The following is a 40,531-nucleotide window of genomic DNA, read 5'->3' as shown; positions in this document are numbered from 1 at the left end:
GGGGGCGGGTGCTGGGGCTGGTCCCGGACCGGGGCCGGTGGGTGCGACCGTGACCCATTGGCCGTAGCCCCCGCTGCTGTCGCACGCCAGAGTCACCTGGTGGTCGCCGGGCTCAGCTGGAATAAAGATAGCCAGAAACCCCGCATCATCCACCACGTCACCAAAGGTGTAGCCGTTGTCGGTGACCAGGCAGTTCTCCCCGGGCGTACCGTCGGTTACATACACTTCGACCTCGTCGGCGCCCCCATAGACCTCAATAGTTGCGGCCGAGGCTATCCCGTGACCGAGCAGTACCAGGGGAACCGTAGCGCCGACACACATCGCGGCGCGAAGGCCGGTGTGTTTCATGATCGAACCGGTGATTCGGGGCGCCGGTGTGGCGGTGGCGACGCGAGCGGCGGACTTGACGGTCTTGGGGAACATGGCGGGTCCTTTTCTGTGAGAGCTTTTGCGGGTACGAAAAGGATCTGGGATGTCGCTTGTCGGATTCTGAATGAAATCTTGCGATGGTCTCCGCGAGCTCGACGCGGGCCCGGTGCCCGGCCCAAGCGGTGGCGACGGGCTTGGGGGTCGATGCCGCCTCGCATCGGCGCCGTGGGCTGGAAGGTCTCGGCGAAGATCCTTGACGTCAAGGATCTTCTCTGTCCGGACCACGTATGAGACGTCAATGCCACCAATGCGACTTCGCCGGCTGCACAAACCCGCGCACATGCGGTTGGGGACCAACGCCGTCAACCGCACCGAATACCACCTGCGCCGCCGCAACCTCGCCTGTATCCTCGCCGATGTCCGCGGCCTGCCGGCCGACCCGCGCCATCGCCGCCGCGATCCGCACCGGCCTCGCCCGTGGCGAAGCCATCGAGGAGATCGAGGAACGGATCCGCTGCGCGGAAGCGGCCGGGTTACCCCTCACCCTCTGGTGACTGGTCGCCGAATCGAGTACCCGCGTGAATCCACACCTCAGAGCGGAAGCTGACCACCGCGGCGTAGCGTGCGAAAGGTGTCGCGCACGGGGGCTTCTCCGCGTGCATGCGTTCATCGACGAATCGAAGCGGGGCGAGTACGCCCTGTGTGCGGTGATGGTCGCGTCCGGCGACCTCGCGGCTCTGCGGAAGCAGATGAAGGTGCTCCGCCCGCCGGGCACTCCTGCATTCAATGACCGGCGTCGGGAAGAAGCTGGCACCGAAGATAGTCGCCGAGGTCGCGCGATTGGAGGCGACCAGCCGGATCTATGTGATGAGCTCGCGGAAGGTCAACGAACGCCAGGCCCGCGACGTCACCCTGGCAGCCGCGCTGCGCGACTTGGCGCAGATGCCGGTGACGAAACTTGCACTGGTCACCGGGCTCGGCGCCGTCGGAACCGACACCTATCGGCTGCTGCAGTCGGCCGTCACCGGTCACCTGGATTTCGCCGGACGCCCGCTCGGTGCCCGACTCGCACCCGAGGTGTTGCGCGCAGGCTGGTCCCGAGAGCGGCGAGCACGAAGCTCGCCGCTCTCATCCGGGCTGGTCGGTCGGGGAGGTCGTCGCCCCAGCTGTTACGTGCTCACCGACCGGTGAGTGCCCGGGCCTGATCTGTCAAAGCGACTGTCGCCGCGCGCAACTGGTCGGCGGAGTCGAGTGGCTCTGCGTATCCGACGCGGGTCACGGCCACGCCGCGGGGGGTGATGACCCGCAGGTCCAGTCCGTAGCGATCGGCGCCCTCACAGGTGACCGTCTTCGCATCGGGGAATCCACCGAGCGCCTGGGCCATGGCGCGCAGGGCGTCCGCGTGGTCGGCGTTGAGGTGCTCGATCGCCGGGCCGGCATGCGGGGTTACGGGGTCTGCTGTCGCGGCGGCGTAGGACTCTTCGCTCGCCGAGTCCATTCGCCCGTAACCGCCGACCCATCGCACACGCTGCACCCGCAGCACCCAGAGCGAGAAGTCGCTGAAGTCGATGTAGACGTGCGCCGCCGGGACGGCCGCCAGGTGCGCCTCCCGCGCGGCGGCGAGCTCGTCGCCTTCCGGGCGATAGACGTACCCGGCGAGGGTGATGCGGGTGCTGGCCAGTGGATCGGCGGGCGGGTTCGGCGCGACGATCGCGATGCTGGCGCGAGGATCGTGCGCGAGGTTGCGGCCGTGCTCGGCCATCTGCGACACACACAGCACTGGCGAGCCGTCGAGCAGACCGTAGGTGACGAACGACGCCCACGGGTCGCCGTCCCTGGTCAGGCTCGCGAGGGTGCCTACGTTCGTCGTGGCCGCGACCGTCCGGGCCTCCTCGGCAGCGGACGGGCGGGCCGGATTGACGACCTCCTCCAGCGGCGGCGGCACGGTCGGGGCGTCACCGGGATCTCCGTGATCAAGGTTGGTCATTCGTTGAACGGTACCCCGCCGGAAATTGCGGGTGGCATTGCCGTCGACCTGCGCTTACCGTTGAACTGAGGGCTCGATCGCGAAGAGGCTATGCGAGTGCGACCGGGTCCTCGCAAAGCGTGATCGTGGGTGATGCGAGATGACCGCGTTGGGCGTGCTGGCGCTGGTGCTGGGTGTGCTGTTGATCGTCGTCGAGGCACACGCACCCACCGCGGGTGTGCTCGGCGGGCTCGGGGCACTGTTCGTCGGGGCCGGCGTGTGGCTGCTGTTCACGTCCAGCGACACCGCACAGATGATCGCCATCCCGGCGGCCGCCGGAGTCGCGGTGGTCGGAGTGGGTCTCGCGGTGGTGGGCGGCCGGAAGGCGCTCGCCGCCGGGCACGCGCCCGTGCGCACCGGGATGCAATCCCTCGTCGGATCCGACGCCACCGTCCGCAACTGGAAAGGACGGCAAGGTCAGGTCGAGGCCGCCGGAAGCCTCTGGAAGGCGCAAACACTGTTCGGGGACGACGAGACACCGACCGCCGGCGACTCCGTCATCGTCGAGCAGATCCGCGGACTCACCCTCACCGTGCGCCGCCGCGAACCATGGGAGCTGGAGATATGACCACAATCATCGTCATCCTGTGCGTCGTCATCACCCTCCTCGCCGTCCTCGCGAGCAGCTCGATCCGGGTGCTGCGCGAGTACGAGCGGGCCGTCGTGTTCCGGCTGGGCCGGTTGGTCGACCTGAAGGGTCCGGGACTTGTGCTGCTGATCCCGGCGATCGACCGGATGGAACGGGTCAGCCTGCGGACCGTGACCCTGAAGATCCCCGTTCAGGAAGTGATCACCCACGACAACGTGCCTGCCAAGGTCACCGCCGTCGCCTACTTCCGGGTGGTCGACGCCGACCGGGCGATCGTCGAGGTCGAGGACTTCCTGGCCGCCACCCTGCAGATCGCCCAGACCACCCTGCGCTCGATCCTCGGCAAGGCCGACCTCGACGCCCTGCTGGGCGAGCGGGAACGCCTCAACGAAGACCTGCAGAAGGTCATCGACCAGCAGACCGAACCGTGGGGTGTGAAGGTCACCACCGTCGAGATCAAGGACGTCGAGATCCCCGCCAACATGCAACGGGCCATCGCCCGGCAGGCCGAGGCGGAGCGTGAGCGCCGCGCCAAGATCATCAACGCCGAAGCCGAGTTCCAGGCCTCCGCGAAACTCGTCGAGGCCGCCGACGTCATCAGCCGCAACCCGACGACGCTGCAGCTGCGTTACCTGCAGACCCTCAGCGCCATGGGCGGCGAGAACAACTCGACCGTCGTCTTCCCGATGCCCCTCGACCTGGTCCGACCGTTCCTCACCGCGGCCAAGGACGCGGCAGCGGCGGACGACGGCGACGAGCGGGTCCGGTTCGAGGCGCAGGCCAACCTCGCCGCGATGATCCCGCCCGCCGGCCCGGAGGCGCGCGCACCGCACCACGCACGAAACTGACGTCGTGCCCCACCGTTCACCGTCCGGCCACCGCGCGTGCCCCGGGAGGTGACCGGAGTGCGCTTGGCTAGGGTGGACAAATAGTGGCGTCCACCCGGGCACCTGCCCCCGTCGGGGCGAGCGGAAGCGAGAGACCGATGAGCGGCACCGAGGCAGCCGACATACGGACGGCCGAGTATCCGCGACCGTCACATTTCGTGCTGCACCTCAGCGACACCCATCTCGTCGACGACGACCTGCTGTACGGGGCCGTCGACAGCGAGGCAACCCTGCGGCAGATCTTCACCGAGATCGAGTCGTCGCACGCCCGCCCGGACGCCCTGGTGTTCACCGGCGACCTCACCGACCGGGGCCAGCCGGGCGCCTACGAGAAGCTGAGGGCGATCGTCGAACCGGTCGCCGCGTCGCTTGGTGCGCAGGTAATCTGGGCGATGGGCAACCACGACGACCGCGGCCACTTCCGGACGGAACTGCTCGGGCAGGAACCGTCGTACGAGCCGATCGATCACGTCTACGACGTCGACGGACTGCGCATCGTCACCCTCGACACGACGGTGCCGGGACATCACCACGGGGAGATCTCCGAGAGCCAATTGATCTGGCTGGCACAGCAGCTCGCGGTTCCGGCACCGCACGGAACCATCCTGGCGCTGCATCACCCGCCGGTGCCATGCGTCCTCGACCTGGCGGTGCTGGTGGAGTTGCGTGACCAGCCGCGCCTCGCCGACGTGCTCAACGGCAGCGACGTCCGGTCGATCCTCGCGGGACATCTGCACTACTCGACGACGGCGACGTTTGCGGGCATCCCCGTCTCCGTCGCGTCGGCCACCTGCTACACCCAGGACCTCAACGTCCCTGCCGGGGCGTTGCGCGGGCGCGACGGCGCCCAGGGCTATAACCTCGTGCACGTGTACCCGGAGACGATCGTGCATTCGGTGGTCCCGATGGGCAGCTACGACACCGTCGGCGAATACGTCACCGCCGAGGAAACCGAGCAGCGGCTCGCAGCCGAGGGCGTGCGGATCCCGGACGCCGGTGAACAGGCCGTCATGCGGGTGCGGGTGTAGTCAGCCCCTGCGCGGGAACTTCTCCCGGTACGCCATGACGTCGGAGAGCCGGAACCGGCGGTGGGTGCCGCGCATCTCGATGGGCAGGGCGCCGGAGTCGGCAAGCCGGCGCACGTAGGTGTCGGAGACGCCGAGGATCTCCGCGGCCTGCGACGTGGTGAGCAGGTCCGCGACCGCACCGAGCGCCACACTCTGCCCGTCGGCGAGCAGGGTGAGCAGTTCCAGCACCGCGTCGCGCGCGGGGTCGGGCAGCACCGTTCCGTCGAGGGTGACGATCGGCGACCCGTCGAGGGCGGTCCCAAGCTCGGCCGCGACCGTCGGGTCGAGCGCGGAAACGATGTGGTCGATGCTCATGGATCCACGATCTCATGAGCCCGGACGGCGACGCCTCGCGGCGGTAGTCTTGCTGTGTGGACGAATTGCACGATCCCGACGCCTTCGAACTCGCGCGTGCCGGTCAGATCGACGTGACACCGGAGATAGACGAGATCGGGGAGCTGCTGCGCAAGTCCGGCCGCAAACACGCCATCGACGACATCGACGAACCGTGGCGGCACGGGTACCCGTACGACGAGAAGATGACGCGGCGGCAGTACGAGAACCGCAAGCGCAAACTGCAGATCGAGCTGCTCAAATTCCAGGCGTGGGTGAAGGAGAACGGCGAGAAAGTCGTCGTCATCTTCGAGGGCCGGGACGCGGCCGGCAAGGGTGGCGCGATCAAGCGGTTCACCGAACACCTCAACCCTCGTGGCGCGCGGGTGGTGGCGCTGGAGAAGCCCACCGAACGCGAACGCACCCAGTGGTACTTCCAGCGGTACGTCCAGCACCTGCCCGCCGGCGGGGAGATCGTGATGATGGACCGCTCCTGGTACAACCGCGCCGGCGTCGAACGCGTCATGGGCTACTGCACCCCCAACGAGTACCTGGAGTTCACCCGGTCTGCGCCGGAGTTCGAGCGGATGCTCGTGCAGTCGGGCATCCACATCGTGAAGTTCTGGTTCTCGGTGGGCCGGGAGGAGCAGCACGCCCGGTTCGTCTCCCGCAGCACCGATCCCGTCAAGCAGTGGAAGCTGTCACCCACCGACCTCGCGAGCCTCGACAAGTGGGACGCCTACACCGAGGCCAAAGATGCGATGCTCTTCTACACCGACACGCCGCAGGCGCCGTGGACGGTCGTGAAATCGAACGACAAGAAGCGGGCCCGGATCGAGGCGATCCGCTGGGTGCTCCACAAATTCGATTACAGCGGCAAGGACCTGCGGGTGGTCGGCACCCCCGACCCGCTCCTCATCGGCTCTCCCGCAACGGTCTACGACGAGGGCGAGCGTCCGAACGACGCGTTTCCCGCCGTCTGATCAGACGCCGGTCTCCCACGGCGCCGGGATGGGGAAGTAGTTCTCCAGGAACTGCGTCACCTTCCTGGTCCGCAATTCCAGGTCGATCTCGGGTGCGCTGCCGTCGTTGAGGCAGAAGAAGTCCATCGACCGCTTCGCGAGCAACGAGTCCATGTCGCGGAGCCCCGACTTCATCGTCGTGTCGACGTACTTCACCCGCGCCGCCGTCTGCACCACCGCGCGGCCACTCATCAACGCGTAGTAGTGATACAGCGAATTCGTCACCGAAATGTTGGTGCTGGCGCGGAAAGTGCTTGCGGCCGTAGCGGCGAACTCGTCGGGGAACTCCTTCTCCATCTCCTCCATCACACTCTTGCGGAGCGGGGTGGCGGCGTGTTCGAGGTGCCGGGTGGTCATCAGACCGAAGCGGTCCTGCAGCAGCCGGCGGTTTACGCGGGCCGCGTTCTCGAATCCGCTGCGCTCGTCGTCGTTGTGGCCCAAACCGATTCGGGTGGTCGCCTCGATGAACATCGTGATGCCGCCGGGGGAGAAGAACATCTGCGGACCCACCGAGCGGCCGAAGAACATGTCGTCGTTGGAATACAGGAAATGCTCGGCGAGACCGGGGATGTGGTGCAGCTGGCTCTCGACGGCCTGCGAATTGTGGGTGGGCAGCACCGACGGGTCGGCGAAGAACTCCTCGCTCGGCATGAACGTGACCCGCGGGTCGTCGGCGAGCCACGCGGGACGGTCGGAGTCGGTGGCGACGAAGATGCGGCGGATCCACGGCGCGTACATGTGCACCGAGCGCAGCGCGTACTTCAGCTCGTCGATCTGCCGGAACCGGGCGGCGGAATCGTCGCCCTCGCCGACCACGTAGCTCTGCATCCGCTTGGCGCGCTGCGCCTGGAACTCCGCGGACGACCCGTCCACCCAGGAGAACACCAGGTCGACGTCGAAATTGATGTCCGACGCATGGTCGGCGAACATGTTCTCGATGGTGGGCCACACCCGTCCGAACCGCTCGACGGTGCCGCGGACCGCCTCCTCCGAGCGCACCACACGCCGGGTCAGGGAGTTCTCCATCGGCAGCACGATCTCGTCGTCGCTGATCGACCACAGCTCGATCTGCACCCCCGTCGACGCCCCGTAACTCAGGCCGCTCGCCAGGTGCACGCGCGGACGGAACAGCCGGAAGATGCGGGCCTTCGACGTCGCGGACAGGCTGCCGTCGGAGACCAGGACCGCGGGACCCTTGGCGTCGACGGTCTTGGAGTAGAACGGACGGTCCTCACACGCGGCGACCAGGGCCGCCCGCAACGCCTTCCGCTGCGCCCAGTTGACCGCGATGACCGGGCGTTCGTCGTTGCCCCGCACCAGCAGATACTCGATTCCGGCGCCATCGAGGACGTCGCGGACGAACAGCAGGTCCTCGACCATCGCTTCGTGCGGCGTGGTGTGCGTGATCGGCAGCGCGAAGCGGCCCTTGAACCGGACCACGTCGGCGCGGTCGCGCAATCTCGACGCCGCGGCGGCGGAGGCATGGGCGACGGCGTCCGCGGTCTCCTGCTCCGGGGGTACGAAGTAGACGTCATGCGGAGCGGAGGATTGCGTAATGTCGGGCCTTTCGGTGGCTGTCGCGAGTGCGATCCTGCCCAGTCTAGGCGCTGCGGTGCGGCTACCGCCTTCGAGTAAGCGTCGGACGCGAAGTACCACGTCGGACGCTTCCCGGCCGGAATCTGTTAGGAAGGACCCATGGCCGATCGCACCGGGGACATCGACGCAACTGATCGGGATGCCTGTCAGGCTTTCGAGGACGTCGTCGCGCTCCTGAACTATCCGATGTTCGTGGTGACCACACGGTCGGAAGACGAGATGTCGGGGTGCCTCGTCGGGTTCGCGTCGCAGGTCAGCATCAACCCGCCGCGCTTCCTGGTCGGACTGTCCAACAAGAATCACACCTTTTCGGTGGCGTCGCACGCGGAGCGTCTGGCGGTGCATCTCCTGACCCGTGACCACGTCGCGCTCGCGACGCTCTTCGGCGCGCAAACCGGGGACGAGATCGACAAGTTCGCCCGATGCGACTGGCATCCCGGCCCGCACGGGCTGCCGATCCTGGAGGACTCACCCGCATGGTTCAGCGGCCGAATCCTCGAACGACTCGAACTCGGTGACCACGTCGCGTTCCTCCTCGCCCCGGAGACCGGATCCGCCCCGGACGACCTCGGGCAGCTGGTCACCTTCTCCGACGTGCGCGACCTCGAACCCGGGCACGAGGCGTGATGCCGCAGATGCGCAAGCTGAGCAGCGGTGCCGACGAGGTGTCGGCGGAAGAGTTCTACCGCGACCCGCCGGACGGGGTACGGGTGAACATGGTTGCCAGCCTGGACGGTGCGGCGGCGTTCGGCGGACGCGTCCGGCCCCTGTCCGACCCGGTGGATCACCAACTCCTGCGTGCGATGCGTGCGTATGCCGACGTGGTTCTGGTCGGGGCCGGCACCGTCCGCGCCGAAACGTACGGACCGGTGCAGCTGACGGAGGAACAGGCTCGCTATCGACTCGAACGGTGGGGACACGACACACCACCGCCGATCGCCGTCGTCACACGAACGGGGAATCTTCCCCCCGGTTCACCACTGTTCGCGGGTGGTGTCAGGCCGATCGTCGTCACCACCCGACGGGTGGCAGAAACGCGCGGGGCAGCACTCGGGGAGTCGGCGGACATCGTCGTGGCGGGTGACGACAGCGTCGAGATGCCTGCCCTCATGGCCGCTCTGCGGGACCGCGGGTTCGGCCGAATCCTGTGCGAGGGCGGCCCCACCCTCCTCCACGATCTCGTCACACACGATCTGGTGGACGAGATGTGCTTGACCCTCGCCCCGCGATTGGCCGGTCCGCAAACACTGCCCGCATCGTCTGGCCCGACAGTGCAAGCGCCGCGCACACTTTCACTCGAGCATGCTCTGATCAACGACGACTTTCTCTACCTGCGCTACGGCCGGGGAAGGCAGCGCGGCTGACACTGCCGTCAGTCCAGGACGGTGAAGAACGAGTCGCCGTCCTCCGCGGACCCGTCGATCTGCCCCCGGTCGGTGCGCGAGTCCTGCACGATGACGCCTTCGACCACGTCGGCGTGCTTGTTTCCGAACACCGGAATGTCGATGTCCTCCTCGTCGATGACACGGTCGACGTCCTCGGTCAGCTGGTCGTCGGGGAGATCCGCCAACGACACCTCGCTCTGCTCCTCGAGCATCACGTCGGGCTCTTCCTCGGACAACTTCTCGTCGAGGGACTCACCCTCCCGCTCCTCGCGCGCCGTGGTGCCGAACTTGTCGGCCTCACTCCACCCGTCGGGCGGATCGACGACGTCGTCGCCGTCGTTGTTGCGCACGTCGTCGGAGTCCAGGCTCTCGCTGGGGCTCAGCGTGTCACCGGGCCCGTCTTCGATACTCATACGCATCAAATGCCCAGATCAGGCTTCGTTGAAACTTCGATCGATCGAGGTCAGGCGACGACCGGAGCGCTCCGCAACGCCTCGAGCGCCGCGATCTGCGCCGGCGACCACGGCGCCGAGTTCACCCGGCTCGAATCGAGGTGCACGAGTACGACGGTCAGCTCCGCGGCCGGCACGCAGTCCTGGTGGAGGGTGATCAGGAAGGTCAGCGAGGTGGTGCCGATCCGGTCCAGGGCGACGACGACGTCCGCGTCACCGGTGAACAGTTCGCGTCCGAAGTTGCTGACGACGTTCACCACGGCGGTCTGCGTGACCGGGTCGAGCAGGTCGCCGCACGCCTCGTCGAGCGCCCGATTCCACGCCGCCCCCGCTGCCTCGTGCGCGCAGTAGAACGGCACATGGCGGCTCACGGACGCCGGCGCGTCCGGCCCCGAGTTGTTCCGCAGCGCAATCGTGTAACGAGGCATGGATCGGACATTACCCAGGGGCAACGGTCACCACGCGCCCGGGGACTACTGACCCGGACCGACTGCAGCGAGGAGTCTCTCCAGGGCGTACGGCCAGGGTATGCGTTCCTGCTCCAGGCGGAGATCGTCCTCGCGCAGGGACTGCAGGGCGGCGGCTTCGGATTCGGTGAGATGGGATACCTCGTTGAAGGTGGGCTTGTGCTCGCGGACCGCGAGGGTCCGCCACCGATCCAGGGTGTCCGTGTCCATCAACAGACTCCGCACGTGCGGAAGATGTCGGCGCAGACGGTCGAGGATGGCGAAACCGTGACTGTCGAGGTCGCCCCAATACCAGACCTCCGAGTTGACGACCCACGGAATTCCGGCCAACTCGTGAACCGTGTAGCCGCCACCGTGCAGTGCCACCGTCTCCGCCAGCCGAGGTAGCGCATACAGGCCCTCTTTGTTCTCGAGAATCACGGTGCGCGCCGGGGCCAGCGGCAATGCGGTGAGTTCCTCCACAGAGGTCGCGAAGCGCCTCGGAGTTCCGATCAGGAGATCGGGATCGCACAGAGCGACGTCTCGCATGCCGGGCAGGCTCCGGATACCGAGTTCCCGGTGTCCGCGAACGCCCTCGAGCAGAGTCTCCACCATTCCGCGATGACGCGAGAGCCATTTCGTGTCGACGCCCGGAACGGGAAGTTGACGAATGAAGTACCCGGAGTTCGGATGGTCGCTCAACCACCGCGCGATGGTTGTCAGCCTGACGAAGTCGTCGTCGTCCAGGTCGAGCCAGTTCGCCGCGGTCGCGGCGACCGCTGCCGACAACGTCTCGGTGCCGGGACCAAGGCGGTCGACAAGTACGTCACGACGAATCATCAGGGCGCGCCATTCGGTTTCGCGGCCACCCGCGGACGCAATCTGGCCGGCCCCGGAAAGTGTCAGCCGCACCGGCACCTCCTGTGTGCCGAAGCTCGGCCATCGGCGCATCGCCCACTCCACGTGGCCGGCGCCGGTGTAGGCGCGCCAGGAGCGGACCCACGCGACGACCGCGTCGGGATCCTCGGCAATCTGGTGCTCGGACGGCGGATGCAGGGCAACCGTCAGTGAATCCTGTTCGGCAAGTGAGGGGTCGGCCAGCCAGCGACGTCGGCGACTGCTGTAGGTGGTCAGCGCCTTCGCCGCGGCAGCGGGCGGCAGAACACACCGCACACTCATGTGGTGCCCACGTCGTCGAATTCGATGAGGCTGAGTTCGGTGTGCATCCGGTCGCGGATGCTCACGGTCACAGCGCCGCCGATGTACTCCTCGAGGGTGCCGAGTAACTTGAGTGGGGTCGCGAGCACCATGTGAAAACCGAACTGCGCGAATACATCCAGTGCTCGGCGTGTGTACGCGGAGTCGGCCCGGTCGAACGCCTCATCCAGGATGACGGTGCCGTACCGGGGAAGGTCTGCGCCGTCGGGGGCGAGCTGATACCGCAACGCCGCTGCCAGGCAGAAGAACACGAGTTTCTGTGCCTGACCGCCAGACAATCCCGAGCTCGAATCGTGGTAGTTGCGAGCCTCTCCGGCACCGTCGACCTCCACGCCGATGAACCCGACGTGCAGGCGAGTGTCCAGAACCTGGCGCTGCCACCGCTGATCCGCGGGTTCCTTCGACGCCAGGCGCTCCAGCACAGCCGCCATCCGCTCGAATCGTTCCTCGGCTGCGGGACGCTGTTCGATGTCCCATCCACCACTCGTGATCCGGGTCAGGTCGTCGAGGAAATCGGCCGCCGCCGGCGACCGTCGCTCGCGGACGTCGATGCGCAACCATCGGTCGGTGTCGAACGCGGAACGGTGCAGTGAGTCGTTCACCGGATCGATGCGGGAACGGATCTCGGCGGGCGCCTTGCGGATCGTGCGAGCGAGTTCGCCGATATTGCGGTGAGACTGGTCGTGCAGCAACTGGAAGAACCGATCTTCGTACCGGGGAAGGCCGTCGGAGCGCAGGCGCTGGAGGATCGTCAGTGCGTCGTCGACGTATTCGGCGTCGATCCGCAGCTCACCGCCGCGAGACTCCCATCGCGCCAGATACTGGGAGAGGATCCTGACGATCGACGCGTCGGCGGCGGACACCGCGCTCTGTGCGTCAGCCCTGTCCTTGCCGATACCCTGGCCGACCTCGAACAGCGCCTTGTCGATGTTGTCCGACGTCACTCGGCGCGCGAACTTCTGGAATCGCGCCCTGATCCGCGCGGCGACAGCATCGGGAGCCGCATCATCCGCGTCGAGCTCGGCCCGCGCGATCCGCGTCTCGAGTTCCGTCACCGCAGTTCGATGCACCGTCAACGCAGTATCCGCCTGCCGCCGGGCTGCGTCGGCCTCGTTCTCTGCCTTCTTGGCGAGCTCGAGGGCAACCGACACCGCAGAATGCTCCGGGTTGTCCTGCTGCCATGATTCGAGACGGTTGTCCACGGCGTCGACGGCAGCCTGCGCACCGCTCACGTCGACGTCCACCCACTGAGCATCGAGGACTGTCTGTGCTGCGCGGTTCTGGACGGCGATCTGCTGGTCCTCACGGTCCAGCGCGTCGAGTCGGCTCGTCGCACCTGCGATCGTGACATCGAGATCTGCGATTCGCCGGCGAATGTCCTCGAGTTTGGCTTCGTTGTCGAATCCGAGAACCCACCGCCGGCGATCGTCGATGCGGCTGCGGTCATCCTTCTCGTGCCGCTCCGCGGAGTGCTTGACCTGCCCGGCGCGTGTCACGGCGCGCGCGTGATCCGTGAATTCGGCAGCGGTGTCGACGCATGCATAGTCGTAGCGGTCTGCGAGATGGTGGTGGATCCACGCGGCGAGCGGACCGTCGGCGACCTCCACGCGACGCACCAGGGACAACGCCCCGGTCTTCGGCACCGCCGACGGTGTGACGCCCACCCGCACTCGGCGATACACCAGGCGCGCGCCGAGGTGGGTGGCATCGACGGCCGCGGCAACCGCCGGATACACGTCGTCCGGGACGAGCAGGGTTCGGCCGAGGCCGCCGAGGACTCGCTCGATGGGTCCGGTCCACTCGGAGTATTCGTCCCGCACCGCAATCAACTCGCCGGCGAAGGGCACCGCGTCGTCCGGAACACCTGCGGCGGAACAGATCGACTCGCGCGCGCGGAGCAGAGTCGGATCGATGTTGGAACGTCTGCGGGCGACGATCTCGCGATCGGTGATCAGCGCCGCGCGCTCCTTCTGCGCGGTGCCGCGCTGTTCGGCGAGCGCGTAGCGGGCGCCGTGCCGTGCCTCGTGGGCGGTGGTGGCCTGACGCGCCTGATCCTCGAGTTGTCCCCGCAGTCGCGCGAACTCCTCGGAGGTCTCCGGAACGGTTCCTTCCCAGGCCGACACCGCCTCGGCGATCTGCTGGCGCCTGATTCGGACGCGCGCAAGCGTCTTCAGTTCCGCGTCTCGCTGCGCGTGGAGGGTGGCCAGTCTGCCGCCCCCGATGCCCTCGAGTTTCATGGTCAGATCGAGGGTCTCCTGCCGTGCACGCTCGGCAGCGGCGGTGGCTTCGCTCGCACCCGCCTCCAGCAGAGGCGTCAGGGCATGGCGTTCAGTGCATTCACCGCGCAGGAGGAACAAGGTCATCTCCGCGTGAACCGCTCCGAGATGCGCGTTCTCCTCGTCCGTGTCGCGCAGGGACTGAAGCCCGCGTTGCCGGGTGTCGGCAAGATCGACGAGCGGTGCGAGCATCTCCACCTGACGCCGCGCGTCGACGACGACGCGGTGCGCCTCCTGCAGGTCGTGGAACTGGTTGACCGCACGTTCGGCCATCGTGAAGGTGTTCGGAGTGTCGAGCATGTAGTCGCGGAACAACTGGTCGAGGCTGCCGAGGCTCTTCGCGGACAAGGTGCGGTGCAGCAGGCGCTGAGCGCCCTCCGACGAGATGCCGAGGCGGGAGCGGAAACTACGGGCGAACGGCCCGTAGGCCGGGCTGACCGTCGACTCCGGCCACCGCTTCCTGATCGCCCTCGTGTCGATGCCGCGCGTCGTGAACGACGTGAAGTCGGTCAGGTCGAGTTCGTGTTCGAGAATCAGATGGAGGTGGGTGACATCCGCTGCGGCGTTCTGGCCGCGACCCAGATGCATGAGTTTGACGAGGGTGATCGGCGGATCGTCGGTGCCGGCGCGGTAGGTGAGGGCGATCCCGCTCCACGTCGCGCCGGTGCGCAGGTACGAGGCGACCAGACCATCGGTGTCGGCGCCCGCCTCCCGCCGCCACGCGCCACGGATGTACGTGACGAAGTTGCGTCCCGAGTTCGTGGCCTCCTGCGCGGCCGCGTTGAACCGCAGTTGATTGCCCGGGACGAGCACAGCCGAGATGGCATCGATGAGCGTGGACTTGCCGGAGCCGGAATTGCCGGTGATCAGGAAGCCCTTACGGGCCACGGAAAGATCGTGGTGACCGTGCAACGTCCCCCAGTTGACGACCTGAACGCGCGCCAGACGGCGCTGACCGGGAGGGATCACGGTGTGTCCTCCTCCAGAATGCGCCGAAACTCCACTTCGACCAGAGCGACCTGTTCGGCATCGAACAGCTGCCGCAACACCGGGGAGATTTCCATTCGGTCGTCGGTCGACGTCTTCGTGAGCAGCGAATACTTGTCGAGCTTCTTCCACGACGCGTTGATGCGCTTCGCGTAACCGGCCGGGTCGGTGTCGCCGGCCGTGCGATACAGCTCGAGCTGTTCGCGCAGTTCGTCGAGGTCGACCATCACCCGTTCGCCGGGTTGCGCGCGCAGCAGTCGTTGGCGCAATGCGAGCAGCATGACGGTGTCCATGAAGGTCAGACGCTCGGTGCGCAGCACCGTGGGGGTATTGGCATTGCCGGTCTCGGCGGGGCGGGTGAACGCCAGCTCGTTCTCGTCGTCGATGACGAGATCGAGGAAGACGTCGGCGAGTCGGGACCGGAGGAGGCGCTCGTCCCGGATCACCGCACGCCACACCTCGGGATGTTTGGCCGCGGTGACGAGAGGGCCCTTGAGTAGCTGCACGAACGCGCGCCGCGTCTCGAGGTCCAGTTCGCCGGTGTCGCCGGGGTAATGGCCGCCGGCCATCGGCTCGTGGGTCATGTCGAGCTCCCCGTGGGTGCGAACGCCGGACGAGCGGTGAACTCGTCGGCGGCAGGATCGAACAGGTGACGACGAATTGTCGCCCGACGCGATACTCCGGCTCCCGAGATCCAGTGGATGTCTTCGGTGCCGTCGATCGCGTGCCCGTGGTGGGTGGCAAGGACCATCAATCCGACTGCGCTCGCGAGTCCTTGGGTGGCAGGGTACTCGCGCAGGACGTCACCGATCGTGGCGCGACCGTGCGCGCGCAGCGTCGCCGCGACGTTGTCGGACAGTTCGTCCATATCGATCTCGGATTCTCGGACGAGCTTTCGAAGTTCATCGAGATCGACGGTCCCGGGGTCGTGGGTACGCACCGGCTCGGTGACGAGGTTGTCGGCAGGGTTGTGCAGGCGCAGAGCTGCGACCGATTCGATGCTCATACCGACGCGCACCAGGTCGAGGTCGAGCAGGTCGAAGGGTCGACGACGTGTGGCCACGGCGACAGCACTCTGCTGCGCGCTGCGCAGCAACCGCTGCAGCCGGCGGTGTTCCTCGTAGTGACGCGACTGGACGAAATGACGCAACGACCGGGACAGGGATGTCATCGTCGAATGCACTTCGGAGCCAGCCGTTTCCATCTCGGTCAGTAATGCGCGGAACCGTCGTTTCTGATCGTTGGTCAATTGGGAGGCGAACGGCCGCCGCAGCACTGCATCGATCCACTCGTCGATCTGAGACGACCGGGCCGGATCGAGAATCATGTCGTAGAAGGCAGAGAAGCTGCGGCCGGCATCGGAATCTCCGATCAGGTCGACCCCGCGGAACACATCTCCCAGAGTGTCGCCGCGATCACCGTCGTCATCGAGGATGCGGGCTCGCAGATCACGGTTGAGTTCCTCGAGTTCGGCGCGGACGCGGGCGAAATCGGCGGGGACCTCCGAGGCCAGCGCGAGAATCTCGGCAGAACGCTCGACAGCGCGTTCGCCGTCGAGGACTGGGAAGACTCCCGACTCCACCGCTGCGATCTGCTGATCGATCGACGACCGTTCGGCCAGCAGCGCGGCGAGACGGGTTTCCGCGCGGGGATCGGAATCCCGCGCGAGGGCCTGCAACTGGGTGGAGAGCGTGGTCAGGCGGGATTCGGTTGCCGAACTCGCCTGGCTGGTGAAGCCCGCGACGAAGGCCATCGCGGCGAACGCGCCCTCCGTCGGTTCCAGGGTCTCCTCACGGGTACCGGCCGCTGCTCGTCGGAGCAGGTATCCGGACCGCACCCACTCGGTGCAATAGGCCTGACCGGTTCGCGGGAAGTCGAGGCCCTCGTCGCGCATGGTCTGCAGATCGGAGTCCAAGCGGGCGAAGAGTTCCGGAGCAGGGAGGCGGCGGGTCCCATGGTCGAAGTGCCGGCCCAACAGCGCCAGAATTGCCGGCGCGGTATCGGCCCGCAGCAACGTCCACGCGGCGTGGTCCTGCCGCAGGCGAAGAAGCCGATGCACGTCGGCGGTGATGGACATCGAACTCCTCTCGTAGTGGCGATCAGATGGTGCCCCGACTCATTCGGCGATTCGTTCCCGCCCACCGGTCAGATCTGCCAACTCAGCGGCCACGCGACCCGCCTGCCAACCGTGTGCGTTAGTCACCGAATGCGACGTCGTGACGATGGACGGGAACTGTTTCTCGAACACCGAACCCACCGCCTCGGTGCGTTCGGTCATGATCGGCACCAACTCCTTGCCGTACTGACTGGATGCGTCGCGACCGGCTCGTTCCCGGGCGATCGCCAGCCGTTCTCCGATACGGGTCGCGAACGCGAGCAGAAATGAGCGACGGAAGCTGGGTGAGCGTTTCACCCGGTCGCCGCCTGCCTCACTCAATGCGTGAGAAGCCTGAACGAGCAGCGAAGTGAAAAGCATTTCGCACAGGTCCAGGTCGATCGGCATCCCGACCACGCTGACGAGGCCGAATCGTTGGTGCCAGATCACGCGCACATTGTTGGTCTCCGCCACACAGTGCAGCAACTGCACCTTCGCTTCGGGGTACGGATTGTCGACGAGCAACCGACGAGTGACCACCTGATCGCTCAGTGAGGTATGCGCCTCGGCGTCGACCACGGCACTGTCGATGGCGTAGCGGGTCATGAGATCCTGCGCCTTCGCCGAGAGGGTTTCTGCTTCCTCCGCGAACGTGGTCGCTTCTGCCTTGGCCAGCAGGCCGCGGATGCGGGACAGCACCTTGGGTTCGGGCCCAGGCTTGGCGGGCCGTGACGCCGCCGCACCGGTGACCCAGTTCGGTGGGGTGGCCATCAGTGGCGTCATGGGGATCAGATAGCTGCAGAAGCCGAGGAGCGACAGGATCGCCGCCCAGGTGTCCGTCGGCTCGGCGTTCTCCGCCGCACGCCAGGCGGACAGCCGGCCACGGGCGGGTGCGTCGTCGGCGCCGATGTTCAGCTCGTCGAGTTGCTCGCGCCACGGCTCCGGGGCGCTCTTGTGCGCCGAGGTGCGGCTCGCGTGGGAGCCGATCGCGGCAACCGTCAGCCGGGCGGTGCGCGCACCGAATTCCCGGCGCGCCGCGTGCACGAGCTCCGCCGGCTGCCACCCCGAGGAGAACGCGTGGTCCATCGACGCGTCAAGCATCTGTGCGGCTCGATCCAGAAGTTCGGCCGCACATCGGGAGTTGTCGAGTTCTGCCAACTGGTCGAGTGTCCGGCGCAGCGATTCCGCATTCGCCGACGGCCCGAAAGCGAACTCGATCCCTGCGAACACCAACGATTCGGCGTCGAAATCGGGACGGAACTCGCGATGTTGACGGGTGCCGCTACGCTGCTGCTTCTTGCGTTTGCGTGCGGCACGGTTCTGCTGGCTGTTGCGGCTCACGGCGCCCTCCTCGCTCAGTGTGAACATTCACGTTCCTACCAGGGCTCTCCGACATCGACGGAGCCCCGGAACCCGCGTCGACCGCGAGGTCACTCGAACAACCCGCGGAGGTCGTCGGCGTCCAGACTGGAGCTGAGCAGGGAGTCGGCGTCCATCACGCTCGCGAACAGCGCCGACTTCTTCGCCTTCAGCGCCATCACCTTGTCTTCGATCGTGTCCTTCGCGATCAGCCGGTACACCATCACGTTCCGCGTCTGCCCGATGCGATGCGCCCGGTCCACGGCCTGGGCCTCCGTTGCCGGGTTCCACCACGGGTCGAGGATGAAGCAGTAATCGGCCTCCGTGAGGTTCAACCCGAAACCGCCGGCCTTGAGGCTGATCAGGAACACCGGGGCGGCGCCCTCCTTGAACTCGCGGAGCACGTCGCCGCGACGCCGGGTGCTGCCGTCGAGGTAGCTGTGCTCGATCCCGGCGTCCGCGAGCCGGTCGCGGATCTTGCCGAGGAACCCGGTGAACTGGCTGAACACCAGCGCCCGGTGACCACCCGCGACGACGTCGGCGAGCTGCTCGAGCAGGGCATCCACCTTCGTGGACGGGACGTCGTGGTACTCGGCGTCCACCAGACCGGCGTCGAGGCTCAGCTGCCGCAGCAGGGTGAGCGACTGCAGGATCGTGAAGCGGTTCTTGTCGACGTCGGCGAGCAGGCCGAGGATCTTCTGCCTCTCACGCTGCAGGTGAGTGTCGTAGACTTTGCGGTGCCGCGGGTGCAGTTCGACGTCGAGCACCTGCTCTTGCTTCGCCGGAAGGTCCTTCACCACTTGCTCTTTGGTGCGGCGCAGCATCAGCGGCTTCACGCGGCGGCGCAGCTGCGCCAGAAGTTCGGTGTCGCCCTGCTTCTCGATCGGCTTGCGGTAGTAGTCGGTGAACCGGGCCGGATTCGGGAACAGTCCCGGGGCGGTGATCGACAGCAGCGACCACAGCTCCATCAGGTTGTTCTCCATCGGCGTGCCGGTGATCGCCAGCTTGAACGGAGTCTCGAGCCGGCGGACGCACTGGTAGATCTTGGACTGATGGTTCTTGGTGAACTGCGCCTCGTCGAGGATCAACCCCGACCACGCGGACTCCGCATAGGCGTCGAACTCCAAACGGAACAGGGTGTACGACGTGACGACGATGTCGGCGCCCTCGACCAGTTCATCGAAGGGAACGCGCCGCCGGGATCGGGTGTCGGAGATCGCGACGACACTCGCGTCCGGGGCGAAGCGGGCCGATTCGGACTCCCAGTTCGACACGACGCTGGTCGGGGCGATGATGAGGAACGGCGGCGCGGCCGGATTCGACTGCCGCGCATGGCAGATCAGCGCCAGCGCCTGCAGCGTCTTGCCGAGCCCCATGTCGTCGGCGAGGATGCCGCCGAGCCCGTGCTCCCACAGGAAGGCCAGCCAGCGGAACCCCTCCAGCTGATACGGGCGCAGCTGGGCGTCGAGCGTGCTCGGGGCTTCCGCGGGACCGATGGTGGTCGGCGACATCAGGCCGTCCACCTGCTGCCGCCACTGCGTCGCCTGACGTTCGACGGTGCCGAGCGCGGCGAACTCGTCCCACAGGCTCGCCTGGAAACGGCTCAGCCGCAACGTCCCGTCCGCGCGGTCGCGGAGGGCGCGCGCCTCGTCGATCAGCTTCCGCAGCGTGTGGAGTTCGGGCTTGTCGAGGGAGAAGTAGGCGCCGTCGGGCAGCAGCAACTCGGTCCTCCCCGCGGCCAGCGCCGAGAAGACCTGGTCGAACGGTACGTCCCGGCCCTCCACCGTGAGGGTGACGCCGAGGTCGAACCAGTCGGTGCCGCCCTCGGATGCGGTGACCGACACCCCGATGGCCAGGGAGTCGCCGGCCTCCCGGTAGTCGGCGGGTTCGCCCGAAACGTCGATCGCCACGTCGGACTTGCCGTGGAGCAGGGGCAGGACCTCGGTGGTGAACCGCATCGTGTCGAGTCCGCGCAACGCGGTCGCTTCCGGACCGCCCGACCCCAACCCGTATCTGTCCCAGGCGATGTCGAGTTCGTCGAGCAGTGCGCGTTCGCGGACGTCGTCCCGGTACTCGTCGCCGGGGGTCCGGGCCGCCAGCGGCGCACGGTGCTCGTCGTCCCCGACGGTGTACAGCCATTCCCAGTCGACGGCGACCTCGTGGTCGGGGTGATACGACGCCCGCATCACCAGAGTGGGCTCGGAGATCGCGGGTGGGACGAACGAGCCGTCCGAGGAGATCACGGTGGCCAGGTTGCGCAGCTTCGGCAGGAAGTCCGCCAGGAAACGGGGCTCTTCGGCGGCGGGCACCTCGATGGGCGTGCGGCGGCGCACCAGATCCTGCAAGGGGCCGGGTACGACGGAGTCGAGGCGCGCGAGGTGTATGCGGTCGTCCGCGTCGACGTAGAACAGGCCGTGGGCCCGGACTCCGATGAAGCCGACGGTCACTGCGTCGACGGGTTCGCCGTCGACGCGGACCACCGGCCGTACGACGAGAGCGCCGGTGGCGTCGTCGCGGGTGGCGTCGAGGCAGACCTCGGCCGAGCGGTAGGGGGCGAGTGCGCCCAAACGCTTGGAGGAGTGGATGAGCTCCACGCCGACCCGGGTCGCCTCGTCGAGCAGCGACCACAGCTGGCGGCTGGGGAAGACGCCGAGGTCGAGATCGGTGTGATTCTGGCGGCGGTAGGTCAGACCCCCGACAGACAGCAGATGGATCTCGTGCAGCATCCGGATCTGCTCGGCCGGATGCTGGAACTGGCTGCCCAGCTTGTTCCACGCCAACCCGCCGACGATCCAGCCCTTGCTGCCCGGTTGGACGGGCCGCACCAGCAACTGGGGTGCCGCGTCGGCGGCCGACGCCTGGACCCGGAACTGGATGGCGAGCGGCGAACGCCCGCCGGAGTCGCCGAAGGGATCGGCGGTGAGCAGGGAACCGAGCGAGCGTTCCCAGGTGGGCGCGACCGCCGCCTGCGCCTGGGACCTCGCCTGTTTCATCGCGGTGATCAGCAGGGCGGCGACGTGCTTGCAGTTCATGCCGACCGGACACGTGCAGATCCCGTACCGGTACACGGTGCGGGATCTGCTGGAGACGATGAACGCCGACGTGGAGTACGGCTCCCTCGCCGTGCCCGCGACCTCGCCCCACAGCTCCTTGGCTGCCGGATCCCACGACATCTGGATTACCGCGTGGTCGCGGGCGTACTGCTCGCCGCGGGTGTAGGTGGTGGTGCCGAGGACCGCCTTGATCGACGCCGCGTCGATGTCGCGCAAGTCCCCGGGAAGCATGGCCACAGAGTAGTCAACCGATCCGACACGGTCGCCGGGGTGCGGTGACTCCCACCCCAGGGTTCCTTGTTCCGCACCTCGCCCGATCGGAGACTTCGGAGCGTCGGGGGAATCCCAGCGATCGGAGAGAACAGCATGGCCGAGATGGTCGAATCACCCCAGGCGCACCGCACAGGTGGTGTCGCCCGAACACTGATCACCGTGTACGGAATGGTCGTCTACGCGACGTTCCTGATCGTGTTCCTGTACGCGATCGGATGGGTCGAGGGGCTCGTGGTGCCCCACACGATCAACGATGGTCCCGACGCCCCCGTAGCCGTCGCCGTGGTCATCGACGTGGTGCTGCTGACGGTCTTCGCCATGCAGCATTCGGTGATGGCCAGGCCCTGGTTCAAGAAACGCTGGACCAGGATCGTCCCGCAACCGATGGAGCGCTCGACATACGTCCTGTTCGCCACGGCCGCGCTGGCGCTGCTGATGTGGCAATGGCGTCCGCTACCCGAGCAGATCTGGGACGTGGAGACCGACTGGGTCCGCGTGGTGATCTACGTCGTGTCGCTCGGCGGGTGGGCCCTCGTGCTGGCGGCGACGTTCGCCATCGACCACTTCGACCTGTTCGGGCTGCGCCAGGTGCTGCGGAATCAGAGCGGAAAGTCGGCTCTGCCCAGTCACTTTCGGACACCTGTAATGTACCGGGTGATCCGGCACCCGCTGTATGCCGGTTTCATCATCGCGTTCTGGGTGGCGCCGACGATGACCTGGGGCCGGTTGCTGTTCGCCGTCGGGACCACCGGCTTCATCCTGGTGGCGGTGCGTTTCGAGGAGCACGACCTGGTCGACACGTTCGGCGACGACTACCGCACCTACCGCTCGCGGGTGCCGATGCTCGTCCCGCGGGTCGGCTCGCGAGGGCGCTAGCGTCACAGACCCCCGGAAACGTCGATGGTCGTGGCGGTGACATAGGACGCCTGATGGGACAGCGCCCACAACACCGCTTCGGCGATCTCCTCGGGCTCTGCGACCCGGCCGAGTGGCACCTTCCCGGCCACTCGCCCGGGTCGTTCCGGATCGCCGGCAGCGGCGTGGATGTCGGTGTCCGTCGTACCGGGCGCGATACCGACGACGCGGATGTTCGCGCTCGCCAGTTCCCGCCCGAGCCCCGTCGTGACACTGTCCACGGCCGCCTTGGAGGCCGCGTACCCGACGTATTCGCCCGGTGCGCCGGTGCGGGCCGCGATCGAGCTGAGGTTGACGATGACGCCAGGGCGTCCCTGCCGGATCCAGTGCTCGGCCGCCGCGCGGGTGTAGTTCATCGCCCCGAAGACGTTGACGTCGAACACCTCCCGTACCACCTCGTCCGGGGTGGTGAGGAACGTGCCGAGCGGGCCGGTGGTCCCCGCGTTGTTGACCAGCGCGACCAGCTGACCGCGTTGGTCGGCCGCATCGACGACGGCGACGGCCTCATCCGCGTCGCGGACGTCCGCCCGCACGGCGGTGGCGCGGACACCGCAGTGGTGGACGAGTTGCGCGGCGGTCTCGTCGTCGTTCTGGAACGTGAACGTCACCTGATAGCCGCGGTGGACGGCGAGGCGCACCACCGCTGCGCCGATGCCGCGGGATCCACCGGTGACGAGGATGTGTTCGGACACGATACGAGCGTATCCGGGCGATCAAATTCGGACCGAAAATGACCGCTATCGGTTCTACGGTGAGTGAATCCGATTCACCGATGCAGGAGGACCGCATGACCGTCGATCCGATTCCCGAGGGCTACACCACCGTCACGCCGTGGATCATCTCCCGCGACACCGCCGCACTCATCGACTACGTGAAGGCGGCGTTCGACGGCGAGGAACTCGGACGGATGGTGAGCGAGGACGGCACAATCGGACACGCCGAGGTGAGGATCGGGAACGCCGTCGTGATGATGTTCGACGCGCGACCCGACTGGCCGCCGACGCCCGGGTTCCTCCGCCTGTACGTCGAGGACGCCGAGGCGGTGCTCGCGCGGGCCGTCGCCGCCGGGGGCACGCTGGTGACGAAGGCGACGCACCTGTTCTGGGGCGACGTCGTGGGCCGCGTCCGCGACCCGTTCGGCAACCTCTGGTGGGTCCAGACCCACATCGAGGACGTCGACGAGGCCGAGATGACCAGGCGCATGAGCGACCCGACGTTCACCGCCGCAATGGACTACGTGCAGAACGCGGACTTCTTTCCCGGGCGATAACCCGGATCAGCGATTCGGCCTGCCGAACGTGATGCTCGGCGCCGTCACGGTGACGGACGCGATCCGGACCGCCACGCCGGACGGCTTCGGCGGCTCGGCGTCGATGATCGTGGGGTGATAGTCGACCTGCTCGGACGACGGACGGGCCGGCGCGAACACGCTCCGGACGACCCCGATCGGGGTGCGGGCAATCGCGTCGGCCGACTGCTGGATCTGTTCGAGCGTCCGGAACACCGTGTCGAAATTGTCGGACTGCTGGGTGGTGCTCACCGCCTCGACCACCGGCCGCATCGTCCGCAGCAGGAACACGACCTCCTCGAGCAGTTCCTCGGTGAGCCGGAGGATGTGGAACGACGTCTTCGCGACGTCGATCGGCACGGTCACGGCGCACACGGCGACGCGGACCGGTCCCTCGGCGGCAGTGGCCACTTTCCGGACAGTGCGCTCGACGGGGGACGGCACGAAACGGAAAACGAAGTTCACCAGTCGACCCCCTCACAGCACGGCGTCCTTATCTGTGCCGGGGAGGTTACCGCGCACACGCCCGCCACGCAGGTCGAGCGAGCGCAGTCAGCCCGGCAGCAGGGCCCGCACGGCGTCGATGGTGTCGGCGTCGGCGGCGGTCTTGTCGGGGCGGTAGCGCAGGACCCGCGCGAATCGCAGCGCGAGCCCGCCGGGATAGCGCGTGCTGACCTGGACGCCGTCGAGTTCGATCTCCACGACGAGGTCGGGGTGCAGGTACACGGTGTGGTCGTCGCGGCTGCGTTCGTGGCGCGGGAATTCGTCCGTCTGCCACTGCAGTAGTGCGTCGGTGAGGCCCTTGAACGTCTTGCCCACCATGATCGGTTCGCCGCCGTCCGGATCCTGCGCACCGAGGTGCAGGTTGGACAGGTAGCCGGTTCGCCGCCCGTAACCCCATTCGGCGCCGAGCACCACCAGGTCGAGTGTGTGCTCCGGTTTCACCTTCTGCCAGGCGCGGCCGCGACGTCCCGCCGCATACGGCGCGGCGAGCGATTTGACCATCACACCTTCGTGACCGGCGGCAAGGGCGTCGTCGAAATGGATTGCGGCGCCGTCGCTGTCGGGGCGGATCAGTCCGGGGATGCGGTGTTGCGGGGCAACGCGTTCCAGCGCCTCCAGCCGCTCCTCCAACGGCGCGTCGAGAAGATCGACGCCGTCGAGGTGAAGGCAGTCGAAGAAGTAGGGGTGCAGCAGCAGGTCGCGGGCGGACTCGGCGCCGAAGCGGCTCATCGTCTCCTGGAACGGTCGGGGCCGGCCGCTGTCGGTGAGTGCCAGCGTCTCCCCGTCGAACACCGCCGACGTGCAGGGCAGGCCTGCGACGAGTTCGACGAGTTCCGGCACGCTGCCGGTGATCTCGCGCAGGGTGCGGGTGAAGATGTGCACCTCGTCGCCGTTGCGGTGCACCTGGATCCGTGCACCGTCGAGTTTGTATTCGACGCTGACGTCGCCGTCGAGTTCGGTCCACGCGTCGGTGAGTGATTCCGCGGGGGACGCGAGCATGGGCCGGACCGGTCGGCCCACCTCCAGCCGGAACGCGGTGAGGGCGTCCACGCCGCCGTCGAACGCCGCGACCGCGGTCGCGGGCAGCCGTCCCGACAGCATGAACGCCCGGCGCACCGGTTCGACGGGAAGGTCGGCGGCCGCCGCGATCGCGTCGGTCATCACCCCCTCCAGCGCGCCCTGGCGCAGGTCGCCGGTGAGCAGCCGCAGCAGGAAGTCCCGCTCGTCGGCGGTGGTGCGGGCGAAGAGGTCCGCGAGCAGTTCGCGGCGACGAGCGGCGGATCCGGAGCCGGAGATCCCGGCGACGGCGGTGACGGTCCCGTCGAGTTCCGACACCGTCACGGACGGCACGTCAGCCGGGGTGGCGGGGATGTCGGCGATCGTCCGCCAGCCGATCCCGATCCGGCCCTGCCGAAGCTCCCCGGACAGCCACGCCACCACCGGTTCCACCTCGGCCGGCTCCAGTTGGGTGAGGACCTCACGCAGCGCCCCGATCTTCACCTTGCGCGACCGGGTGGCCCCCACGTCCCGGGACGTCGCGACGATCTGCGAGAACAGCACACCCCGACGGTAACCGGAACGTCCCGTGGGCGGTCAGAATCCGCCTGATCGAAACGCTGGGCCGACCCGGCCGTCGTTCCTAGGCTTCGACGATGAGCATCCCACGTCGCCGGCCGCTGAAAACGGTCACGGGAGTCAGCGGCGCCGTGAGCACCTATGCCGCCGCCATCGATCCGCAGCAGTCGACCGTCGCGTCGTCGATCGAGATCGCGAAGATCGCCGAGGCCAACAAGTTCGACGCGCTGTTCGCCGCCGACCTCCTCACTTTCGGGGCGCAGGGCGCGATCGGCGCGCAGGAACCGCTGATCTTCCTGTCGGCGCTCAGCGCCGTGACGTCGCATGTCGGGCTGATCGCGACGGTGACCGCGACGTTTCACCACCCGTACAACCTCGCCCGGCTGTTCGGCACCCTCGACCACGTCAGCAACGGTCGCGCCGCCTGGAACGCCGTCACGTAGGAAGCGACGGACCTCGACGCCGGCCGGATCCGGCTGGAGGACATGCTCGGTGGCGACATCGACCTGTCCGGGCTGCCGCTCGACAAGCCGATCCCGGCGGACGTCCTGCCCGACGTCCGGTCGGTGAACCGCCGCCGCGGCCGGGTCGAAATCTTCAGCCGGCTCGCCGCGTCCGGGCGGACCCTGCGCGAGCTGATCATCGCGTCCAAGGACACCGGCCACTGGGCGGTCGCGGGAACACCCGAGCAACTCGCCGATGCCGTCCAGGAACGCTACGACGCGGGCGTCCTCGACGTCATCTCCCTCGGCGGACTCGCCGAGGAACGGACCCGGGACTTCGTCGTCAACGGCCTGCTGCCCGAACTGCGGCGTCGCGGAATCGTCGGCAACGACTACGTGGGCGGCACGTTCCGGGACAATCTGGAACTACCTCCGCTGCCGCCTCGGGACTGACGTCAGTTCTCCAGCTCTGTGCCGTCCACGACGATCCGCACGCGGTCGGGGTAGAACGACACGTGGTCGTCGATGCCCGACGCCTCCGCGGTGGTGAACGGGTAGAACCAGGCGGCGTCCTCGACCGGCGCGGAGCCGCCCGACCCGGTGAACGACAGATACGACGCCGTCCCCTTGTACGGGCAGGACGTCCTGGTGTCGGAGGCGGTGAAGAACTCGGACCGCACGTCGATGCGGGGCACGTAGTAGCGCACCGGCAGCGACGTCTCGAACAGCAGTCGCGGGCGGACGGTGTCGGCGACGAGCGTGTCACCGATGAACACCTCGACGTGCCGGGAGGACGGCAGCACGTCGACCCGGACATACGGGTCGCGGGCATGGACGAACACCTGCTGATCCTCCTCGTACCAGGCGCCCATCCTGTGCCAGTAGAACGCGACGTACGGGCTGAGGTCGAGGGAGTCCTCCAGTTGTACGTCGTAGCCCCACACGGATTGCTCGGCGCGACGGTCGCCGACGACGAGATCCCAGTACCGGGCCTTGCCCTTCCACGGGCAGGTGGTGGTCGCGTCGACGGGCTCGAGGAGGTCGAAGTTCACGTCGTCGCGGGGAATGTAGTAGACGGGCAGGAGCCCCTTCTCGAACAGGTACACCGAACGGGTGGTGTCGGCGACCACCTGACCGCCGAAGAACACCCGGATGCGCTTGTGGTTGGGTTCGATCGAGATGCGGCCGCTCTCCGCGAACTGCTGGGTGGCGGCGGCATGCGTGAGAGCTGTGGACATCACTCCATGATGCGCCTTCGGCGCCGGTGCGTGGTTAAGGAGGCTCTGGACTCGTTAACCACGCACGGGTGCGGAGCGCCGCGACACCGGCGGTCACGACCCACACCGTGAACGGGTACAGGGCCAGGCGTTCGGTGATGCCGAACGGTTCGCCGGGGAGGAGGATCGCCGCCATTCCGACGACCCCGGCGAGGCAGCACAGACCGGTCCAGAGCGCGAAGATGCGCCAACGCGGATACAGCGCGATCGCGATGACGATCATGGCGGCGTTGCGGGCGACGAACGTCGGGGTCGCGACCAGTTGGTGCAGATGGGCGTCCACATTGATCGGAACGACTCCCGTCAGGGCCGCACTGACGGCCGCCAGACCGAGCAACGTCAACGCTGCCCGGCGCAGGCGTCCCGGTGGCAGGAACTCGCGAAGGCCCACCGCTCCCGCGAGAATGAGCACCCCGGTCAGCACGAAAGCGCTGTTGATCACCGTGTGCAGCGGGGAGCAGAGCCGGGCGGCCGCGGCCTGGGCCGCGGAGCCGTCGCAGCCCGTGACACCCAGATTGCTGACCGAGTTGGTTCGCACCTCGTACGACCGCGGCCAGGCGCGCGCGGTCACGACCTCTGCGAGGAAATACAGGGCGATGAGTACCCAGGCCGTGGCTCCGACCCGCACAGCCAACAGTCGCTGGGCGGGTGACGGCGTTCGCACGACGCTCACCTCTCCGAACCGTACCCGGCTCACCGAGTGGATTGTTGACAATCTTCGGGAGCGGCTCGACCATGTAGCCATGGCCGCGCTGACGAGAATTCCGGTAGCTGACTCCGAAGAGACGGGACAGATCGACGCGTGGCTGAGCTGACACGTCCCGCGGCCGACCTGCATGCCGAGCTCGCCGAGCTGGGCATCGACCTCGACATCGGATCGCGGCGGCGCGCCGAATACTCCTTCGACGCCTCCAATTACCGGGTGCCGCCGCTGGCGGTGGCGTTTCCGCGCAGCGCCGACGACGTGGTGGCGATCGTCCGGGCCTGCACCGACCGCGGCATCCCCATCACCAGCCGCGGCGGCGGCACGTCACTCGCAGGCAACGCGATCGGCAGGGGAGTGGTACTCGACTTCTCCCGGCACATGAATCAGGTGCGGGCCGTCGACGCGTCCGCCCGAACCGCCGTCGTCGAACCCGGGATCGTCCTGACGGACCTGCAGAAAGACGTGCAACTGGCGACGGACGGCGCGTTCACCTTCGCGCCCGACCCGTCCAGCAAGTCCCGCGCGACCGTCGGCGGTGCGATCGGCAACGACGCCTGCGGCAACCACTCCGTGCGGTACGGCCGCACGTCCGATCACGTCGTCGCGCTCGACCTCGTGACGGCGAACGGGCACCGGCTGACCGCCACCCGCGACGGGCTGCGGGCCACCGACCCGGAAGACTCATCTGCGGCGAGGGAGGCCGGGCGGATCGCCGCCGGACTCGACGAGCTGACGCAGGAGCATCTCGGCGACTTCCGGCTCGAGCTGGGCCGCATCCCACGGCAGGTGTCCGGATTCCACCTGGCGAACCTGTTGCCCGAGAACGGCTTCGACGTGGCCCGCGCCCTGGTGGGGAGCGAGGGGACGTGCGCGGTGGTCGTGGCCGCGACCGTCGCGCTGGTGCCGGTGCCGCCCGCGGCCATGCTGCTGTGCCTCGGATACCGCGACCTGGTGGACGCCGCCCGCGACAACGCGCTGATCCTCGCGTACTCGCCCGCCGCGATCGAAGGCATCGACTCGGCGATCGTCGACACCATGCGGCACCTGCGCGGCGCCGACTCCGTTGTCGGGCTGCCCGACGGCGAGGCCTGGCTGTACGTCGACCTCGACGGCGAAGACCTCGGCGAGGTGAAACTGCGCGGGGCCGAACTGGTCTCGAAGCTGCGGGCGGCCGGACGGCTCGTCGACTCACGGGTGGTCGGAGACCCGGCGGAACGTGCGTCGCTGTGGCGGGTACGCGAGGACGGCGCCGGACTGTCGGCCCGCCTCGTCGAGGGCGGCGAATCCTGGACGGGCTGGGAGGATTCCGCCGTCGCACCCGACCAGCTGGCCGACTACCTCGTCGACATCAAGGCCCTGCTCGCCGAATTCGGCCTCACCGGCGTGATGTACGGGCACTTCGGCGCCGGCTGCATGCACATCCGCATCAACTTCGACCAGCGCACCGAAGAGGGCCGGGACGTGATGTCGCGGTTCATCCACCGCGCCGCCGAACTGTGCGTGCGGTTCGGGGGATCGATGTCCGGGGAGCACGGCGACGGTCGCGCACGGTCGGCGCTGCTGCCGATCATGTACACCCCCACCATGATGGCGGCGTTCGCGGCGTTCAAACGGCTGTGGGATCCGGCGGCCGTGCTGAACCCGGGCAGCATCGTCGACCCCGAACCGCTGCTGGGCAGCCTCGCCCTCGACGGCGTGAACCCGCGGTCGTGGCAGACCACATTCGACCTCACCCCCACCAGCGACGTCCCCGTCGCACCGTTCGTCCACGCCGTCCAGGGGTGCATCGGGGTGGGCCGCTGCCGCGCGTCGACCGGCGGGGTGATGTGCCCCAGCTTCCGCGCGACCGGCGACGAGAAGGACTCCACCCGCGGCCGGGCCCGCGCCCTGCAGGAGATGGTCCGCAACTCGCCGACCGTCGCCGACGGATGGCGCTCCGAGGACGTCAAGGAATCCCTCGACCTCTGCCTGTCCTGCAAGGCCTGCTCCACCGACTGCCCGGTGGGCGTCGACATGGCCACGTACAAGTCCGAATTCCTCGACCACCACTACCGCGGCCGGGTGCGTCCGCTGTCGCACTACTCCCTCGGCTGGCTGCCGGTGTGGCTGAAGATCGCCGAACGCTCCGCCCCCGTGGTGAATCGGCTCACCGCGGGCCGGCTGGCGAAGGTCGCGGCCAAGCTGGGTGGTCTCACCCCGCACCGGTCGATGCCGGAGTTCGCGTCCCGCAAGCAGATTCGACGCGAGGTCGGGGAGACGTCGCAGAACGGCACCGCGGACGTCGTGGTGCTCGCCGACACGTTCACCCGCGGATTCCGCCCCGAGGTGGTCGGCGCCGCGTCGCGGGTACTCGCCGAGGCGGGCCTCAGCTCGCAGTGCCGCAGCGACGTGTGCTGCGGGCTCACCTGGATCTCCACCGGACAGCTGAAGCAAGCGAAAAAGACGCTCGCCAAGGCGGCCGAACTCCTCGACGACGGCACCGACCGTCCGATCGTCGTTCTCGAACCGAGTTGCGCCGCCGCGTTCCGCAAGGACTTGCCCGAACTCGTCCACACCGACGCCGCCCGCCGCGTCGCCGCCCGCGTGCAGAGCTTCGCCGGCGCGGTCCTCGAGCGCGCACAGGCGGGCTGGACCCCGAGCGCGGCGCTGCCCGAGGACGTCACCGTGCAGACCCACTGCCACGAATACGCCGTGTTCGGCGCGGCCGGTCAGCGGAAGGCGCTGCAAGCGATCGGGGTCGAGCGTGTACGCGAAGCCACCGGATGCTGCGGCGTCGCAGGAAACTTCGGGTTCGAAGCCGACCACTACGACCTCAGCATGCAGGTGGCGGAACAGGCACTCGCCCCCGCACTGCGCGACAGTCCTGAAGACGCAGTCGTGCTGACCGACGGATTCAGCTGCCACATGCAGGTGCGGCAACTCGACCCGACCCGATCGTCGCAACACCTCGCCCAGCTGCTCGACCCCGCACCACCGTCGAAACCCGAACACCAGAGCGGAGACTGACATGTCGCAGTTGTCGATGACCAGTGAACAGCGCGAGAAGTTCCTCGCCGACGTGCACGTAGGGGTGATCGCCGTCGACCGCGACGGACGGGCACCGCTCGCCGTCCCCATCTGGTATGGCTATGAACCCGGCGGCCACGTGTACGTCTGGACCGGTCGCGGCTCGCTGAAGGAGCGGCTGATCCGCGCTGCCGGCCGCTTCAGCCTCGTCGCCCAGGACGAGAAGCCGCCCTACCGGTACGTCAGCGTCGAAGGTCCGGTGGAGTTCGACGAATCACCCACCGCCGACGTCGTCCGCGAACTCGCCACCCGCTACCTCCCCGCCGAGGAGGTCGACAGTTTCGTCGAGCAGTCGTACGACGACAGCGCAATCGTCATCCGAATGCGGCCGGAGCACTGGCTGAGCGTCGACTACGGCAAGGGCGCGTAGCGCCCGTGCGCGGTTGGCGAGTCCCCGGACTCGTTAACCGCTCACGGGCGTTCAGCTCACGCTGATTCTGACGATGGCGGCGCGGGCCGATGTGCGGAAGCGTTGAAGGGTAGTTGTTCCGCCTCGACAGGAGCGCCCTTCATGACCGAACTTCTCGACCTGAGCACCGACGTCGTCGTCATCGGCGGCGGCCCCGCCGGAACGTGGGCGGCGCTGCGCGCACGGCAATCCGGGGCGGACGTCGTCCTCGTCGACAAGGGGTATTGCGGAACCAGCGGCGCCACCGCGCCTTCGGGCACCGGCGTCTGGTACGTCGACCCCGACCAGTCTGCGCGGGCGAAGGCCAAGGCCAGCCGTGAAGCGCTCGGCGGCCATCTCGCCGACCACCACTGGATGGACCGCGTCCTCGACCAGACGTACGCGAACATGAACCTCCTCGCCGAGGAAGGCCGGTACCCGTTCCCCGTCGACCCCGACACCGGCAGGCAGATCCGCACCGGACTCCAAGGGCCCGAATACATGCGGCGGATGCGGGCGTGGGTGAAGAAGGCGGGCGTCCGGATTCTCGACCACTCGCCGGCCCTCGAACTGCTCGTCGACACCGACGGCCAGGTGCGCGGCGCGGCGGGCTACCAGCGCCAGGACGACCGCGACTACCGGATCACCGCGGGTGCCGTCGTGATCGCGAGCGGCGGCTGCGCGTTCCTGTCCCGCGCCCTGGGCACGAACGTCGACACCGGCGACGGCGCGCTGATGGCCGCAGAGGTGGGCGCCACGTTCTCCGGCATGGAGTTCTCCAACGCGTACGCGATCGTCCCCGCCAACTCCACCATCACCAAGACCGCCTACTACGGCTACGCCACGTTCTTCCACGCCGACGGACGCGTCCTCGAGGGCGCCGGCTCCACCAAGGGGCGCTCGGTGATCGCGAAAACGCTGCTGTCCGAGCCGGTGTTCGCCCAACTCGACCGCGCCGACGACGACGTGCAGCGCAAGATGCGGCTCGGTCAGCCCAACTTCTTCCTGCAATTCGACCGTCGCGGAATCAACCCGTTCACCGACCGCTTCGAGGTCAGCATGCTTGCCGAGGGGACGGTGCGCGGCACCGGCGGCATCGACGTGGTCGACGACACCTGCGCGACGTCCGTCCCCGGCCTGTTCGCGGCGGGCGACGCCGCCACCCGTGAACGCATCTGCGGCGGCTTCACCGGCGGCGGCAGCCACAACTCGGCATGGGCGATGTCGTCCGGCAGCTGGGCGGGCACGGGGGCCGCGCGGTTCGCGCGAACCGAACGTCGGGTCCGGGCGGGCGAACTGCGTCCCGCCGGCCGGGCCGGGCTGCGTCCGACGGGGCGGTCGGGGCTGGAGGCATCCGCCGTCGTCGCGGCCGCGCAGGCGGAACTCATCCCGTACGAGAAGAACTACCTGCGGGACGGTGTGCGGGTGCAGGGTGCGCTCGACGAGCTGGAGTCGTTGTGGACGGCGTTGTCGCTGGGGCTCGGCGGCGACTCCGGCGACGACCGTGTCCGGGCCCGTCAGGCCGCGGCGATCACCGCGGTGGGCCGGTGGATGTACCACTCGACGCTCGCGCGGACGGAAACCCGCGGAATGAGCAAGCGCGCCGACTATCCGGACCTCGACCCCGCGCAGCACCACCACGTGCTCACCGGTGGGCTGGACGACGTCTGGACTGCGACCGGTGCGGCACGCAGCGGGCTGTTGCGGGTGGCCTCGTGATCGAGGTGCTGCTGGCCGAGGCGTGCATCGGCTGCGACAAGTGCGTCGACGCGTGCCCCACCAACGTGTTCGACCGCACCGACACCGGGATCCCCGTGATCGCGCGGCAATCGGACTGCCAGACGTGCTTCATGTGCGAGGCGTACTGCCCGGTCGACGCGCTCTACGTGGATCCGCAGTCCACGCCGCTCGTCGACGGGCAGGACATCCCGGAGGGCCACATCGGCCGGTACCGCGAGAAGCTCGGCTGGGGGAAGGGGCGTGCCGCAGGCTCACTCACGGCCATCGGGCCGTCCCTGCCGCACGGGGCACCGCCGCCCAGGCTTCGCCCGTGAGTGCGTAGCGAGTCCAGAGACTCGTCAACCACTCACAGGCGGCGGAGCCGCTAGATTGGAGGCACCGGAACAGTCGTCACCTGGGGCAGGGGTGCGGATGCAGAATTCGAAATCGACACCGATGACCGTGCCCGGGCTGCGGGTGTACCGGCCCGAATCGCCCGCGGCGCGGATGGCGCTCGTCGGCGCAACCGTCGTGGTCGGCCTCGTGCTCCTGTGGATGGCCGGGCGGTCGGGGCCCGTTCGCACGTGGATGGTGGCGGCCGGAATCGCCGTCCTGCTGGTGGCCCGGGGTCTGCACCTGCGGCGGCCCGTCACCATGACACATTCGGCGGCCGCGGTGCTGTTCGTAGCGGCAGCGGATGTGGCGTACACCAGCGCACATTCGACTCCCGGGTTCCTCCTCCTCGTGGCCACCGGACCCGTCCTGATGCTGCCGGTGCGCAGTGTTCCGCAGCCCGAGGACCGTGCCCGTGTCTTCTCGCTGATCCAGCAGACCACGGACGACCCGTTGTCGCCGTTCGCCCTCAATTCGGCGAAGTCGTACTACTTCAACGCGTCGGGCACCGCGGCGATCGCCTACCGGGCGCGGTCCGGAATAGCGGTCGTCTCCGGCGATCCCATCGGCAACGCGTTCGAATTCGGTGCCCTCCTCGACGAGTTCTCCGAGTTCGCCGCCGAACGTGGTTGGCGCGTCGCGGTGCTCGGCGCGGGGGAGCGCGTCGCCCGGCTGTGGGAGATCGGCGGCGACACCCGGAAGCCGTTGACGGCGGTCCCGATCGGCCGCGACGTGGTGATCGACGTCGGACACTTCACCCTGCACGGCAGAAAGTTCCGCAACCTCCGGCAGGCCGTGCAGCGCACCCACAACGCCGGGCTGACCACCGAGATCGTTCCCGAAGCCGCGCTCGACGAACCGACGCGGCGGGAGTTGACGGATATCGTCGACGACGCCCGTGCCGGACATCAGCGCCGCGGGTTCTCGATGATCCTCGACCACCTGCTGGACGGCACGCTCCCCGGTGTTCTTCTCGTCGTCGCCCGCGACTGCACCGGGCGCGCCGTCGCGTTCCAGCGTTACGGCACCGCCGATTCCGCCCGCGAACTGAGCCTCGACGTTCCGTGGCGCGGCGAGGGCGCGCCGAACGGCACCGACGAACGCATGACCGTCGACGTCATCCGGTACGCCGAGCGGACCGGTGCGCGATACGTCTCGCTGTCGTTCGCGGCGTTCCCCGAACTCCTCGACCCCGACGCATCCGGCGCCGGTGCCCGGCTCTTCCGTCGTGTCCTGCACCTCGGCGACGTGCTGATCTCGCTCGAGTCGCTGTATCGCTACCTCGGCAAATTCCATTCCGTGGGGAACCGGCGATACGTCCTCCTGCGGTTCCGTTACCTGCTGCCCGTGGCGTTCGCGTGCCTGACGTTCGAGTTCGTGCCGCATCGGGAGCGGGCCTGAGGCGCGAGGTCAGAAGTCGAAATTCTTCTCGTTCGTCGCGGTGAGCGCATCGACGACGGCCGCGAGATCGGTCTTGGAGACGTCCGGGGTCGACTCCTTCGGTGTCGGTCGCGTCGTCTTGTCCGGTGGGGTCTGGTTCTTGCCGGGCCGTTCGTCCGTCATCTGTGCACCTTCGCGATAGGCCGAGCCGGGCAGGTTTACTGACCAGTACACCGTCGGGCGTCTGCCTCCGCAACTCGACGGGGTCCTGATGTGACGCGGTCCACGTCAAACCAGCTATCGTTCAGCTAACAGGCTGTGATCGACTGGGGCGACAAGTGCTCGTGGACGGCGATCCAGCTCGAATCTTCGCCACGCCGGAACAGGATCGTCTCCCGTTCGTCGAGCTCGACCGTTCCCGTCGAATCCCGCACGGTGGTGCCGACCCGATGCGTCAGCACCGCGACATCCGGGGCCGGGAACGTGACGATCTGCTCGCTGGAACGGCACGCCAGGACACGGAACCCGTCCGCCTCCCACTCGGACCACAGGTCGCGGTAGGCCTCGCGACTGGGCAGCGGCACCGGGTGGGTGTAGAAGACGAACGTCGCGTCCGGGCTGAACGCCTCGAAGTAGGCGGTCGTGTCGTGCTCGCCGAATGCCCGGATCAGCGCGTCGATCGCGTGCTGGACGTCTGCTCGCGTAGCCGTGTCAGCCATGAGCCGGGGTCTCCTCGACTGCCAGTGTGGCTTCGCTGTCTTCGATGAACCGTTCCTCGGTGTCGAGGTCCAGCGACCGGGACAGGACCCAGTACACGATCCCGGACACGGCGAGTCCGACCGCGAACGCGACGTCGACGTCACCGAGGGTCGCGGCGATCGGTCCGACGTAGAACGGCAGCACCATGAACGGCACGGACGCGACGATGCCGGCGAAGAAAGCGGTCATGCCCCGCCACGACCACATTCCGTACAGGCCGTCCGGCGTGAACAGGTCGGTGATGGCGTAGTGCCCGCGGCGCACGAAGAAGAAGTCGGTGAGATTGACGGCGGTCCACGGCACGAGGAGGTACAGCATGATCAGCAGCGTCGTGTTGAGGACGGTCGTCGAATCGGTGAACAGCAGGCTCAGCACCAGCCAGACCGCCGCCAGTGCAAGGACGGTCACCACCCGGATCCGGCGGGACGGGGTGACCTTCCGGAAGGAGTCGATGCCGGTGATCACTGTCAGCATGCCGCTGTACGCGTTCAGGCCCATGGTCGCCACCAGCACGAGCGTCGCGACGAGGGCGAGCACGCTGCCGAGGAACGGGACCACCGAGTTGCCGGCGTCGTGGATGCCTGCGAGCGCATCCGTGGCTCCGAGACGGGTGGCCATCCACGCGCCCACCGGGATCAGCCAGACCGGCGACGCGGAGGCGCCGAGGAACACGGCCGACACGATGGCCGACGTGCGCGTGTTGCGCGGCAGGTACCGCGAGTAGTCCGACACGTACGGCGCGTAGGTGATGTTGTAGGACGCCGCGACACTGAACTGGGCGATGAACGCCAGCAAGGTGAACCCGCCCGTCGCGGCGCCCGCGTCGCCGCCGGCGTGCCCGAACACGACACCCCACGTGAGGATGGCCCACAGCGGCAGCGACAGCCAGAACAGCACACGGAACGACAGGTGCAGCAGATCGTGACCGTAGATCGCGAGCAGGGTCGCGACCGCGGTGATGACGACGGCGATGACGGCCGCGTTCCACCCGAAGATGCTGTGCAGACCCGCCTTGATGATGACGACGTCCACGACGTTGAACCCGACGTACGTGAACAACGTCCCGATGAGTGCGAGGACGACACCGCGATAGCCGAACTGCGCGCGGGACTGCACCATCTGCGGGAGTCCGAGCACCGGTCCCTGCGACGCGTGGAACGCCATGAACAACGTTCCGAAGAAGATGCCGAGAATCCCCGCGACGACCGTCCAGCCCAGCGACAGGCCGAGGGCGGGGCCGACGAAGCCGATGGCCACCGTGAAGGGCTGGAAGTTTCCGACGAACCAGAAGGGGCCCTGGTCGCGGACCTTCCCGTGACGTTCGTCCTCGGGGACGTAGTCGATCGAGCGGGTCTCGATGGTGCCACCGAGGGTCGCGGCGGTGTCGCCGGAGTGATCTGTCACTGAAACTCCTAGGAGGTGCTGTGGCTCTGATCACCACTCTGCGCACTGCGCCGCTCCGGCACCAGAGGCGAGATGTACAGTTCGTCTATTACGGTTGGGCAATTCGTACAAGGGGTCGCTGGTGATCACCGTCCAGGACGTCCTGTCCGCTCCCACGCTGCGGCTCACGTCGATGAGCGGGACGGCGGGAGTCGACAACCCCATCACCGCAGCGCACGTGTCCGAACTGACGCGTCCGCGGGACTGGCTGCAGGGTGGCGAGTTGCTGATGACCGTCGGCCTGATGCTTCCCACCACCGAATCCGGGTGCCGCGACTACGTGCGGGACTGCGTCGCGGGCGGGGTCGCCGCACTGTGCCTCGGTCTGGGGCACGGGCTGCCCTACCAGGCGCCACCGGCGCCCCTCGTCGCGGCGGCGCGCGAATTCGGCGTCCCGCTGCTCATCGCCCCCGACTCGGTGCCGTTCATCGCCATCACCAAATGGATCTTCTCCCGCATCGCCGAGGAGGAGAAGCGCGCCCTCGAGGACGCCATCGAACTGAGCTATCAACTCACCGCGGTCGCGGCCGGACCGTCGCCCCTGAGCGGACTGCTCGACAAGTGGCGGTCCGTCAGCGGCTCCCTCTGCGCGGTGCTGGACGCGTCGGGCGGGGTGGTCCAACTCTCCGACGGCGTCGACGCGGCGTTCCTGGAGGACGCCCAGGACCAGGTGGGTCGCTACACCACCCGCGCGAAGGGATGGACGGCGTTCGGCGGTGCCGGTCGGCGGGAACTCGAACTGCACCCCGTTCGCATCGAGAACCCGCTCGCGTTCGTCGTGCTCGAGCGGTCGGCGGACAACGCGCTGCGGCACGCGTCCAATGTTCTCGTCTCGCTGCTGTCGCTCGAACTCGAACGCCGTCACGTGGCCGGCGAACCCGAGCGGCAGCGGCGGGCGGCGGCGCTGGCGCAGCTGCTCAGACCCGGCCTCCGGAGGGAGCGCGCGCACCAGATCGCGGCCGGCATCGGGCTGTCCCGCGACCCCCTGCAGATCGCCGTCGTGCGCTCCACTCCCGAGGCGGTGGCCGACCTGACCGTCCGGATCGGTTCGGCCCTCCCGGATTCCGTCCTGAGACAGCGCAACTCGGACATCGAGATCGCGCACCCCGAGGTCGCCGGGCTGGCGGAACTGCTGTCGGGCGTGGCAGAGGGATGCGCGATCGGGATCGGCGCGCTGGTTCCCGTGGACGCGCTGGCCGTGTCGGCGATGCAGGCGCGGTCCCTCGTCGCCGTCAGCGCCCGACTGGGTCGCGCCGTCGACGCCAAGGAAGGGGAGACCGTCCAGTTGCTGCTCCGGCTCGGCTCGGCCGACGTGCTCAGCGGCTTCTCCACCGCCGTGCTCGCACCCCTCGATCAGCTCGAGCCGCGCGAACGCGTCGAACTCCAGCGAACGCTCGAGGAATGGCTGCGAGCCAACGGGGCATGGGACCCCGCCGCGGCCGCCCTCTCCGTGCACCGCAACACCGTCCGGAATCGGATCGACAAGATCGCGGCACTGACCGGGCGGAATCTCGACCAGGCCGACGACCGCATGGAGCTGTGGCTGGCGCTCAAGGCCAGGGCGGTGACACCGTCTTCGGACGAACCCGACTGACGGTCACGCCCGGACCAGGATCTTCACCGCCGTGTCATTGTGCTCGATCAACGTCGTGAGGCCCTCCGAGACCAGGTTGTCGAGTTCGATCCGCCCGGTGATGAACGGGGCGAGGTCGATCACGCCGCTGCGCACCATCTCGATCACCGCCTCGTGATCGCGGACGTACGCGATGGTGCCGCGCAGGTCGATCTCCTTGAGGACGAGCTTCTGCATGTCGACCGTCGCGGGCTTGCCCCAGATCGACACGTTCACCACCACGGCTGCGGGCCGAACGGCGTCGAGGATGGTGTCGAGGACGACGTCGACCCCGGCACACTCGAACCCGAGATCGGCGCCGACACCGTCGGTCAGCTCGAGCACCCGGGCCTTCACGTCCTCCGACGACGGGTCGATCACGTGATGCGCGACGCCGCTGGACAGCGCCTTCTGCTTCCGGGCGTCACTGAGTTCCGTGACGATCGTGGTGACACCCAGACCCTTCAGCACCGCGGCCACGAGGAGTCCGATCGGCCCCGCACCGCCGACCAGCGCGACGTCGCCGGCCTTGGCCCCGCTGCGGACGACCGCATGGTGCGCGACGCTGAGCGGTTCGATCAAGGCTGCCTCGTCGAGCGGGATGTCGCCGATCTTGTGCACCCACCGGCGGTCGACCACCACCTTCTCGCTGAGTCCTCCTCCGCCACCGGCCAATCCGATGAAACCCATCTTCGTACACAGGTGGTAGTTGCCTGCCTTGCAGGACGCGCACTCGTTGCACACGAAGTACGGCTCCACCACCACGTTGTCGCCCACGGCGACATCGGTGACGCCCTCACCGACCTCCTCCACCGTGCCGGAGAACTCGTGGCCCATCGTCACCGGCGCGTTCTCGTGCGAGAGCGGATGCGGATGTCCCGGCGGGGAGATGAAAATCGGGCCCTCCAGGTACTCGTGCAGGTCGGTGCCGCAGATGCCGCACCACGCGACCCGGAGTTTCACCGCGCCCGGCCGCAATTCCGGCTCCGGGATGTCGTCGATCCGGATGTCGCGTCGCCCGTGGAAGCGTGCTGCCCTCATGTATCCGCCCTCACTACGTTGTGAACGTGCTGATTCGGGGAACGGTACGGTCGCGCGGCCGGGAGCGGGAAGAGTTGCAGTGTGTTGCAATTCGATGGCGCCGGTGTGACGTTCACCGGCGGATAGCTGGTTTCGCCCGATCTGCGGGTACCTTCGAGGGGAAAGACTGGTTCGATCTGGGGGAGTGAGGCATGGCACGCATACGCACGGCGGCTGAAGCTGAAATCAACGCCGCCGAGCAGATGCAGAAGCTCGGCTACGGCGACGCCACAGCGCTACTCGGAGGCGCGGACGGCGGCATCGACGTCTACTCGTCACGCGCATACGCGCAGGTGAAGTGGCGTGGCGGCAGTGCAGGCAAGTCGGACCTCGCGAACCTCTACGACACCCGCGGAACCAGCCACGCCCGGAAACTCCTGTACTTCTCCGGCCCCGGATACACCGACGAGGCCGTCGACTACGCGGACGCGGTGGGTATCGCCCTGTTTCGGTGCGAGCCCGACGGCGAAACCCCGCCGGTCGGCGCCCACGCCCCGACACTGGTGGCCGCCGCGCGTAACTCGACGGTTGCCGTGGCCCCGTCCCCGCC

At 68.0% G+C, this 40,531-nt stretch carries 37 protein-coding genes and 2 pseudogenes; 18 read left to right on the top strand and 21 right to left on the bottom strand.

All coding sequences use genetic code 11. The features are described from left to right. Positions 1–423, bottom strand: a pseudogene (locus G9373_RS32995) (hypothetical protein); the annotation flags it as partial. Between the two features lie 362 nt (positions 424–785). Here G9373_RS32995 and G9373_RS48340 point away from each other — a divergent pair. Both G9373_RS48340 and G9373_RS32985 read left to right on the top strand, forming a co-directional pair. Beyond that, positions 786–923, top strand: a complete 138-nt coding sequence (locus G9373_RS48340) for a hypothetical protein (RefSeq protein WP_005561925.1) — start codon at positions 786–788, stop codon at positions 921–923. Between the two features lie 232 nt (positions 924–1,155). Next, positions 1,156–1,560 carry a hypothetical protein gene (locus G9373_RS32985; RefSeq protein ID WP_005561924.1) on the top strand — a complete coding sequence of 135 codons (405 nt, stop codon included), beginning with the start codon at positions 1,156–1,158 and terminating at the stop codon, positions 1,558–1,560. Here G9373_RS32985 and G9373_RS32980 read toward each other — a convergent pair. After that, entirely contained in the window at positions 1,547–2,356 is an 810-nt protein-coding gene (locus G9373_RS32980; protein ID WP_064079918.1) for a DUF2470 domain-containing protein, read from the bottom strand. The genes G9373_RS32985 and G9373_RS32980 overlap by 14 nt on opposite strands. A gap of 139 nt (positions 2,357–2,495) precedes the next feature. Here G9373_RS32980 and G9373_RS32975 point away from each other — a divergent pair, with 139 nt between their 5' ends. The 3 genes from G9373_RS32975 to G9373_RS32965 all read left to right on the top strand — a co-directional run bounded on the left by G9373_RS32975 (position 2,496) and on the right by G9373_RS32965 (position 4,899). Then, positions 2,496–2,963, top strand: coding sequence for an NfeD family protein (locus G9373_RS32975; protein WP_005570922.1), 468 nt, complete (start codon positions 2,496–2,498; stop codon positions 2,961–2,963). Continuing rightward, positions 2,960–3,832 carry a slipin family protein gene (locus G9373_RS32970; RefSeq protein WP_005570923.1) on the top strand — a complete coding sequence of 291 codons (873 nt, stop codon included), beginning with the start codon at positions 2,960–2,962 and terminating at the stop codon, positions 3,830–3,832. Before G9373_RS32975 ends, G9373_RS32970 begins: the two co-directional genes overlap by 4 nt. 137 nt (positions 3,833–3,969) lie before the next feature. Then, entirely contained in the window at positions 3,970–4,899 is a 930-nt protein-coding gene (locus tag G9373_RS32965) for a phosphodiesterase (RefSeq protein WP_005570924.1), read from the top strand. Here the strand turns inward: G9373_RS32965 and G9373_RS32960 are convergent, their stop codons facing one another. After that, the gene (locus G9373_RS32960; protein WP_005570925.1) at positions 4,900–5,253 is read right to left on the bottom strand and encodes a helix-turn-helix domain-containing protein; all 354 of its coding nucleotides are present in this window, start codon (positions 5,251–5,253) and stop codon (positions 4,900–4,902) included. Positions 5,254–5,309: 56 nt separating this feature from the next. Between G9373_RS32960 and ppk2 the strand changes: the two genes are divergently transcribed. Continuing rightward, positions 5,310–6,254, top strand: a complete 945-nt coding sequence (gene ppk2 / locus G9373_RS32955) for a polyphosphate kinase 2 (RefSeq protein WP_005570926.1) — start codon at positions 5,310–5,312, stop codon at positions 6,252–6,254. On the opposite strand, the gene G9373_RS32950 is transcribed toward ppk2, so the two are convergent. Further along, the gene (locus G9373_RS32950; RefSeq protein WP_248949628.1) at positions 6,255–7,949 is read right to left on the bottom strand and encodes a stealth family protein; all 1,695 of its coding nucleotides are present in this window, start codon (positions 7,947–7,949) and stop codon (positions 6,255–6,257) included. A 39-nt stretch (positions 7,950–7,988) separates the two neighbouring features. Here G9373_RS32950 and G9373_RS32945 point away from each other — a divergent pair, with 39 nt between their 5' ends. Together G9373_RS32945 and G9373_RS32940 are read left to right on the top strand one after the other, a co-directional pair. Then, positions 7,989–8,516: a flavin reductase family protein gene (locus G9373_RS32945; protein ID WP_005570929.1), complete on the top strand. Its 528-nt coding sequence runs from the start codon at positions 7,989–7,991 to the stop codon at positions 8,514–8,516. Beyond that, entirely contained in the window at positions 8,516–9,253 is a 738-nt protein-coding gene (locus tag G9373_RS32940) for a pyrimidine reductase family protein (RefSeq protein ID WP_005570932.1), read from the top strand. The genes G9373_RS32945 and G9373_RS32940 overlap by 1 nt, the downstream gene beginning before the upstream one ends. Before the next feature lie 8 nt (positions 9,254–9,261). Here G9373_RS32940 and G9373_RS32935 read toward each other — a convergent pair whose 3' ends face one another. The 8 genes from G9373_RS32935 to G9373_RS32900 all read right to left on the bottom strand — a co-directional run bounded on the left by G9373_RS32935 (position 9,262) and on the right by G9373_RS32900 (position 21,391). Next, positions 9,262–9,693, bottom strand: coding sequence for a hypothetical protein (locus tag G9373_RS32935; RefSeq protein ID WP_005570933.1), 432 nt, complete (start codon positions 9,691–9,693; stop codon positions 9,262–9,264). A 44-nt stretch (positions 9,694–9,737) separates the two neighbouring features. Then, the gene (locus G9373_RS32930) at positions 9,738–10,154 is read right to left on the bottom strand and encodes a hypothetical protein (protein WP_167118949.1); all 417 of its coding nucleotides are present in this window, start codon (positions 10,152–10,154) and stop codon (positions 9,738–9,740) included. Between the two features lie 45 nt (positions 10,155–10,199). Then, positions 10,200–11,351: a DUF3322 domain-containing protein gene (locus G9373_RS32925; RefSeq protein ID WP_167118946.1), complete on the bottom strand. Its 1,152-nt coding sequence runs from the start codon at positions 11,349–11,351 to the stop codon at positions 10,200–10,202. Then, a complete protein-coding gene (locus G9373_RS32920) occupies positions 11,348–14,635 on the bottom strand; it encodes an ATP-binding protein (RefSeq protein WP_167118944.1) in 3,288 nt (1,095 codons plus the stop codon). Before G9373_RS32920 ends, G9373_RS32925 begins: the two co-directional genes overlap by 4 nt. After that, a complete protein-coding gene (locus G9373_RS32915; protein ID WP_133984754.1) occupies positions 14,632–15,237 on the bottom strand; it encodes a DUF4194 domain-containing protein in 606 nt (201 codons plus the stop codon). Before G9373_RS32915 ends, G9373_RS32920 begins: the two co-directional genes overlap by 4 nt. Then, positions 15,234–16,730, bottom strand: coding sequence for a DUF3375 domain-containing protein (locus tag G9373_RS32910; protein ID WP_133984752.1), 1,497 nt, complete (start codon positions 16,728–16,730; stop codon positions 15,234–15,236). Before G9373_RS32910 ends, G9373_RS32915 begins: the two co-directional genes overlap by 4 nt. 39 nt (positions 16,731–16,769) lie before the next feature. After that, the gene (locus G9373_RS32905) at positions 16,770–18,116 is read right to left on the bottom strand and encodes a DUF2786 domain-containing protein (RefSeq protein WP_133984750.1); all 1,347 of its coding nucleotides are present in this window, start codon (positions 18,114–18,116) and stop codon (positions 16,770–16,772) included. A 62-nt stretch (positions 18,117–18,178) separates the two neighbouring features. Continuing rightward, the gene (locus G9373_RS32900; protein WP_167118941.1) at positions 18,179–21,391 is read right to left on the bottom strand and encodes a DEAD/DEAH box helicase; all 3,213 of its coding nucleotides are present in this window, start codon (positions 21,389–21,391) and stop codon (positions 18,179–18,181) included. 135 nt (positions 21,392–21,526) lie between these two features. Between G9373_RS32900 and mddA the strand changes: the two genes are divergently transcribed. Continuing rightward, complete coding sequence (mddA, locus tag G9373_RS32895) at positions 21,527–22,309, top strand: methanethiol S-methyltransferase (RefSeq protein WP_167118938.1); 783 nt, start codon at positions 21,527–21,529, stop codon at positions 22,307–22,309. A gap of 2 nt (positions 22,310–22,311) precedes the next feature. On the opposite strand, the gene G9373_RS32890 is transcribed toward mddA, so the two are convergent. Further along, on the bottom strand, positions 22,312–23,040 hold the full coding sequence (locus tag G9373_RS32890) for an SDR family oxidoreductase (protein WP_167118935.1): 729 nt from the start codon (positions 23,038–23,040) through the stop codon (positions 22,312–22,314). Positions 23,041–23,135: 95 nt separating this feature from the next. Here G9373_RS32890 and G9373_RS32885 point away from each other — a divergent pair, with 95 nt between their 5' ends. Next, positions 23,136–23,618 carry a VOC family protein gene (locus G9373_RS32885; protein ID WP_167118932.1) on the top strand — a complete coding sequence of 161 codons (483 nt, stop codon included), beginning with the start codon at positions 23,136–23,138 and terminating at the stop codon, positions 23,616–23,618. Between the two features lie 6 nt (positions 23,619–23,624). Here the strand turns inward: G9373_RS32885 and G9373_RS32880 are convergent, their stop codons facing one another. Together G9373_RS32880 and G9373_RS32875 are read right to left on the bottom strand one after the other, a co-directional pair. Then, entirely contained in the window at positions 23,625–24,101 is a 477-nt protein-coding gene (locus G9373_RS32880; RefSeq protein ID WP_005570940.1) for a hypothetical protein, read from the bottom strand. Positions 24,102–24,188: 87 nt separating this feature from the next. Next, positions 24,189–25,700, bottom strand: coding sequence for an ATP-dependent DNA ligase (locus G9373_RS32875; RefSeq protein ID WP_167118930.1), 1,512 nt, complete (start codon positions 25,698–25,700; stop codon positions 24,189–24,191). 92 nt (positions 25,701–25,792) lie between these two features. On the opposite strand from G9373_RS32875, the pseudogene G9373_RS32870 reads away from it, so the two are divergent. Then, positions 25,793–26,611 (top strand): annotated as a pseudogene (locus tag G9373_RS32870) (LLM class flavin-dependent oxidoreductase). 2 nt (positions 26,612–26,613) lie between these two features. On the opposite strand, the gene G9373_RS32865 reads toward G9373_RS32870, so the two are convergent. Next, positions 26,614–27,396, bottom strand: coding sequence for a DUF427 domain-containing protein (locus tag G9373_RS32865; protein ID WP_167118926.1), 783 nt, complete (start codon positions 27,394–27,396; stop codon positions 26,614–26,616). Between the two features lie 34 nt (positions 27,397–27,430). Then, on the bottom strand, positions 27,431–28,180 hold the full coding sequence (locus tag G9373_RS32860) for a DUF998 domain-containing protein (protein WP_167118923.1): 750 nt from the start codon (positions 28,178–28,180) through the stop codon (positions 27,431–27,433). A 57-nt stretch (positions 28,181–28,237) separates the two neighbouring features. Between G9373_RS32860 and G9373_RS32855 the strand changes: the two genes are divergently transcribed. The 5 genes from G9373_RS32855 to G9373_RS32835 all read left to right on the top strand — a co-directional run bounded on the left by G9373_RS32855 (position 28,238) and on the right by G9373_RS32835 (position 35,108). After that, the gene (locus G9373_RS32855) at positions 28,238–31,147 is read left to right on the top strand and encodes an FAD-binding and (Fe-S)-binding domain-containing protein (RefSeq protein ID WP_167118920.1); all 2,910 of its coding nucleotides are present in this window, start codon (positions 28,238–28,240) and stop codon (positions 31,145–31,147) included. 1 nt (position 31,148) lies between these two features. Continuing rightward, a complete protein-coding gene (locus tag G9373_RS32850) occupies positions 31,149–31,577 on the top strand; it encodes a pyridoxamine 5'-phosphate oxidase family protein (protein WP_005563531.1) in 429 nt (142 codons plus the stop codon). A 141-nt stretch (positions 31,578–31,718) separates the two neighbouring features. Further along, positions 31,719–33,314, top strand: a complete 1,596-nt coding sequence (locus G9373_RS32845) for an FAD-binding protein (protein ID WP_167118917.1) — start codon at positions 31,719–31,721, stop codon at positions 33,312–33,314. After that, positions 33,311–33,649, top strand: a complete 339-nt coding sequence (locus G9373_RS32840) for a ferredoxin family protein (protein ID WP_167118914.1) — start codon at positions 33,311–33,313, stop codon at positions 33,647–33,649. Before G9373_RS32845 ends, G9373_RS32840 begins: the two co-directional genes overlap by 4 nt. A 97-nt stretch (positions 33,650–33,746) precedes the next feature. Continuing rightward, positions 33,747–35,108, top strand: coding sequence for a phosphatidylglycerol lysyltransferase domain-containing protein (locus G9373_RS32835; RefSeq protein WP_054248178.1), 1,362 nt, complete (start codon positions 33,747–33,749; stop codon positions 35,106–35,108). Between the two features lie 9 nt (positions 35,109–35,117). Here G9373_RS32835 and G9373_RS32830 read toward each other — a convergent pair whose 3' ends face one another. From G9373_RS32830 to G9373_RS32820, 3 genes are all read right to left on the bottom strand, one after another. Then, a complete protein-coding gene (locus G9373_RS32830) occupies positions 35,118–35,270 on the bottom strand; it encodes a hypothetical protein (protein ID WP_164709604.1) in 153 nt (50 codons plus the stop codon). Positions 35,271–35,395: 125 nt separating this feature from the next. After that, positions 35,396–35,806 carry a nuclear transport factor 2 family protein gene (locus tag G9373_RS32825; protein WP_054248179.1) on the bottom strand — a complete coding sequence of 137 codons (411 nt, stop codon included), beginning with the start codon at positions 35,804–35,806 and terminating at the stop codon, positions 35,396–35,398. Next, positions 35,799–37,250, bottom strand: a complete 1,452-nt coding sequence (locus G9373_RS32820; protein ID WP_167118911.1) for a cytosine permease — start codon at positions 37,248–37,250, stop codon at positions 35,799–35,801. The genes G9373_RS32825 and G9373_RS32820 overlap by 8 nt, the downstream gene beginning before the upstream one ends. 121 nt (positions 37,251–37,371) lie before the next feature. Here G9373_RS32820 and G9373_RS32815 point away from each other — a divergent pair, with 121 nt between their 5' ends. Further along, on the top strand, positions 37,372–38,883 hold the full coding sequence (locus tag G9373_RS32815; protein WP_167118908.1) for a PucR family transcriptional regulator: 1,512 nt from the start codon (positions 37,372–37,374) through the stop codon (positions 38,881–38,883). Between the two features lie 3 nt (positions 38,884–38,886). Here G9373_RS32815 and G9373_RS32810 read toward each other — a convergent pair whose 3' ends face one another. Beyond that, positions 38,887–39,942, bottom strand: coding sequence for a 2,3-butanediol dehydrogenase (locus G9373_RS32810; protein ID WP_005252717.1), 1,056 nt, complete (start codon positions 39,940–39,942; stop codon positions 38,887–38,889). 191 nt (positions 39,943–40,133) lie between these two features. Here G9373_RS32810 and G9373_RS32805 point away from each other — a divergent pair. Next, on the top strand, positions 40,134–40,531 hold a 398-nt coding region (locus tag G9373_RS32805), incomplete at its 3' end, for a restriction endonuclease (protein ID WP_167118905.1).

This window comes from Rhodococcus sp. A14 (assembly GCF_011603105.1).
Lineage (GTDB): Bacteria > Actinomycetota > Actinomycetes > Mycobacteriales > Mycobacteriaceae > Rhodococcus_F > Rhodococcus_F opacus.
The sequence above is the reverse complement of the archived record's forward strand: the minus strand, read 5'-3'. Positions and strand labels throughout refer to the sequence as shown.

Coding starts and splice junctions, on each gene's coding strand:
- G9373_RS32825 (WP_054248179.1), bottom strand. CDS start 35,806: ATGGCTGACACGGCTACGCGAGCAGACGTCCAGCACGCGATCGACGCG.
- G9373_RS48340 (WP_005561925.1), top strand. CDS start 786: ATGTCCGCGGCCTGCCGGCCGACCCGCGCCATCGCCGCCGCGATCCGC.
- G9373_RS32850 (WP_005563531.1), top strand. CDS start 31,149: ATGTCGCAGTTGTCGATGACCAGTGAACAGCGCGAGAAGTTCCTCGCC.
- G9373_RS32945 (WP_005570929.1), top strand. CDS start 7,989: ATGGCCGATCGCACCGGGGACATCGACGCAACTGATCGGGATGCCTGT.
- G9373_RS32965 (WP_005570924.1), top strand. CDS start 3,970: ATGAGCGGCACCGAGGCAGCCGACATACGGACGGCCGAGTATCCGCGA.
- G9373_RS32930 (WP_167118949.1), bottom strand. CDS start 10,154: ATGCCTCGTTACACGATTGCGCTGCGGAACAACTCGGGGCCGGACGCG.
- G9373_RS32960 (WP_005570925.1), bottom strand. CDS start 5,253: ATGAGCATCGACCACATCGTTTCCGCGCTCGACCCGACGGTCGCGGCC.
- G9373_RS32830 (WP_164709604.1), bottom strand. CDS start 35,270: ATGACGGACGAACGGCCCGGCAAGAACCAGACCCCACCGGACAAGACG.
- G9373_RS32985 (WP_005561924.1), top strand. CDS start 1,156: ATGACCGGCGTCGGGAAGAAGCTGGCACCGAAGATAGTCGCCGAGGTC.
- G9373_RS32905 (WP_133984750.1), bottom strand. CDS start 18,116: ATGTTCACACTGAGCGAGGAGGGCGCCGTGAGCCGCAACAGCCAGCAG.
- G9373_RS32980 (WP_064079918.1), bottom strand. CDS start 2,356: ATGACCAACCTTGATCACGGAGATCCCGGTGACGCCCCGACCGTGCCG.
- G9373_RS32975 (WP_005570922.1), top strand. CDS start 2,496: ATGACCGCGTTGGGCGTGCTGGCGCTGGTGCTGGGTGTGCTGTTGATC.
- G9373_RS32845 (WP_167118917.1), top strand. CDS start 31,719: ATGACCGAACTTCTCGACCTGAGCACCGACGTCGTCGTCATCGGCGGC.
- G9373_RS32810 (WP_005252717.1), bottom strand. CDS start 39,942: ATGAGGGCAGCACGCTTCCACGGGCGACGCGACATCCGGATCGACGAC.
- G9373_RS32925 (WP_167118946.1), bottom strand. CDS start 11,351: ATGAGTGTGCGGTGTGTTCTGCCGCCCGCTGCCGCGGCGAAGGCGCTG.
- G9373_RS32865 (WP_167118926.1), bottom strand. CDS start 27,396: ATGTCCACAGCTCTCACGCATGCCGCCGCCACCCAGCAGTTCGCGGAG.
- G9373_RS32885 (WP_167118932.1), top strand. CDS start 23,136: ATGACCGTCGATCCGATTCCCGAGGGCTACACCACCGTCACGCCGTGG.
- G9373_RS32900 (WP_167118941.1), bottom strand. CDS start 21,391: ATGCTTCCCGGGGACTTGCGCGACATCGACGCGGCGTCGATCAAGGCG.
- G9373_RS32910 (WP_133984752.1), bottom strand. CDS start 16,730: ATGTCCATCACCGCCGACGTGCATCGGCTTCTTCGCCTGCGGCAGGAC.
- G9373_RS32915 (WP_133984754.1), bottom strand. CDS start 15,237: ATGACCCACGAGCCGATGGCCGGCGGCCATTACCCCGGCGACACCGGC.
- G9373_RS32970 (WP_005570923.1), top strand. CDS start 2,960: ATGACCACAATCATCGTCATCCTGTGCGTCGTCATCACCCTCCTCGCC.
- G9373_RS32835 (WP_054248178.1), top strand. CDS start 33,747: ATGCAGAATTCGAAATCGACACCGATGACCGTGCCCGGGCTGCGGGTG.
- G9373_RS32940 (WP_005570932.1), top strand. CDS start 8,516: ATGCCGCAGATGCGCAAGCTGAGCAGCGGTGCCGACGAGGTGTCGGCG.
- G9373_RS32860 (WP_167118923.1), bottom strand. CDS start 28,180: ATGGCTACATGGTCGAGCCGCTCCCGAAGATTGTCAACAATCCACTCG.
- G9373_RS32935 (WP_005570933.1), bottom strand. CDS start 9,693: ATGCGTATGAGTATCGAAGACGGGCCCGGTGACACGCTGAGCCCCAGC.
- mddA (WP_167118938.1), top strand. CDS start 21,527: ATGGCCGAGATGGTCGAATCACCCCAGGCGCACCGCACAGGTGGTGTC.